General features: G+C 70.3%; 48 protein-coding genes (2 of these 48 running past the window's edge). 27 read left to right on the top strand and 21 right to left on the bottom strand.

Features of this window, described 5'->3' with window-relative positions; all coding sequences use genetic code 11:
* The 3 genes from ABD817_RS15170 to ABD817_RS15160 form a co-directional block, all read right to left on the bottom strand.
* Window positions 1-1561, bottom strand: partial view of a CARDB domain-containing protein gene (locus ABD817_RS15170; protein WP_344918533.1) — the 5' portion only. The gene continues 2090 nt to the left of window position 1, outside the view; 1561 of the gene's 3651 nt are visible here — the first part of the coding sequence; the start codon lies at window positions 1559-1561; its stop codon lies off the left edge, out of view.
* Between the two features lie 528 nt (window positions 1562-2089).
* A complete protein-coding gene (locus ABD817_RS15165; protein WP_344918532.1) occupies window positions 2090-2482 on the bottom strand; it encodes a DUF3224 domain-containing protein in 393 nt (130 codons plus the stop codon).
* Between the two features lie 90 nt (window positions 2483-2572).
* The gene (locus ABD817_RS15160; protein ID WP_344918531.1) at window positions 2573-4309 is read right to left on the bottom strand and encodes an ABC transporter family substrate-binding protein; all 1737 of its coding nucleotides are present in this window, start codon (window positions 4307-4309) and stop codon (window positions 2573-2575) included.
* A 301-nt stretch (window positions 4310-4610) separates the two neighbouring features.
* On the opposite strand from ABD817_RS15160, the gene ABD817_RS15155 reads away from it, so the two are divergent.
* From ABD817_RS15155 to ABD817_RS15125, 7 genes are all read left to right on the top strand, one after another.
* On the top strand, window positions 4611-5945 hold the full coding sequence (locus ABD817_RS15155) for an MFS transporter (protein WP_344918530.1): 1335 nt from the start codon (window positions 4611-4613) through the stop codon (window positions 5943-5945).
* A gap of 67 nt (window positions 5946-6012) precedes the next feature.
* Entirely contained in the window at window positions 6013-6807 is a 795-nt protein-coding gene (locus tag ABD817_RS15150) for a peptidyl-tRNA hydrolase (RefSeq protein WP_344918529.1), read from the top strand.
* Between the two features lie 382 nt (window positions 6808-7189).
* Window positions 7190-8101, top strand: a complete 912-nt coding sequence (locus ABD817_RS15145; RefSeq protein WP_344918528.1) for a hypothetical protein — start codon at window positions 7190-7192, stop codon at window positions 8099-8101.
* Between the two features lie 236 nt (window positions 8102-8337).
* Window positions 8338-10344 (top strand): ATP-dependent zinc metalloprotease FtsH, encoded by a 2007-nt coding sequence (gene ftsH, locus ABD817_RS15140; RefSeq protein ID WP_344918527.1) that lies wholly within the window; start codon window positions 8338-8340, stop codon window positions 10342-10344.
* Between the two features lie 222 nt (window positions 10345-10566).
* On the top strand, window positions 10567-11163 hold the full coding sequence (locus ABD817_RS15135; RefSeq protein WP_344918526.1) for a Maf family protein: 597 nt from the start codon (window positions 10567-10569) through the stop codon (window positions 11161-11163).
* 238 nt (window positions 11164-11401) lie between these two features.
* Window positions 11402-12202, top strand: a complete 801-nt coding sequence (locus ABD817_RS15130; RefSeq protein WP_344918525.1) for an EI24 domain-containing protein — start codon at window positions 11402-11404, stop codon at window positions 12200-12202.
* A gap of 391 nt (window positions 12203-12593) precedes the next feature.
* Window positions 12594-13859: a DUF4192 domain-containing protein gene (locus ABD817_RS15125; protein WP_344918524.1), complete on the top strand. Its 1266-nt coding sequence runs from the start codon at window positions 12594-12596 to the stop codon at window positions 13857-13859.
* Between the two features lie 237 nt (window positions 13860-14096).
* On the opposite strand, the gene ABD817_RS15120 is transcribed toward ABD817_RS15125, so the two are convergent.
* Window positions 14097-15119 carry a glycosyltransferase family 2 protein gene (locus ABD817_RS15120; RefSeq protein ID WP_344918523.1) on the bottom strand — a complete coding sequence of 341 codons (1023 nt, stop codon included), beginning with the start codon at window positions 15117-15119 and terminating at the stop codon, window positions 14097-14099.
* A gap of 341 nt (window positions 15120-15460) precedes the next feature.
* On the opposite strand from ABD817_RS15120, the gene ABD817_RS15115 reads away from it, so the two are divergent.
* From ABD817_RS15115 to ABD817_RS15090, 6 genes are all read left to right on the top strand, one after another.
* Window positions 15461-16687, top strand: a complete 1227-nt coding sequence (locus ABD817_RS15115; RefSeq protein ID WP_344918522.1) for an endonuclease/exonuclease/phosphatase family protein — start codon at window positions 15461-15463, stop codon at window positions 16685-16687.
* 18 nt (window positions 16688-16705) lie between these two features.
* Entirely contained in the window at window positions 16706-17791 is a 1086-nt protein-coding gene (locus tag ABD817_RS15110; RefSeq protein WP_344918521.1) for a glycosyltransferase family 2 protein, read from the top strand.
* Window positions 17788-18822, top strand: coding sequence for a lysylphosphatidylglycerol synthase domain-containing protein (locus ABD817_RS15105; protein ID WP_344918520.1), 1035 nt, complete (start codon window positions 17788-17790; stop codon window positions 18820-18822). Before ABD817_RS15110 ends, ABD817_RS15105 begins: the two co-directional genes overlap by 4 nt.
* A gap of 99 nt (window positions 18823-18921) precedes the next feature.
* The gene (locus ABD817_RS15100; protein WP_344918519.1) at window positions 18922-19953 is read left to right on the top strand and encodes a glycosyltransferase; all 1032 of its coding nucleotides are present in this window, start codon (window positions 18922-18924) and stop codon (window positions 19951-19953) included.
* 3 nt (window positions 19954-19956) lie between these two features.
* On the top strand, window positions 19957-20991 hold the full coding sequence (locus ABD817_RS15095) for a glycosyltransferase (RefSeq protein ID WP_344918518.1): 1035 nt from the start codon (window positions 19957-19959) through the stop codon (window positions 20989-20991).
* A gap of 55 nt (window positions 20992-21046) precedes the next feature.
* Entirely contained in the window at window positions 21047-22219 is a 1173-nt protein-coding gene (locus ABD817_RS15090; protein WP_344918517.1) for an endonuclease/exonuclease/phosphatase family protein, read from the top strand.
* 13 nt (window positions 22220-22232) lie between these two features.
* On the opposite strand, the gene ABD817_RS15085 is transcribed toward ABD817_RS15090, so the two are convergent.
* From ABD817_RS15085 to ABD817_RS15060, 6 genes are all read right to left on the bottom strand, one after another.
* The gene (locus tag ABD817_RS15085; protein WP_344918516.1) at window positions 22233-23096 is read right to left on the bottom strand and encodes an AfsR/SARP family transcriptional regulator; all 864 of its coding nucleotides are present in this window, start codon (window positions 23094-23096) and stop codon (window positions 22233-22235) included.
* Between the two features lie 20 nt (window positions 23097-23116).
* Entirely contained in the window at window positions 23117-23890 is a 774-nt protein-coding gene (locus tag ABD817_RS15080) for a UbiA prenyltransferase family protein (protein ID WP_344918515.1), read from the bottom strand.
* Window positions 23891-24097: 207 nt separating this feature from the next.
* Complete coding sequence (locus ABD817_RS15075) at window positions 24098-25138, bottom strand: NAD-dependent epimerase/dehydratase family protein (RefSeq protein ID WP_344918514.1); 1041 nt, start codon at window positions 25136-25138, stop codon at window positions 24098-24100.
* Window positions 25120-26454 carry an aspartate aminotransferase family protein gene (locus ABD817_RS15070; protein WP_344918512.1) on the bottom strand — a complete coding sequence of 445 codons (1335 nt, stop codon included), beginning with the start codon at window positions 26452-26454 and terminating at the stop codon, window positions 25120-25122. Before ABD817_RS15070 ends, ABD817_RS15075 begins: the two co-directional genes overlap by 19 nt.
* Before the next feature lie 619 nt (window positions 26455-27073).
* Complete coding sequence (locus ABD817_RS15065) at window positions 27074-29626, bottom strand: AfsR/SARP family transcriptional regulator (RefSeq protein WP_344918511.1); 2553 nt, start codon at window positions 29624-29626, stop codon at window positions 27074-27076.
* Between the two features lie 490 nt (window positions 29627-30116).
* Window positions 30117-30455, bottom strand: coding sequence for a hypothetical protein (locus ABD817_RS15060; protein WP_344918510.1), 339 nt, complete (start codon window positions 30453-30455; stop codon window positions 30117-30119).
* Window positions 30456-30643: 188 nt separating this feature from the next.
* Between ABD817_RS15060 and ABD817_RS15055 the strand changes: the two genes are divergently transcribed.
* Window positions 30644-31240: a DUF1707 and DUF4870 domain-containing protein gene (locus tag ABD817_RS15055; RefSeq protein WP_344918509.1), complete on the top strand. Its 597-nt coding sequence runs from the start codon at window positions 30644-30646 to the stop codon at window positions 31238-31240.
* A gap of 241 nt (window positions 31241-31481) precedes the next feature.
* Here ABD817_RS15055 and ABD817_RS15050 read toward each other — a convergent pair whose 3' ends face one another.
* Both ABD817_RS15050 and ABD817_RS15045 read right to left on the bottom strand, forming a co-directional pair.
* Window positions 31482-33008, bottom strand: a complete 1527-nt coding sequence (locus tag ABD817_RS15050; RefSeq protein WP_344918507.1) for an ATP-dependent DNA ligase — start codon at window positions 33006-33008, stop codon at window positions 31482-31484.
* 355 nt (window positions 33009-33363) lie between these two features.
* Window positions 33364-33738 carry an FKBP-type peptidyl-prolyl cis-trans isomerase gene (locus tag ABD817_RS15045; RefSeq protein WP_344918506.1) on the bottom strand — a complete coding sequence of 125 codons (375 nt, stop codon included), beginning with the start codon at window positions 33736-33738 and terminating at the stop codon, window positions 33364-33366.
* A gap of 555 nt (window positions 33739-34293) precedes the next feature.
* Between ABD817_RS15045 and ABD817_RS15040 the strand changes: the two genes are divergently transcribed.
* From ABD817_RS15040 to ABD817_RS15020, 5 genes are all read left to right on the top strand, one after another.
* Window positions 34294-35595 (top strand): ABC transporter substrate-binding protein, encoded by a 1302-nt coding sequence (locus ABD817_RS15040; RefSeq protein ID WP_344918505.1) that lies wholly within the window; start codon window positions 34294-34296, stop codon window positions 35593-35595.
* 173 nt (window positions 35596-35768) lie between these two features.
* Window positions 35769-36740 (top strand): carbohydrate ABC transporter permease, encoded by a 972-nt coding sequence (locus ABD817_RS15035; RefSeq protein WP_344918504.1) that lies wholly within the window; start codon window positions 35769-35771, stop codon window positions 36738-36740.
* The gene (locus tag ABD817_RS15030) at window positions 36737-37594 is read left to right on the top strand and encodes a carbohydrate ABC transporter permease (RefSeq protein ID WP_344918503.1); all 858 of its coding nucleotides are present in this window, start codon (window positions 36737-36739) and stop codon (window positions 37592-37594) included. Before ABD817_RS15035 ends, ABD817_RS15030 begins: the two co-directional genes overlap by 4 nt.
* On the top strand, window positions 37591-39009 hold the full coding sequence (locus tag ABD817_RS15025) for a GH1 family beta-glucosidase (protein WP_344918502.1): 1419 nt from the start codon (window positions 37591-37593) through the stop codon (window positions 39007-39009). The genes ABD817_RS15030 and ABD817_RS15025 overlap by 4 nt, the downstream gene beginning before the upstream one ends.
* 22 nt (window positions 39010-39031) lie before the next feature.
* Entirely contained in the window at window positions 39032-40027 is a 996-nt protein-coding gene (locus ABD817_RS15020; RefSeq protein ID WP_344918501.1) for a LacI family DNA-binding transcriptional regulator, read from the top strand.
* Window positions 40028-40095: 68 nt separating this feature from the next.
* On the opposite strand, the gene ABD817_RS15015 is transcribed toward ABD817_RS15020, so the two are convergent.
* Both ABD817_RS15015 and ABD817_RS15010 read right to left on the bottom strand, forming a co-directional pair.
* Window positions 40096-41091 carry a LacI family DNA-binding transcriptional regulator gene (locus tag ABD817_RS15015; RefSeq protein WP_344918500.1) on the bottom strand — a complete coding sequence of 332 codons (996 nt, stop codon included), beginning with the start codon at window positions 41089-41091 and terminating at the stop codon, window positions 40096-40098.
* Window positions 41088-42467, bottom strand: a complete 1380-nt coding sequence (locus tag ABD817_RS15010) for a GH1 family beta-glucosidase (RefSeq protein WP_344918499.1) — start codon at window positions 42465-42467, stop codon at window positions 41088-41090. The genes ABD817_RS15015 and ABD817_RS15010 overlap by 4 nt, the downstream gene beginning before the upstream one ends.
* A gap of 195 nt (window positions 42468-42662) precedes the next feature.
* Between ABD817_RS15010 and ABD817_RS15005 the strand changes: the two genes are divergently transcribed.
* The 3 genes from ABD817_RS15005 to ABD817_RS14995 all read left to right on the top strand — a co-directional run bounded on the left by ABD817_RS15005 (window position 42663) and on the right by ABD817_RS14995 (window position 46080).
* On the top strand, window positions 42663-44018 hold the full coding sequence (locus ABD817_RS15005; RefSeq protein WP_344918498.1) for an ABC transporter substrate-binding protein: 1356 nt from the start codon (window positions 42663-42665) through the stop codon (window positions 44016-44018).
* 81 nt (window positions 44019-44099) lie between these two features.
* Window positions 44100-45074 (top strand): carbohydrate ABC transporter permease, encoded by a 975-nt coding sequence (locus ABD817_RS15000; protein ID WP_344918497.1) that lies wholly within the window; start codon window positions 44100-44102, stop codon window positions 45072-45074.
* A 55-nt stretch (window positions 45075-45129) separates the two neighbouring features.
* Window positions 45130-46080, top strand: coding sequence for a carbohydrate ABC transporter permease (locus ABD817_RS14995; protein WP_344918496.1), 951 nt, complete (start codon window positions 45130-45132; stop codon window positions 46078-46080).
* An 83-nt stretch (window positions 46081-46163) separates the two neighbouring features.
* On the opposite strand, the gene ABD817_RS14990 is transcribed toward ABD817_RS14995, so the two are convergent.
* Window positions 46164-47009: a YflT domain-containing protein gene (locus ABD817_RS14990; RefSeq protein WP_344918495.1), complete on the bottom strand. Its 846-nt coding sequence runs from the start codon at window positions 47007-47009 to the stop codon at window positions 46164-46166.
* A 232-nt stretch (window positions 47010-47241) separates the two neighbouring features.
* Window positions 47242-48681: a GuaB1 family IMP dehydrogenase-related protein gene (locus ABD817_RS14985; protein WP_344918494.1), complete on the bottom strand. Its 1440-nt coding sequence runs from the start codon at window positions 48679-48681 to the stop codon at window positions 47242-47244.
* Window positions 48682-48815: 134 nt separating this feature from the next.
* Here ABD817_RS14985 and ABD817_RS14980 point away from each other — a divergent pair, with 134 nt between their 5' ends.
* Complete coding sequence (locus tag ABD817_RS14980) at window positions 48816-49283, top strand: GyrI-like domain-containing protein (protein WP_344918493.1); 468 nt, start codon at window positions 48816-48818, stop codon at window positions 49281-49283.
* Here ABD817_RS14980 and ABD817_RS14975 read toward each other — a convergent pair.
* From ABD817_RS14975 to ABD817_RS14955, 5 genes are all read right to left on the bottom strand, one after another.
* On the bottom strand, window positions 49253-49867 hold the full coding sequence (locus tag ABD817_RS14975) for a hypothetical protein (protein WP_344918492.1): 615 nt from the start codon (window positions 49865-49867) through the stop codon (window positions 49253-49255). The two genes, ABD817_RS14980 and ABD817_RS14975, sit on opposite strands and share 31 nt — an antisense overlap.
* Window positions 49867-50103: a helix-turn-helix transcriptional regulator gene (locus tag ABD817_RS14970; RefSeq protein ID WP_329084317.1), complete on the bottom strand. Its 237-nt coding sequence runs from the start codon at window positions 50101-50103 to the stop codon at window positions 49867-49869. The genes ABD817_RS14975 and ABD817_RS14970 overlap by 1 nt, the downstream gene beginning before the upstream one ends.
* Window positions 50104-50122: 19 nt before the next feature.
* Complete coding sequence (locus tag ABD817_RS14965; protein WP_344918491.1) at window positions 50123-50959, bottom strand: ABC transporter permease; 837 nt, start codon at window positions 50957-50959, stop codon at window positions 50123-50125.
* A complete protein-coding gene (locus ABD817_RS14960; RefSeq protein WP_344918490.1) occupies window positions 50956-51801 on the bottom strand; it encodes an ABC transporter ATP-binding protein in 846 nt (281 codons plus the stop codon). Before ABD817_RS14960 ends, ABD817_RS14965 begins: the two co-directional genes overlap by 4 nt.
* A gap of 100 nt (window positions 51802-51901) precedes the next feature.
* A complete protein-coding gene (locus ABD817_RS14955) occupies window positions 51902-53035 on the bottom strand; it encodes a CaiB/BaiF CoA transferase family protein (RefSeq protein ID WP_344918489.1) in 1134 nt (377 codons plus the stop codon).
* Between the two features lie 214 nt (window positions 53036-53249).
* Here ABD817_RS14955 and ABD817_RS14950 point away from each other — a divergent pair, with 214 nt between their 5' ends.
* The 4 genes from ABD817_RS14950 to ABD817_RS14935 form a co-directional block, all read left to right on the top strand.
* A complete protein-coding gene (locus tag ABD817_RS14950) occupies window positions 53250-54902 on the top strand; it encodes a serine/threonine-protein kinase (RefSeq protein ID WP_344918488.1) in 1653 nt (550 codons plus the stop codon).
* Window positions 54903-54998: 96 nt separating this feature from the next.
* On the top strand, window positions 54999-56006 hold the full coding sequence (locus ABD817_RS14945) for an NAD(P)-dependent oxidoreductase (RefSeq protein ID WP_344918487.1): 1008 nt from the start codon (window positions 54999-55001) through the stop codon (window positions 56004-56006).
* Between the two features lie 118 nt (window positions 56007-56124).
* The gene (locus ABD817_RS14940; RefSeq protein ID WP_425583359.1) at window positions 56125-57474 is read left to right on the top strand and encodes an FAD-binding oxidoreductase; all 1350 of its coding nucleotides are present in this window, start codon (window positions 56125-56127) and stop codon (window positions 57472-57474) included.
* A gap of 14 nt (window positions 57475-57488) precedes the next feature.
* A protein-coding gene (locus ABD817_RS14935) for a class I SAM-dependent methyltransferase (RefSeq protein WP_344918485.1) crosses the window boundary here: on the top strand, window positions 57489-57671 show its 5' portion. 1077 nt of this gene lie beyond the right edge of the window; 183 of the gene's 1260 nt are visible here — the first part of the coding sequence; the start codon lies at window positions 57489-57491; the stop codon falls past the right edge of the window.

Here is a 57671-nt window from a genome sequence, read left to right as displayed (position 1 = left end):
CCAGCGGCGACGACGCGGTGAGGACGTTGTTGCCCTCGTTCTGCTCGAAGACCGTGTTGTCCGCGTCCACCCTGGCGCTGACCGTGTAGCTGCCCTCGCCTCGGGTGCCGATGTTGTGGGTCACCGTGGCGGTGGCGTTGGGGGCCAGGGCGGGGATGGCGACGGTTCCGGCGACCGTGCCGTCGAGGTTGAAGTTGACGCTGTCCGCGGGGGAGGCCGCGGTGCCCGCGTTCCTGACCGTGGCCGACAGCGTGATCGCGCTCGCCTCGTTCGGGGACGCCGGGGTCCACGAGAGGTTGGTGACCGTGAGGTCGGGGTTCGGCGCGGGGACGCCGAAGACCTGGAACTCGGCGACCTGCCCGCCGGGCGCGCCGCTGTTGCTGGTGAACCTCAGCTGCACGTCGGCGACGGTGGCGGAGAGGTTGATCGTCACCGAGTTGCCGCCGGAGGCCGGGTTGAACGTGTAGTTCTGCGCCGACACCAGGTTGGTGTAGCCCGTGGCGTTCTGCTCACGGCCCAGGACCTGGATGTTCTGCGTACGGGTGCCCCACGCGGAGTCGGGGTTGAGCTTCACCACGACCGAGCTGACGCTGGCGTTGGCGCCGAGCTTGGCGGTCAGCGTGTTCGGGAACGCGCCGGAGTTGGCCTCCCAGTAGGTGGCCAGGTTGTTGTCGTTCGCGTTCGCGGCGACGAACGAGTGCACGTGGCCGGACGCGACCAGCTCCTTGCCGATCGCCAGGTTCGAACCGGGCTCTCCGCCGGTGCCGGTGCGGGTCACGGAGTTGCTGTTGGCCGACTGGTTGCCCGCCGCGTCCTTGGCCCGCACGAAGTACGTCACGGTCGCCGACGCCGGCTGGGTGTCGGTGTAGGTCAGCACGTTGCCGACGCTGCCCCGCAGCTGGTTGTTGGCGTAGATGTCGTACCCGGTGACGCCCACGTTGTCCGTGGAGGCGGTCCAGGCCAGCCTGATCTGGCCGGTGGCCGGCTGGGTGAAGGCGAGGTTGCCCGGGGCCGACGGGTTCTGGGTGTCACCGCCGCTGCCGGCGGCGCCGTAGATCTCGAACTCGGAGATCTGCGCGGCGGGCCAGCCGGTGTTGGCGGTGACGTGCACGCGCCAGTAGCGGTGGGAGACGGCGCCGAAGTTGATCGTGACCGTGTTGCCGGTCGCCGGGTTGAACGTGTACGTGGCCGAGGGTACGACCGTGCTGAAGGTGTTGCCGTCAGCGCTTCCCTGGACCGAGAGCGTCTGGGTGCGAGTCTGCCAGGCGGCCGGCGGGGGCAGCTTCAGGACGATCTGCTCGACGCTCGTGGCGGTGCCGAGGTCGATCCGCGCCCACTGCGGGAAGCTGTTGTTGGCGCTTTCCCAGTACGTGGACTGGTTTCCGTCGTTGAGGGCGGACACCGGTTGCCCGCCCGTGGAACTGCTGGCCAGGGTCGCCTTGCCCGGCGACAGATTGGGTCCGGCTGCGGCGGAGGCCGGGACGACCGACCCCACGAGGAGTAGACCGGCGGTGGCCACCATGGTCGCCACCAGCCGTAACGGTCTGTACAGCATTCTCATTCGCGCTCTTCTTCTCTCGTCAGGCACGGCAGGGCCGAGGCGTGAAGGCGCGAGCCTTCACCGCACACGTAATGGGGGGCAGGTGCACGACGCAGTGCATCTCTGGAGAGTTGCGAGGAATAGCAAGAAAATGAACAGTAGTTTGCAATATTCTTGCATGGCGTTGGCCAAATGTTACATACGTGCTACGGGCACGTCAACGGCTGGGAAGCAGCTTTCTCAACTGACTCGACGCGAGATGTGACAAGGGGTCAAAACGGCCGTGAACGCCGGGCCGTGGATGCCGGGAGTGGACACCGGCTCGCGGACGCCTGGGCGTGGACACCGGGCGTACGGACACCGGGAGTACGGACACCGGGCGTACGGACAGCGGGAGTACGGGCACCGGGGCGTGGGCACCTGGGAGTGGACACCGGGCGCGGATACCGGTCCTGAACGCCGGGGCCGCCGGCTCACCGGCCTGGCGGCGGGGCGGGTCGCCCCCGCGCGCGTCGCCCGCCGTTCTCCGGCGCGCGGGGGCTGTCGTCCTCAGCCCAGTTCGTAGTCGAGGTGGAAGGAGTGGGCGCCGTCGTCGTTGACGATCTGGCCGCCGCCCCGGATGCCCAGCAACTCGCCGGTTCCGGAGTCGGGGAGGATCGTCCAGCTCAGCGTCTGTTCCCCGGCGTGGCCCCCGGCCGTGTGGTGGAGCACGAAGGTGCCCTCGCGGCCGTGGAGGGTGCCGGTGAAGCGCTCGAAGCCCACGTAGGCCGCCGACGTCTCGACCCGGGGGATCGCGGTGATGATGTCGGTGGTGCTGGTACCGGCCAGGTCGCCGTCGAAGGTCTTGGTGATGTGGACGCGGGAGAGCGTGGCCCCCTCGGCCTCGTCGTAGGGCTGCGGCTCCCAGCTGTCGATGGTGAAGGTTCCTGTGGCGCGCGGCATATGGGGCTCCCTGGTGAAATTTCGGGTTTCGCGCCCATCCTGGCGGCCGTACCTGTCACCTGGTGTCAGATACGCGCCCGCCTGGACCTGCTACGACAGGCTCCATTTGTCCATGTTCCAGGTGATGGTCGACTGGGCGGGGTTGGGGATGACGTTCTGGAGCGTCTCGTCCCACGCGCTGAGACCCGGGTGCTGGAACAGCGGGATGGTGGCCAGGTCGCTCCAGAGTCTCTTCTCGATCGCGCCGATGATCGGGTTCTGGGCCGCCAGGTCCACCGTCGAGTTCAGCTTCGCGATGAGGCGGTCGACCTGCGCGCTGGAGTAGCAGCCGTTGTTGTTGCCCTTGTTCTGGGCGTCGCACTTTCCCGGCGAGATGAAGTTGGAGGCCCAGCCGCTGACCAGGGTGGAGCCCGACCAGGCGAACAGGGCCACGTCGTAGCCGTTGCTCGGCATCACGGTGTCGAGGAAGTCCTCGGAACCCTTGTCGACGACCTTGAAGCCGGCCTTGTTGCAGGCGTCGATGATGAGCTGCACCGCCGCGGTACGGCGCGGGTTCGGGGTCTGGTAGCCGATGCTGATCTCCAGGCCCGTCTTGCCCGCCTTGCGCAGCAGCGCCCTGGCGCCCTCGATGTCCTGCCGCGCGTACAGGCCCGCGCTGCCGCTGGCCGCGACGACCGCGGCGCTGTTGGCCTGGAAGGGGGCCACGGTACGGACCTCAAGGGGCTTGGCGGCGGGTGAGACGGGCCCGATCAGGGTGTCGACGATGAGCTGCCTGGGCACGCACCTGGCGAACGCCTCGCGCAGCCTCCTGTCCCTGAACGGGCTGGAGTCGAAGTTGAAGTCCAGGTGCTCGTAGGTGTACTTCTCGAAGACACCGACCTCCACGCCCCGCAGCGACTGCAGCTGCTTGAGCACGTCGGGCCCCGGCTGCGGCTCGACGATCTGGACCTCGCGGTTCTGCAGCGCCTGGGCCTGCTCGTCGAGGGTGATGAAGCGTTCGACGATCGTCGGGGTCGCGGCTGGAGTGCCCCACCACCTGTCGTTGGCGACCAGGGTGAGCCGCTGCCCGGCGTCCAGTCTGGAGAGCTTGTACGGCCCCGAGGACGGGATCAGCTCGGCGTCGGGCAGCCTGCCCTCGGAGACCCAGCCGTCGTTGAAGAACCTGATGCCCTTCTCGATCCGCTTCGCGTCGGCCCTCTTGACCGCCGCGATGAAGTCCTCCTCGGACAGGCCGTCCTGCTTGGCGACCACGTGGGCGGGCAGCATCTCGGTCGCGCCGGGACCTCCGGCCACCCAGTCCGCGAACGGCTTGTCGTAGACCAGGGTGAACTCCCTGCCGCCCTTCTCGCAGTCGGGGACCCGGGTGTCGCGCAGACCGGTGGTGTCGGCGGAGGCGAAACCCCTGACCTTGCCGGACCGGAAGGCCCACCACAGCATGACGTCGTCGCAGTCGATCGGGACGCCGTCCGACCAGATCGCCCTGTCGTTGATGGTGTACCTGACGCTCAGCGGGTCGTCGGAGACCTTCTCGTACGTCCCGAAGTCCTTGTCGGGGGTGATCGCGCCCTTGTCGCCGTAGAACCAGAAGCCCGTCAGCACCCGCTGCAGCGGGCCGGTGTTGCGGGTGGCGTTCTCCGCGGTGGTGTTGTTGTTGTAGGAGTGGAACTCCTGCTCGTACGCGTAGGTGATGGTCTCGCTCGGCGGTGCCGACTCCGCGCCGGAGGCGGCGGGATCGTCCATCGGGCCGGTGTCCGCGCAGGCGCTCAGCAGGAGCGCGCCGGTCGCGAGCAGCGTCAGGAACCCTCCCGGCCTTCGTGCGTGGAACACGGCACCACCCCTTCGATCGCCCGGTCTCCGGTCGGCCCCCCTACCGGCCGGGCATCGTCACTTCTCGCCGCCCGGAGGAGCCCGGGACGGACATCGCGCCTCTTGGTGACCATGCCGGACGCGAGACCCTCAGATCAGGAGAATAGAAAAAACATAACCTTTGAGCGAATTCACCCAATATGTGAGATGGCGATCTCGCGAGTTCGCGACACGGGCGCCTCGGGGCGCTGGCCTGATTCTTGCGGTTATTGGCGCTCGGGCCGCTCGTGGGGCAACGCGCCGCACCAGGATTATGGAGCGCATGAAAACGACTCCTCGGGCGCCCGAACGTAAGCTGCACCGCGCCTGGATCGTGGCCGGGGTCGCGTTCGTGGCCATCCTCGGCGCGGCCGGTTTCCGGGCGACGCCCGGCGTGCTGATCACGCCGCTGCAGGAGGAGTTCGGCTGGTCCCGGGGCACGATCTCACTGGCCGTCTCGGTCAACCTCATGCTCTACGGGCTGACCGCGCCCTTCGCCGCCGCCCTCATGGACCGCTTCGGCATGCGCAGGGTGGTGACGTACGCCCTGCTGCTGGTCGCCGCGGGCAGCGGGTTCACCATCCTGATGAACGCCCCCTGGCAGCTCGTCCTCTGCTGGGGCGTCCTGGTCGGTCTCGGCACCGGGTCGATGGCCCTGGTCTTCGCCGCCACCCTCACCGAACGCTGGTTCGTCCGCCACCGCGGCCTCGTCACCGGCGTGCTGACGGCGGGCGGCGCCACCGGGCAGCTCGTCTTCCTGCCCGTCCTCGCCCACTTGGCGGCGGACAGGGGGTGGCGGTCGGCCGCCGTCACGGTCGCCGTCGCCGCCCTCGCCGTGGTTCCCCTGGTCTGGTTCCTGCTGCGCGACCGGCCGGAGGAGGTGGGCACCACCGCTCTGGGCGCCGATCCCGCCGCGCCCCCGGCCGCCCGGCCGGCCCGGGTGGGGGGCGCCGCCTCACGCGCCCTCGGCGTGCTGTGGAGCGCGGCGCGCACACGTCCCTTCTGGCTGCTCGCCGGGGGGTTCGCGATCTGCGGGATGAGCACCAACGGCCTGGTGGGCACCCACTTCATCCCCGCCGCCCACGACCACGGCATGGCCGAGCCGACCGCCGCGGGACTGCTCGCCCTGGTCGGGATCTTCGACGTGGTCGGCACCATCGCGTCCGGCTGGCTGAGCGACAGGGTCGACTCGCGCATCCTCCTCGGCGCCTACTACGGGCTGCGCGGCCTGTCGCTGATGGCCCTGCCCAGCCTGTTCGGTGCCACCGCCGAGCCCAGCATGCTCGTCTTCATCATCTTCTACGGCCTCGACTGGGTGGCCACGGTCCCGCCGACTGTCGCCCTGTGCCGCCAGATCTACGGCCCCGACGGAGCCGTGGTGTTCGGCTGGGTCTTCGCCTCCCACCAGGTCGGCGCCGCGATCGCGGCGGTCGCCGCGGGAGTCACCCGCGACCACTTCGGCGCCTACGACCTCGCCTGGTACGCCGCGGGCCTCCTCTGCCTCGCCGCCGCCGTCATGTCGGTCGTCATCACCAGGAAGGCCGTCACGGGGAAGTCCACCGCCGGGAAGTCCGACGGGGAGGCCACCCCGGAGGAGCGGGCATCCTTGAAGGCGTGAGAGAACGAGGCGGGCGAGCCGCGGCACACGAAACCGGATCGGACGCGCGGCGGACGGGGGAGACCGGATGACCGGCGCCGGGGACGGGGCGGCAGGGACGGAGTACGGGACGGCGGGTATCGCCGGGCAGGGACCGGACGCGGCGCGCGGGACGACGGCCCCGGCCGGTGCCGGGACGGAGGCGACGGGAGGGAACGCCGATCTGGACAGGAGGGTCCTCCCGCTCGTGGTGCGGATCGAGCGCTCCGCGCCGCCCGAGCGGACCGACGCCCTGGAGGCGGCGGCCCTGGCCGTGCTGGCGCTGCTCGACGACCCGCGCGCCCTCGACGACGGCGAGTGGGCCGGGGCGGTACGGATCTGGGACGGCAGCCGGTTCAGGAAGGTCGTCCGGCGGGCACGCGGGGCGGAGTGGCGCAGGGTGCTCGACCTGCCCGGTGTCACCGTCACCTCGGGCACCGCCGAGGTCCGCGTCCACCCGCCGGTCCCGCTGGACGGCTGGCCCAAGGACCTCTCCAGGCTCCAGGTCTCCGGTACCGAACTCGCCGACTCCTCCGAACCGGGACCGCCGGGGGACGTGGTGCTCTGGCTCAACCCGGGGCTGACGATGTCGGCGGGCAAGGCCATGGCCCAGGCCGGGCACGCCGCCCAGCTCGCCTGGCAGGCGAGCGGGGACGACGCCAGGAGGGCCTGGCGGGACAAGGGCCTGGCGGTCTCCGTACGCACCGCCGATCCCGCCGCGTGGGCCGGGCTGGTCGCCTCGGGCCTGCCGGTGGTCAGGGACGCCGGGTTCACCGAGATCGAGCCCGGCTCCCGCACGGTCGTCGCGGACGCCCCGTGGCTGCGCGGGGGCGGCCGATGGTGATCGGGTGATCGGGTGACCGGCGAATTCGACGGTGGCGGTCTTGTCACCCGCCGGTGCGTACGGCCGACGGATTGGTGCGCGTCCTCGCCTCGCGCGAGGAGACGTCGAACCTGAGCTCCACCTGGTGTTCCACGAACATCCCGGCACCGTCGCGGGGTGTTTTCCACCGGGGTGAGGAAGGTACTCGTTCCCGAAGTGTGATGGGGATCCCGCACGGGAAAACCGGATTTGTCGTACGCTCCCGATCGTGCTCGATGGGTTGGGTGGGACTCAGGGGACCCGGGAGACGGGTTCCGCGCCGACATACGTGACCGCCGAGGCGGCCACGTCGGAGATGCCGAAAATCATGGCCGAGAGCCCCCCGAAGCCGATGGACTCCCCCGTGAAGCGATCCCGCATCGGCGACCTGCCGATGCGCGTGATCTACCGCATCCTGGCCGTGGGCGTCGCGGTGATCCTGGCCGCTGTCGCGACGGTGGTCGGCTTCGTCTCCTCGGGCTCCCCAGATCAACCGGGCGAGGGGAAAACGGGGCAGATCGCCGCGCCATCTGCCGCGCCACCCTCGCCCGGTTCAGGCTCGGCGGAGCCGTCCACCCCGGCGACGGAGCCGTCCGCCTCGGTGTCGCCCTCGGAGACCCCGTCCGCGTCGGAGACCCCCTCCGCGTCGGCGTCCCCCTCGGGGAGCCCCTCCGAGACGGCCGCTCCCTCCTCCGCGCCCGACGGCTCCGAGCCCGCGCCCGACCGCAGCGCCGTCATCGCGGCCCTCACCGACCCCCGGGTGCCCGACCTGCCGCGCGACAAGCGGCTCGGCCGCCTCCCCGGCAAGGCGGACAAGAGCAAGCGCCGCGTCCAGGACGGCAAGTCGGGCGTGTCGCTGGTCCGCCTGGGCAAGCCCTGGAAGGCCTTCGGCGCGTCGCCGTTCTCCACCAAGCAGGTGCTGCCGAAGGCGAAGGGAGCCGGTCACCGGGCGATGCTCGTGAGCTGCCCGGTGCCGATCCTGGTGCAGAAGGAGGCCAAGGACACCGCGCTGCTGGCCGCCCGGTGGACGCTCAACCACCACCCCAAGGGCAGCAAGATCAGCTGGACCGCCTCGCAGTCGATCAAGGACGGCTGGCTGCTCGCCTACCGGGTGAAGTACAAGGTGAAGGGCAAGGCGCGCTCCTCCATGGCCGCCGTCGCCGTGACCGAGGTCTCCGGCGCCAAGCCCGCGATGCTCTTCGCGACGATTCCCGACGCCCAGAACAAGTACTGGCGCGCCATCAACACCGCGGTCTCCTCCCTCCGATTGAAGTAACCCCCACCTGGGCAGGAATCGCCTTGTCCGTGTGACCTGGTGAAACTCGGGGGAATTTCACAGCCGGCCGCTCCGCCGCCGCACGCGCGACGACCTCCCGCCCGCTCGCCGGGCGCGGGGTTCGGCTCTCCTGCGGAGGCGGACCCGGTTCGAGGGCCCGGACTGAGCCGGGCGTCCCGGACGCGCCTCCGGGACGCCCGTCCAGGCAGGTTCCCCCGAGCCGCGAGGGGGGAGTCGTGAGCCGACCGGCGTCTCGGGAACGCAAGGGGTCCGGCCCCGACGCGTCCGACAAGGAGAGCGGGCCCAAGCCCTGGCGGTCCGAGGGCCTGCCCGAGGGCGGGACGTCCCCTCCGCAGCGCCCGAGGTTCAACTGGGTGCGCTTCCTGATGACCATGGTCATCGTCTACGCCGGTTTCTTCATCGTCTCCTCGTTCTTCAACCAGACCACCGAGCCGATCTCCTACACCCAGTTCACCCAGCAGGTCCGGACGGGGAACGTCAAGGAGGTCTACGCCACGGGCACGTCGATCGAGGGCACCCTCAGGAAGACCGCCCACGACCCCGACAGCGGCAACGTCGCGTACGGGAAGTTCTCCACGGAGCTGCCGGTCTTCGCCGACAGGTCCGGGCTCTACCAGCAGCTTCTCTCGACGGGCGTGAACATCAGGGCCGAGCCCGTCGGCGGGGACCTCACGTCGAACCTCCTGATGTCCCTGCTCCCGGTCCTGCTGCTGGCCGGCCTGTGGATCTGGTTCGTCCGGCGCGCGGCGTCCAGCGCGATGGGCGGCGGGATGGGCGGTCTCGGAGGTCTCGGCGGCCTCGGCAGATCAAAGGCGGCCACACCGGTCGAACCGGCCAAGGTCCGGGTCGACTTCGACGACGTCGCGGGCATCGACGAGGTCGAGAACGAGGTCGCCGAGGTGGTCGACTACCTCAAGGATCCCGAGAAGTACCGGAGGCTGGGGGCGAAGCTGCCCAAGGGCGTGCTGCTCGCCGGGCCGCCCGGCACCGGCAAGACCCTCCTCGCCCGTGCCGTGGCGGGGGAGGCCGACGTGCCCTTCTTCTCGGCGAGCGCCTCGGAGTTCATCGAGATGATCGTGGGGGTCGGGGCCTCGCGGGTGCGCGAGCTGTTCGAGGAGGCCCGCAAGGTCGCGCCGTCGATCATCTTCATCGACGAGATCGACGCGATCGGCAGGGTGAGGGGCGGCAGCACCATCGGCGGCCACGACGAGCGCGAGCAGACCCTGAACCAGATCCTCACCGAGATGGACGGCTTCACCGGCTCCGAGGGCGTCATCGTGATCGCCGCCTCCAACCGGGCGGAGGTCCTCGACCCGGCGCTGCTGCGTCCCGGCCGCTTCGACCGTACCGTCGTGGTGTCCGTGCCGGACGTCGAGGGGCGGCTGGCGATCCTGCGGGTCCACAGCCGGGGCGTGCCGCTCTCCGACGACGTGGACCTGGAGCGGATTTCCAGGACCACCCCCGGCATGACGGGAGCCGATCTGGCCAACCTGGTCAACGAGGCCGCGCTGCTCGCCGCCAAGCGGGGCAACGACAGGGTCCAGGCCCCCGACTTCGCCGACGCGCTGGAGAAGATCCTGCTCGGTGCGGCCCGCGCCGTCGTGATCCCGCAGGACGAGCGGAGGCGCACCGCGTACCACGAGGCGGGCCACGCGCTGCTCGGCATGCTCCGGCCGGGCGCCGACCCGGTCAGGAAGGTGTCGATCATCCCGCGCGGGCGGGCGCTCGGAGTCACGCTCTCCACCCCCGACACCGACCGGTACGCCTACGACGAGCAGTACCTGCGTGACCGGATCATCGGATCCCTCGGCGGCATGGCGGCGGAGCAGGTCGTCTACGGCGTGGTCACCACCGGCTCGGAGAACGACCTGGAACAGATCACCGTGATCGCCCGGGGCATGGTCGGCCGCTGGGGCATGTCCGACAGGATCGGCCCGCTCACCGTCCTGCCCGCCGCCGGTGACGGCCAGCCCGCCGCCGCCCCGGACACCCTCGCCGCGGTGGACCAGGAGGTACGGCGCATCGTGGACGAGTGCTACGAGATCGCCCAGACCGTCCTGGAGGAGAACCGGAGCCGTCTGGACGGTATCGCCGAGGCACTCCTGGAGAACGAGACCCTGGGGGAGGCCGAGGCGTACGCCGCCGCGGGGCTGCCGCGGCCCGCCCCCGAGCTTCCCTCCTCGGACCCGCCGCCACAACTCCCGCCGCCGCCCCACCCCTGACCCACGGCGCGTCCCCTCTTGCTCTCTTTGCTCTCCGCGGCCGGACCTTCTCGCCCGTGCTCGCTCCCGGTCTTGCTCTCTGCGGCCGGACGTCCTCGCTCCTGGTGGCCGGATGTCCTCGCTCGTGCTCGCCGTGCCCCCTTGTGCTCGCCGTGCCCGCTCGTGCTCGCCGTGCTCACCCGTGGCGAGGGGGCGGGCGGAGCCGCGCTAGGCTCGGTCGCCGTGACCCAGATCGTCCTCGCCTCCGCCTCTCCCGCCCGCCTCGCCCTGCTCCGCAGCGCCGGACTCGATCCCAAGGTGATCGTCAGCGGTGTGGACGAGGACGCCATCACCGCCGACAGCCCGAGCGAGCTCTGCCTCGCGCTGGCCCGCGCGAAGGCGACCGTGGTCGCCGGTAATCTGACCGGCGGGCTGGTCATCGGCTGCGACTCGGTGCTTGAACTCGACGGCCGTGCCTACGGCAAGCCGTCCTCGCCCGAGGAGGCCGTCGCCCGCTGGCGCGACATGCGCGGACGTGATGGGCGCCTGCTCACCGGCCACTGTGTCATCGACGCCGCGGACGGGCGCGAGGTGGCGGAGGTGGGCGCGACGGTCGTGCGCTTCGGCACCCCCGGAGACGACGAGATCGCCGCCTATGTCGCCACCGGCGAGCCCCTCCACGTCGCCGGGGCCTTCACACTGGACGGCCGCGGCGGCTGGTTCGTCGACGGCATCGACGGCGACCACGGCAATGTCCTGGGCATCTCCCTGCCCCTGCTCCGCCGCCTCTTCGTTGCCCTCGGGGTCTCCGTTCCCAGCCTCTGGCAGCGGTCCTCGTAGGTCACCGGCCTTGGAGAGCCGTTCCCCTGACGTCCGCTGTCTCGTGGGCCGCCGGTCTTCGGGAAGCGAGTCACCGGTGTAGGTCGTCGGCCCCGGGAAGGCGTTCCCCTGACGTCCGTCGTCTCGTAAGCCGCCGGGCTTCGGGAAGACGGGTCCTGTCCCGTACGTCCGGGGATGTGTCCAGTGCCGTCGTGGGCGCACCCTCCCGGGTGCCGTCCGATCCCGATAATCTTCCGCCATGGGTCATTTCCGCTCCTTTCTGGACGGCATCGGGTTCTTCTTCCAGGGGCTGCGCTGGGTCGCGCGATATCCGCGCTGGTGGCTGTTCGGGTTGATCCCGGCTCTGATCGCGTTCATCCTCTACGCGACCGGCCTCTACTTCCTCGGCACGAACGCGCTGGACATCGCCGCGTGGGGCACGCCGTTCGCCGACGGATGGAGCGAGGCGACGCGGACCGCGCTGCGGGCGGTGGTCGGGCTCGCGCTCTTCGTCGCCGGGCTGATCCTGTCGGTGGTGACCTTCACGGCGATCACCCTCATCCTGGGTGACCCCTTCTACGAGAAGCTCTCCGAGAGGGTGGAGGAGACCTACGGGGAGGTGCCGACCGGCTACGACCTTCCGCTGTGGAAGTCGATCCCCCGATCCATCAGGGACAGCCTGATCACCCTCGGATGGCTGCTGCTGTTCACGATCCCGCTGTTCTTCCTCGGTTTCGTGCCGGTGATCGGGCAGACGGTGGTGCCGGTCCTGGGCGCCCTGGTCTCGGGTTTCTTCCTCACGATCGAGCTGACCACGCTGGCCCTTGAGCGCAGGGGCCTGGCACGCAGGAGCCGCTTCGGCCTGCTCAGGAAGAACAAGGCCCCCGCGCTCGGCTTCGGTGTCCTGCTCTTCCTGCTCTTCCTCATCCCGTTCGTCGCGGTGATCGCGATGCCCGCCGCCGTGGCCGGTGCGGCCATCATGGTCCGCACCCGCCTGGCGCCGCCCGTCCTCCCGGCGGGAAGAACGGGCGAGAGCCCGCGCGTCGACCGGGGCGTCTGAGCGGTTCCCGCCGACTTCGGCCCGTCCCCGCGGGGGCAGGGGACACGCCCCCTCGGCCGTTCGGCTGTGGACAGTCGGCGAGCTCTGTCCACAGAAGGGGATTCGGTGCGGAAAGGGTGGTCCGGTTTCGGCGAGGCTTCGGGGCATGACGCCAGACCACCCGGCCTCGCCCGAGCCCCCATCCCTCCCGTGCCCGGCTTCGCCCGAAGCACCGTCCTCTCCGCCCCGGGTCTCGCCCGAGCCCCCGGTCTCCCCTGAGACACCGCCCTCTCCGCCCCCGGCTTCGCCTGAGGTGCCGTTCCCTCGTTCCCCGGTCTCGTCCGAGGCGCCGTCCCTTACTCCCCGGGTCTCGCCCGAAGCGCCGTCCTCTCCGCCCCGGGCCTCGTCCGAAGTGCCGTTTCCTCGGTCCCCGGCCTCGCCTGAAGCGCCGTCTCCACCATCCCGGGTTTCGCCCGAGCCGCCGTGCCCACCCTCTCCGCCCGCCCCGCTTTCTCCCTTCACCGCGCTTTCTCCGTCGGCTTCGCCGCCCCGGCTCCTGCTCGGTTCCACAGAAGACGTCCTGGGCGCGGTTCCCTATCTGCTGGGGTTTCACCCCGCCGACAGCCTCGTCGTCATCGGGCTCACGGGCAGCCCGCCCAGGAGCAGGCTGCACGTCACCGTCCGGTGGGACCTGCCCCTGGGCTCCGGCGGTCTCGGCCAGATCGTCCCGCTCTTCGGAAAGGAGGGCGTCACCCAGGTCGTCGTGGTCGGTTACGGTTCCGGCCCGCTGGTGACCCCGGCCGTCGACGAGGCCCTGGCGCTGTTCCGCCGGAGCGGGCTCACCGTCGTCGACGCGCTCCGGGTGGAAGGCGGCCGCTACTGGTCGTACGGGTGCTCACGGATCGACTGCTGCCCGGCCGACGGCGTGCCGTACGAGCGGCGGGCAGGCGTGGTCGCGGCCGAGGCGGTCCTGCACGGGCTGGTCGCCCTGCCGGACAGGCAGGCCCTGGAGCGCTCGCTCGACCCGGTCACCGGGTCCGCGCGGGAGGCCGTGCGTGAGGCGACGGGCCGGCTCGTGGCGGAGCTGCGCGGCAGGCTCGCCGGGTGCCGCGACGCCGACGGGTTCGCGGCGGAGTTCGTCGCGGACGGCATGGCCAGGGTTCGCGAGGCGATCGGCACCTACGCCTCGGGAGGGCGGCTCGGCGAGGACCAGGCGGTCAGGCTGGGGCTCGGCCTGGCGGTGATCAGGATCCGTGACGAGGCGTGGGCGCTGGTCACCGACGAGAGCCAGGACGCGCATCTCAAACTCTGGCACGACCTCACCCGGAGGCTGGAGCCGAGGTTCGTGCCGCCGGTGGCCTCGCTACTCGGCCTGGTCGCCTGGCGGCGGGGAGACTCCGCGCTGGCGGGCGTCGCCCTCACCCGGGCGCACGAGGCCGACCCCGGATACTCGATGGCCAACCTGCTCGCGCACGCCATCCACCATCTGCTCCCGCCCCACGTGCTCAACGACAGGATGCCCAGCCCCGAGGAGCTCGACCGGGAGATGGGCACTCCCCGGATGGCCTGGCTGCTCCCGATGGCCGCGCTGCTGGAGGATCCTGGCGGCCCCGGCCCCGGCCCCGGCCCCGGCCGCGAGGCGGCGGCCGGTCCTTCACGGTCCCGTGTCACCGGATGACCGGGGTCTTCCCGGCTCCGGCGACGGGAGGCGGCCCCGGCTTCCCGGCTCAGCTCTCCGCGCCTCTGACGCTCGCCGCGCGCCTCTGACGCTCGCCGCGCGTCTCCGAGGCTCGCCGCGTCTCCGAGGCTCGCCGCGCGCCTCTGACGCCCACCGCGCGCTTCTGACGCTCGTCGCGCGTCTCCGACGCTTGTCGCGGGCACGCTGAGGCCGGTCCGATGGGGGGCCGCCGGTGCGTCACCGATTCTTCAGGTCACCGGTCTGGGGGACCCAGACGACATTCGGCTGTCCTCGCTGCAGGACACGCTGGAGCACGCCGACCCCCGCTCCCGTCGCTCCCACGAAGGTGACCAGAAGGTGGACGGCGCTGAAGTAGAGGCCGAAGGGGAGGCCCCGGCGGGCGAACACCCGGCGGTAGGTGCTGCCGTCGAGGCCTATGGCGGTGGCGACGAGCAGCGGTGACACGGCGGCGCCGGCCCGGCCGACCAGCAGTGGCAGCAAGGCCGCCGGTACGGCGGCGACCAGCAGGACACCGCCGAACGCGCGCGGTACGGAGTCGCCCGGCGTCTCGCCCCGGGTCCACTCCCGAGCGCTCACCCGTGCGCGCCGGAACACCTTGCTCAGGATCATCTTCATCGTGGAGTCGTGGTCGGCCCGGCCACAGACGGCGTCGGTGATGCGCACCTCGTAGCCTTTCCGCATCAGCCGGGAGCGGTAGTCCGCCGACACCGTGTCGCTCAGATGCGGGTTGAAGGGTCCGATCTCCTTGAACACCTCGGTCGGCACGGCGAGCACGGCCGCGTGCAGCTCAAGGGTCGGCCGGTCGGTCGGCATCCACCAGTGATACATCTGCAGCGCGCGATACTGCGCGGGGAGGGTTCGGGCCGCCAGTGGCTCGGGATGAAGGATGCCTCCCAGGGCACCCAGCTTGGGCTCGGCGTGCAGGATGTTCACCGCGTTCTCGACGCTGTCCGGGTCGAGGGCGATGTCGCCGTCCTGGAAGAGCAGGATCTCGCCGTGGGCGTGCTCCGCGCCGAGGTTGCGCGCGGTCGACGCCCCGCTGTTGACCTCGGTGCGCAGCACGGTGACGCCCATCGACCTCGCCACCTCCGCCGCGTCCTCGGTGCCGCAGTCGTCCACCACGATGACCTCGATGGGCGAGTAGGTCTGCTTCTCCAGCGCGCGTAGGCACATACGTAACACGTGGGACCGGTTGAAGCTGGGAATGATGACCGAGACTAGCGGGCGTTCTCCACTCATGGGTCGCTCCATTGGCTGAGGGCCGCTCTTTCCGAACCGCCGAATGTTGGCTGATGATGAGGGCGGTCTGCCCCGGTGGGTTTTCGGTCAACCGGCCGTGCTTCCTCGCCCGGCCCCGGACCGCCTTGCTTCCGGCCCACGCTAGCCGCGATGGCTTGTCTCATTCTTGTCGTGTGATCCGGCATGTCGTACGGTTCGCATTCTGTGCGGCTTGTGCGGTCCGCGGCCCGGACGACAAGGAAGCGACAAGAACCGGTCAGTACGTTGAGGTACCGCTGGAAGTGATCGCGGATCGTCAATGGCTGTCGCCGGCCTGACCTACGTGCCGAGGTGGTGTGCTGATGGGCGACCGGGACATCATGACCGAGGATCAGCCGACGGAGGTCCCGCCCGAGCGGCCGGACAGCCGGCGAGCTCGCCTCGGCCGGTTCATCCGGCCACGGCGGCGGTGGTGCCTGGGCACCAAGCTGGTGGTGACCGCCACCACGGGGTGGCTGCTGTTCCTGGTCACGCACCTGCTGGTGAGCGGCCGCACCTCGCTGTGGGCCCCGCTCGACCTCATGCCGCCGTTCATGTTCGTGGTGGTGCCGGTGCTGCTGCTGGTGGTGGCGCCGCTTGCGCGTCCGGCCCGGTGGCGGATCATCGCGACGCTGGTGTTCACCCTGGTGCTCGGCGCGGGACAGAGCGGGATCAACGTGGCGACCCTCTGGTACACCCCGCCGCCCGCGCCACCCGGAGCCATCAAGGTGGCCATCTGGAACACCGAGTTCTGGGATCAGGATTGGCGCACCTCCGACGGAAACCGCTATTCGCCCAACTTCTATGACTATCTACGCGAGATGGATGCGGACGTCTACCTGCTCGCTGAGTACCTGTACGTCGACACCTCGGTGGGGGACATGATGACGTCGAAGTGGACCGCCGACATGGCGCTCCGCATCGACAAGACGGAGGAGCTGCGACGCGAGTTCCCGGGATACCAGATCGCGACCTCCGGGGAGCTGATCACGCTCTCCCGCCTTCCCATCGTCGGGCAGCGCGGGCTCGACATGACCCGGTGGCTGCCCGAGGCCCAGAAGACGGTGCCGGAGGTGATGCGGGACTGGCCGACCTCCTACACGGTCGAGACGCTGCGCACCGACATCCAGGTGAACGGCACGGTCACCTCCTTCTACAACACGCAGGTCAACCAGCCCCCGGCCGGATGGCGGCTGTACGACGGTGAGACCCGCGACTCCAACCAGTACGCCCACAGCCGGCGGGAGGCGAGCTATCGGGCGATTCGCGCGGACATCGAGGCCAACGACCACCCGGTGGTGCTCGCCGGTGACCTGAACACCACCCCGGCGATGGGGATGCTCCGGCTGCTGCCGGAGAAACTGGTCGGCCACACCGAGGCGCTGCCGTCCCTCTATCCGGCCACCTACCTCGCCGGAGCCGCCGAGCTCTGGCGGATCGACTGGGTGTTCACCACACCGGACGTCGTCGTGCACGGCTACGAGATGCCCGGAGCCGCCGGACTGTCCGACCACCGTCCTCAACAAACGGTTCTATCGGTTGGCCATTGAGCCGTGGAAGGAACTCACATGACGGAACCGGCGACCGCGCGACCCGAGGATGTCGCGGTCATCGTGCCCAACTACAACAAGAAGAAGACTCTCCGTGCCTGCCTGGAGGCGGTGTACGCGCAGACGTACCCCCCGGCCGAGGTGATCGTGGTCGACGACCGCAGCACGGACGGCTCGCTGGACATCGCGCGGGAGTTCCCGTGCACGATCGTCGAGCTGCCGACCAACCAGGGGCCGTCGGGGGCCCGCAACACCGGGGTGGCCTCCAGCGAATCGCCCCTGCTGTTCTTCGTCGACTCCGACACGGCGCTGGCCCCGGACGCCATACAGAACGCGGTCAAGGCATACCGGGAGACGCCCGACTGCGGCATGGTCCAGGGGATCTACGACAAGGAGCCGCTGTACGACGACGGCCTGGTGGAGAGATACCGCGTCTTCTCCGAGCACTTCGACCGCCAGCGGGCGGTGTCGACGTTCCTGTCCAACTCGCTGATCCCGCGTACGGTCTACCGCGAGGCGGGCGGGCTGGACGAGCGGCTGCGCGACGGCGAGGACTTCGAGTTCGGCAACCGGGTGCCGTCCAAGTACCGGCTGGTGGTGACCGCGACCGTGGTCACCAGGGCGGACGACGTCGACCGGTTCTGGGAGTGCATGTGGGAGCGGTTCGTCAGGGCCAGCACCCTGCCGGTGATCATGTTGAGGGCGCGGCGGCTGTACGACGACCCCACGATCGGGTTCCGGCTGGACATGATCGGGCCGGACCCCCGCACCCGCCGCCTGCCGCCGAGGATCTCCTCCGTCTCGGCGGCGCTGAGCCTGTTCACGCTGCCGTTCGTCTTCTTCGTGCCGTGGCTGCTGGTGGTGCTCGCGCTGCTGCTGGCGGCGTTCGTGACGGTGAACCGTGACTTCCTCCGCTACTCCCACCGCTACCGGGGCGCGGGCTTCGCGTTCCAGATGGCCGTGATGCAGTTCTGCTACCACACGGCGTTCTTCCTCGGGGCGGGCGCGGGGCTGCCGAGGCTCGTCTTCGAGCTGCTTCGCCGCCAGGGGCACCCGGCCAAGACCGGTCTGACCCCGGTCTCCCCGGCCGGCGCGCCGGAGTGACCGCGAGCCGGCCGTGGCGCCCGCCGTGGCGCCTGCCCCGCGCGCTCGTGCGCGCCCTGATCGCGGCGTTCGCGCTGGTCCTGGTGGGCGCGGTGGTCATGGCCCTGGCCGGGCAGGACTGGAGCGTGGTCTCCGTCATGCTCGCCCGGAGCGACGGCGGGCGGATCGGCCTCCTGCTGGCCGGTGCGCTGCTGGTCAGCATGGCCGGGCTGGGGTTCGGCTATCTGGCGTGGCGGGCGGTGCTGTTCGAGCTCGGGCCGCCGGTCGGCGAACCACGGGTGGCACGGGTCTTCTTCGTGACGTTCCTGAGCAAGTACGTGCCGGGGAAGGTGCCGGGCCTGATCGCCGCGACCAAGGTGGCGACGGCGAACGGCGTCAGCTTCGGGCGGTTGATGGGTACGGCGGCGCTGAGCATGAGCCTGGTGCTGCTGACCGGGCTCACGATCGGGCTGCTCGCCGGGGTGCACATGCTCGGCACCCAGGTGGTGTGGCTGGTGGCGGCGGCGACGGTGGCGATCGTGGTCGTGCTGGTACGTCCGCAGCTGGTCAACCACGGCGCGCACCTGGTGCTGCGGCTGCTGCGCAGGCCGGACCCGGACAGGTCCGCCTCGCCACGCGGCATACGGTTCGCGGTCGTCGCGCAGGCGGTGTCATGGCTGGTCACCGGCCTGCACCTGTGGTTGCTCGCGATCGCGATGGGGGCCGACCCGGTGCGGTCCCTGGGATTGTGCGTGGGCGCGTTCACCCTGGCCACGACGGTCGGGATGCTGACGGTCGTGCTGCCCGACGGGATCGGCGTCCGCGAGGCGGTGCTGACCGCCGCCCTGACGGTGGTGCTGCCCGCGCCGGCGGCCGCGGTGGTGGCGGTGGCGAGCCGGCTGGTCTCCACGGTCGGCGAGGTGGCGCTGGGAGCGGCGGCGCTGGCGGTGGCCGAGGTCGTCATCCGGCGCACCCCGGCCTCGGAGCCGCTCTCAGAGCCGGAAGCGGAGCCCGCGGCGGTGGCGGAACCGGCGCAGGCGGGAGACAAGTAGCCATGTCAAGCATCGGAACAGACCAACGCGCGCGAGCGTCCGCCGACCGGGGCCCCTCCCGGCCGGAGGGCGCCCGCCAACCCGAAGGGGTCATCGGCCATGGATGAGCATCTGCCACTGGTCTCGGTCATCATTCCCAACTACAACTACGCCCGTACGCTGGGCCTGTGCCTGACCGCGCTGGAGCGGCAGGAATACCCGAACATCGAAGTGATCGTCGTCGACGACCGGAGCACCGACGACTCGGTGGAGATAGCCCGCCGGCACGGGGTGCAGGTGCTGATCACCGACACCAACATCGGGGCTCCGGCGGCCCGCAACCTCGGCGTGGAGCACGCGCGCGGTGAGGTGCTGTTCTTCCTCGACTCGGACGTGGCGCTCACCCCGGACACCGTCGGGAACGCGGTGGCGCTGCTCACGGCCGATCCCACGCTGGGCGTGGTCTGCGGCACGTACGAGCCGGAGCCGCTGATCCCCGACAGCCGCGTGGAGCGCTACCGCAGCCTCCAGCTGCACTACTGGATCTCCGGTGACGCGGGCGACATCACCACGATCTATTCGGCGATCTTCGCGATGTGGACCAGGGTCTTCCACGAGATCGGCCCGCTCAACCCGGCGCTGCGCCACAGCGAGAACGCCGACTACGGCCACCGGATCACCCAGCGCTACCGGATCGTGCTGGACACCGCGATCAGGGGCGCGCACGACCACGACGACAAGCTGAGCGTGGTGCTGTCGAAGTTCTTCCACCGCGCGCGCCTGCACATCCCGCTGTACCTGCGCCGGCCGGACTTCAACGGCGGCCCGACCAACAGCAGTCGTGGCTGGGGCTCGCTCGCCGCCCTGTTCGCGGTGGTCACCCTGGCGCTGCCGGTTCTGTTCGGCCCGCTCTGGCTGCTCGTGCCGCTCGTGCTGCTGATCGCCTCCATCGCCTCCGACCTGGGGATGTACCGCTTCGTCTGGGGTTACGCCGGTGCGGGGTTCACCGTCTACTTCACCGCGATCCACTTCCTGGTGAACGTCACCGTCGCGCTGGCGGTCTTCGTCGGTGCCGCGCAGTGCGTGCTGTCCAGCAAGTTCCGGCACACCTACGACATGCCGGAAGCGTCCGCGCCGGCGATGGGGGCGTGAGCGATGGACGGCCCCCTGGTATCGGTGATCGTGCCCAACTACAACTACGCCGGTTCGCTGGAGCTCTGCCTGCGCGCCCTGCAGGAGCAGACCTACCAGCCGATCGAGCTGATCATGGTGGACGACGGCAGCACCGACGACTCCGTCGCGGTCGCCGAGCGGCTCGGCGTCCGGGTCGTCCACACCGAGCACAACATGGGGGTGGCCGGCGCGCGCAACCTCGGCGTCACCCACGCCCGTGGCGAGATCCTGGTGTTCGTCGACTCCGACGTGGCCACCTACCCCGACTCCGTCGAGGTGGCGGTGGGCATGCTCGCGGCCGACGCGCGGCTCGGGGCGGTGTGCAGCATCCACGACCCGGAGCCGCTGATCCGCGACAGTCTCGTCGAGGAGTACCGCGCGCTGCAGTACTACTACTGGACGGCGAGTTCCGAGGGGCACATCTCGTTCCTCTTCCCGGCGATGGTCGCGATGCCCCGCCACGTGTACGACGAGGTCGGGCCGTTCAACACCCGGCTGCGCGAGACCGAGGAGGTCGACTACGGCCACCGCCTCACCCAGCGGTACGACATGGTGCTCACCTCGGCGGTGCGTTCCCGGCACGACCACGACGACGAGCTGTTGAAGCTGCTGCGCAAGCTGTTCAAGCGGGGGCGCGCCCGGGTGCCGCTGTACGCGCGGCGCAAGCGCTTCGCCCGAGGGTTCGAGACCTCGAACCGGGCCGGCGGCAGCCTCGCCGCGCTGGCGGCGGTGGCCACGCTCCCGGCGGTGCTGCTCGGCCCGGCCGGTGCCGTGCTGCCCGCCGCCGCCCTGGCCGCGTCGATCCTGGCCGACCTTGGCATGTACCGGTTCGTGTTGCGGCGGCGCGGCCCGCTCTTCCTGCTCTACTACGGTACGGTGCATTTCGTGGTGAACGTGACCATCGCGGCGGGGGTGGCGGCCGGGGTCCTGCAGTGGTTCTGCTCCGCCAGGTTCCGCCGCCTCTACGACTCGGATCTGCTCGTGCGGCCCTCGGCCGCCGGAGAGGCGGCGACGTGACGGCTCGTCCGTGCCCGTCCGCCTCCCGCGTACGTCCCGGCTCCGGCCGCCCTCGATGACCGACACGCGGGTCGTGACCGCGACCGCCGGGCCCGAACCCGCCCGGCGGTCGCGCTGGAGGACCTGGCCGCTGCTGTCCGCGCCGATCGCCTGGCTGGTGTTCGTGGTGGTGCACCGCGTGCTGTCCGGCCGGGTGTGGTGGTGGCAGGTCCCCGAGCTCGTCCCGCCGTTCGCCTTCGCGGTCCTCCCGGTCCTGCTGCTCGCGGTGGCCCTGGCGGCGCGCACGGCGCGGGGGTGGATCGCGGCGGTGACGCTCGCCTCCCTGGTGCTCGGCGGGGGTGCGACCGGGCTCAACCTCGCCTCCCTGTGGCACCGTCCCCCGCCCGCCCCGCCGGGCGCGATCACGGTGTTCTCCTGGAACACGTTGTACTGGGACATGATCGTGGGTGGGGAGACGATGCCCCCGCCCACCGGCGCTCCGGCGCGCGACATCGACGCCTTCTACCGGTATCTGCACGAGCAGAAGGCGGACGTGTATCTCCTCCAGGAGTACGTCTACTTCGGCCGGGACTCGAAGGCGATCCGGGTGGACGACACGGCGAGGCTGCGCCGGGAGTTCCCCGGCTACCACATCGCCGTGGCGAGCGAGATGGTGACGGTCTCGCGGTTCCCGATCGTCCTGGAGCGGGGGATCGACCTGCGCCCGTGGCTGTCGGAGGAGCGCGACCGGGCCATCCCCCCCGACCCGGGCCTGCCCGGTTTCTCCGCGGTGAAGACGCTGCGCACGGACATCCGCGTCGGCGGGACCGGCGGGAACGGCGAGAACATGATCTCGTTCTACAACACGCACATCAACTCACCCGTCCACGCGTTCCCGCAGGGCCCGGATCCCCGCCGTCTCAACCGGACCCAGTACGAGCGGCGGCTGGCCAACCTCCGCGCGCTCGCGGCCGACATCGACAAGAATCCGAACCCGACCGTGCTGGCCGGAGACTTCAACGCCTCACCGGCGACGGGCATCATGCGCCTGCTGCCGGAGCGGCTGGTCGACGCCACCCCGGCGCTCGAATCGCTCTACCCCACCTCCTGGGACGACCGGTGGCCGCTGTGGCGGATCGACTGGGCGTTCACCACGCCGGACGTCACCGTGCACCGGTACGGGCTGGTGCGCTCGGACGGTCTCTCCGACCACAGCGGGCAACACCTGGTCGTCTCGACGACCGGATGATGCGGGCAAGGGGTCAGGGCCGGGACAGCACCCGGTCGGGCAGGTGGGTCGTGGGGCGGGTCCAGCTCGGCGGCTGCCCGAGTGGCGCCCAGCCGGAACCGGCGTGGTCGGCGCCGGCCAGGACCACCTCCCCGGCAGCCCAGGTCGGCATGTCGTGATCGCCGCGCAGGATCTCCTGGTGCAGCGCGCGCAGCTCCGGCCCCGGCTCGATGCCCAGGTGATCGGTGAGATACCCGCGCAGGCGCGCGTACTGGGCCACCGCCTCCGCGGTGCGGCCCAGGGCGCAGAGCGCGCGCATCAGCATGCTCGCGAGCGGCTCCACGAGCGGGTAGCGGGGAACGAGGGGGGTGAGCTCGGTGACCACCGCGTCGGGCCGCCCCAGCCGCAGGTGCGCCTGCGCCCAGGTGACGACGGCGCTGACGAACTGCTGCTCGATGCTGTAGCGCATCCGGGAGGCCCAGTCTCCCGTGATGTCGGTCAGCGGTGAGCCGCGCCACAGCTCCATCGCCTCGGCGAGCAGCGCGGCCCGGGTGGAGTCGTCGCCGGCATGGGTCTGCGCCTGTTTCGCCAGCCGGTGGAAGCGGTGGGCGTCCACCCGGTCGGGGTCGGCCTCCAGCACGTAGCCGCCCCCGCGGCGCTCGATGGAGACCGCGGTTCCCGTCAGCGCCTGCCGCAGGCGTGCGATGTGGGCGTACAGGGAGTCCGTCGCCCGGTCCGGTGGAAGATTCCAGACCCGGTCGATCAACGTCGGAAGCGACACGGGATGATTGACGTCGACCGCCAAGGCGGCCAGCACCGCACGTCGTTGCGGTGGCCCCAGGGGAACACGCCGGCCGTCGACGGTCACCTCGACCGGACCCAGTATGCGGACTTCCATTCTTTCCTTCCGTGTCGCTCTCACAACGGGACGGGATGGTGGGCGAGCACGAGTGTCACGCCCAGGGTGGCGGCCCACAACATCGAGTTGGCGACCATGACCCGGTCCCGCAACAGGATTCGGACCGGGTCACCACCCTCTTCATCCATCAGTTGGATCTGCAGGTAGCGGAAGAGGGCGAAGAGCGCGAAGGGCGTGGACAGCAGCATCGCCGTCTGACCGTACTGGGGACCGAACGGGCCCTCCTCGCGCAGGTAGATGAGGCCGGAGACGAGGGCGAGCACGGAGGCGATCTGCAGCAGCCAGTTGGTCAGCTCCATCGAGTAGCCGTGGAGCGCCGGCCGGTGCGCGGCGCCGGTCTTCAGTTCCTGGCGCCGCTTGCCGATGAGGAGCAGCAGGGACATCGAGAACACCGTGATCAGCAACCAGGCGGACGCCCGTCCCCCGGCCACCTCGTACCCCTGGACGACCCGGAGGACGAAACAGACCGCCACCGTGCCCACGTCGACCAGCGGGATGTGTTTGAGGTAGCGGCTGTACGCGATGTTGATCAGGAGGTACACCACGATGGGCCAGTACGGCCCCGGGGTGAGGAGGATGACGGCACTGAGCAGCCCGAGCAGGGAGGCGCAGTAGGCGTACGCGACCCTGATCCCCACGCGACCGGCGGCGACGGGCCGATGCCGCTTCACGGGATGGTGCACGTCACGGTGCCGGTCGGCGATGTCGTTGCCGACGTAGACGGCGGAGGAGGCCAGGATGAACGCGACCGTGGCCAGGACGACATCGATCACCGCGGTGAGGTTCCACAGGGAGGTGTCGATGAGAGCGAGCGGTACGAGGAGGATCGCCTTGGCCGCGTGCGACGGCCGTATCAGCCTGAAGAGGTCAGTGATCAGGCGTGGCCGGGCCTCCGTCGTCTGATCCGGGGCCGGTCCACGGGGCCGCGGAAGTTCTGGAATGTCTGCCGATTCGACGACGTACATGCTTTCCCCGTCACTTCAGAAGAAGACTTTCGCCAGTGACAGCGCGCCCTGCCGCCACGCGTCACGGCTGGTCTGGCCGGCTCCTCGCGGTGAGCCGGTGGTGCGGTTCTCCCGCCACCACGCGTACGTGCGGAGGATCGCGTCCCGGTTGGACAGCCGGGGCCGGAAACCGAGCCGTTCCCTGGCCTTGTCGATGCTGACGTAGGAGTCGGCGAGCAGTTTGTGCACCAGCCGCCCGTACACCGGGGAGAGCCGGGTCCGCTCCAGCAGTCGGAGTCCGGCCAGGGCGGGCCGGATGGGCAGCGACACGACGCGTTTGCCGTGACCGGCCGTGTCGAGCACCGCCTGGAAGTCCTCCCGCAGGGTGCCGAACTCCTCGGCCGCGAGGTTGTAGGTGTCGTTCGCGACGTCCGCCGGTGCCGTCAGGACGCCGGCCACGGCGTCCACCAGGTCCTCGATGGCGAGCATCTGGATGCGCACGTCCCCGCGGCCCAGGACCGGGAAGTTCCGGCCCTCCTCCGCCCACTCGAAGAGCATCGCGAACAGGCCCATCCGGCCGGGGCCGAGGAAGGTCTTGGGGCGCAGGATCGGCACGCACATCCCGCCGGCCCGGTACTTGTCGGCCAGCTCCTCCGCCTCGGTCTTGGCCCTGGTGTAGGGGTCGACCGGCTCGCGCGGATGCTCCTCGGGGGTGGGCACCAGCTTGGGGAGCCCGTACACGGCGGTGGAGGAGATGTGGACCGTCCTCGCCACCCCCGCCCGGCGCGCGGCCTCCAGCACGCTGTGGGTGCCGCCGACGATCAGGCTCTGGATCTGCTCGGCCGGGTAGCTCGGCAGCGCGCCGGCGCAGTGCACGACCGCGTCCGCCCCGGCCATCGCCTCGGCCATCAGCGCGACGTCCCGCACGTCGCCGACCCGGTGGCTCCATCCGGGGTCGGGGTCGGACGGCGGGCGCAGGTCCACGCCGACAACCTCGTGGCCCTCGGTCACGAGCCGCCGGACCAGGTTGCCGCCCAGCATCCCGGCGCTGCCGGTCACTACGACCCGAGAGGCCACCGCGATCCCACCTTCTCCCGTACGAACCGGGCGAGCAGCCGGGGCAGGCCCTTGGACAGGGTCTTGTCGAGGCTCTGCACGAAGTACTCGACGTCGTCGGGCTCGATGGCGAGGGTCGGCGCGACGACGAGGGGGTTCTCGACGTTCGGGCTGTAGTACGACACGATGTCGTGCTCGCTGTAGAGGTCGGCGATCACCGAGAGGGTGATCAGCTTGGTCCGGAAGTGCGGGTCGCTGGAGAAGCCCGGCACCAGCTTGCCCGCCAGGTCGAGCACCTTGGGGCCGCCGGTCAGGAACACCCCCCACAGCGCCCCCGTACCGGTCACCTGGCCGACCACGTCCGGGTGGCGTTTTTGGATATTCTCCAGCCCGGGTTTCAGGATGCGCTCGATCTGCCGCGCCCGCGCGGGGTAGTCGTCCTCGACGATCACGTTGATCGCCTCGATCGCGGTGACGGTCTCCTCGCCGAACCCGTAGTAGGTCGTGCTGTGCAGGATGACGTCGGAGAGCCGGTCGTACGCCTTGCGGAAGATGGGCTCCCGCGCGGTGTACCCGGCGATCGACGCCTTCCCGCCGCCCAGCGACTTCGAGTAGACGAGGATGTCGGGCAGCAGGTCCGGATACCGCATGAAGTAGAAGAGGCTGCCGGTCTTGCCCCAGCCGGTGTACACCTCGTCGAAGATCATGATGATGTCGTGCTCGTCGCAGAGCCGCCGTAGCTCGCGCAGGTCCGCCTCCGACCAGCTGCGCATGCTCGACGCGCTGAACGGCTCGACCATGATCGCGTAGACGTCGCACTTCCCGTCGGGGGTGCGCGCGGCGTCGACCGCCGCCCGCACGGCCGCGAGGTCGCCGTACGGGTGGACGACGATGTTCGGAAGCCCGGGGAAGCGGAACGAGTTCTCCGACGATCCGGTCAGGCTCCCGGCGCCGAGGGTCTTGCCGTGGAAGCTGATGTCGGAGCGCAGGATGGTGTTGCGCCGACCGCCGTGATACTTGTACGCCATCTTGATGGCGCCCTCGTTGGCCTCGGCGCCGGAGTTCGGGAAGTAGGAGATGTTCAGGTCGCCCGGCAGCAGCGTGGCCACGTTGTGGCTCAGCGCGGCGACGTAGGGCGAGAAGAACGCCTTGTGCACCTCCATGCGCTGCTGTTCGGCGAAGCGGCGCCGGGCGGCCAGGATGCGCGGATGGTTGTGGCCGTGGTTGAGGACGCCGACCCCGCCGGTGACGTCGAGGATCCGGCGGCCGTCACGGGTCCAGATCCAGGCCCCCTCGGCTCGTTCGGCGAGTTCGCGACCGAAACCGAAAGAGGTCATGAGGTTGACCTGACTGCGGCTGACGTACTTCCCGTAGAGGTTTTGGACCTGCTTTACGGTAAGGTTTTCACACTCATCGATGCCGATTAATTCAGACACGTCCACCCTTTCCTGGCGTTTTCCCGCGAGTTTGCAGCTTCTGGCGTCACAGCAGAGTTCGGTCCGAGGAGGGCAATCGTCGCGAGGTGGGTGCCCGTTGGGCTCCTGCGGCACTACCGCCGCTGTCACCGGCCAACCCTTGGGTCTTCCTGCGCAAGGTGCCGGCCTTCTCTCTAGAGGTGTGAGAAGACAAGAGACATGTCGCCAATAGTGTTAAATGTGGCTATACCTTGCACCACACAAGTCTGTATAGGTTGACGCCGTCGCTCGACGAACCATGGGCGGAATAGGGTATGGTGCGACGCCCGATCTCGGGGGCCCGCCTTTCGAAAGATCCCGGGGCCGTCGCGATCGTGTGTGACGATGATTTCGGACGTGCCGGATTCCGCTATTACGGCGGGTGTCACGAGGATTGTTTCCGGCATGTTAAATCTGATTACGGCGGATACCGGAGAGGGTTGTTTTCGGCGCGCCAAATCCCGTGATCGCGGCGGGGGACGCGCCGATTGTTTCCGGCGTGTCAGATCTTCCGCTGGTTTCGGTCGTTCGTTTTCTCGTCGCCGTCGATCAGATGGAGGGCGTGGAGGATGGCCGCGCTCGTACGCCAGCACTCGCGGGCCTGCGCGTTGTCTCCCAGATCCTGGTACGCCCGGCCCAGCCCCCACCAGTGCTCCGCCATGTGGTAGGTCCCGGCGGTGCCGCCCGCGAGATCGGCCTCCAGCGCCTCGTGACAGCAGAGGGTCGCCATGTCCGGCCGGCCGGCGAGACGATGCGTCTCCGCCAGGTGGCCCAGGCTCAGGGTCGTGCTCACCGGCTCCCCGGCCTCCCGCGAGAGGGCGGCCGTCTCGGCGGCGGAGGAGCGGACCGGCTCGTCGAGCGGTCCCACGCGGCGAGCGGTGATGTCCGGCTCCGCCGGTGCGGCCACCTCACCCCCGCGATCACCCGGCCGCCCCGCCGCCAGGATCGGCGACTCTCCGAAGGAGCCCCGCTGCCCCCGGCCGCCCCGCCCGTACGACGGCTTGTACGGGACGGCGCCGTGGCCGATCGAGAGACCGATGCCGTCCCCCGCCGCGCCGGGCACCTGGCGCGCGGTGGAGATCAGGTCGGCCATCTTGGCGTTGAGCCATCGAGGGTCGGTCGTGAAGCCGTCGGCCGCCATGCCGAGGCGGCCGGGTGCCGAGTGGCCGAACTTGGCGTTCCGCCTGGTCCGCCGGTTGCACACGTCGCCGAGGGTGCAGGCGAGGACGAGAGAGCTGTGCAGCGCCCGCCGTACGGCCTGCACCCGCTCCTCCTCGGTCTCCTCCTGCCGGGTTCGTTCGCGGGCGAACACGCAGAGCAGGTCGTGCATGCGATACCGGCCGGTGTCGCGGACCTCGAGGAGCTGGACGTCCGCGAGATGGTCCAGGAGGTCCGCGGTCCGCTCCTCCGAACGGTCGGCCAGCGCCGCGGCGACCGCGACGCTGATATCGGATCCGCCGAGCAGGCCCAGCAGCCGGAACATGCGAGAGTGCTCGGCGTCCAGGCTGCGGTAACTCACCATGAAGCAGGCCCGGACCGCTCGGTCGTCGGCCTGCAACTCGGACAGGCGGTGATCCTCGACCGCGAGACGGTCGGCGAGGACCCGCAGTGACAGGCCCGGCCGGGCGATCAGCCGGGCGGCGGCGATCCTGATCGCGAGCGGCAGGCCGCCGCAGAGCCGTACGATCGCGCGCGCCGCCCGAGGGTCGGCGGAGACGCGCTCCTCGCCGACCAGGCGGCTCAGCAGGGTGGTCATCTCGTCCTCGGCCATGACGTCGAGGCGGAGATGCGCGACGGCGTCCAGGGAGGTCAGCATCCTCCGGGCGGTGATCAGTACGCGGCAGGTGGGGCTGGCGGGCAGCAACGGCCGTACCTGCGCGGCGTCCCGGGCGTTGTCGAACAGGAAGAGCAGTCGCTTGCCGTCGGTCAGCGAACGGAACCGCGCGGCCGCCTCGTCCACCTCGGTCGGCACGGCCGCGTCGTCACCGCCGAGGGAGCGTAACAGGCGGGCGAGGACCTCGGCCGGGTTCAGCGGCTTGACGTTGGGGGTGGAGCCGTGCAGGTCCACGTAGAGCTGCCCGTCGGGAAAGCGGTCCGCGATCTGGTGGGCGACGTGTACGGCGAACGCCGACTTGCCGATCCCGGCCGCTCCGGCGACCGCGGAGACGACGATCTGGCCCGGACTCGCGGAGGTCAGCGCCGTCCGCAGCCGTGAGACCTCGGCGGCGCGCCCGGTGAAGGCGGCCGAGTCGATCGGGAGCTCGGCCGGGGCGAAGATCTTGCGGGCGACGGTCGACGACGACGGCGCCGCCAGCGCGGAGTCGTCGCTGAGGATCTGCTGGTGCATGCGGATCAGGTCCGGGCCGGGATCGACGCCCAGCTCCGCGGCGAGCATCTCCCGCGCGCGCTGGTACACCGCGAGCGCGTCGGCCCGGCGGCCGGAGCGGTACAGGGCGAGCATGAGCTGTGCCCGGAGCCGTTCGTTCAGCGGGTCTCTGCGGGTCAGCGCCTCCAGGTCGGGAAGCACCTCGCCGTGCTGGCCCAGCGCCAGACGGGCCTCCAGCGAGGTGTCCACGACGGTCGCCCTCAGCCGCTCCAGCCGCGCCGCCTCGCCCCGCAACGGCTCGGGCAGGGACAACCCCTCCAGGACCGCCTCGGCGCGCCAGAGGCCCAAAGCCCGGGTGCACCGTTCGAGGGCGACGTCATTTCGCCCTTCGGATAACATCAGACGTCCTTGAGCGGCGAGTTCTTCGAACAATCTCACGTCTATTTCTTCGGGGGAGACACGGAGCACGTACCCGTTTGAACCCGCCTCGATCCGGGAAGGCGAACCGAGCACCCGGCGCAGCGCGGAGATATAGGTGTAGAGGTTCGACTCGGCGTTGGCGGGAGCGTGTTCACCCCACAACCAGTCGAGCATCCGATGGGTGGGGATCGCCTTACCGGCATTGAGCAGGAGGGCGGCGAGCAACACCCGCTGTTTGCGTCGTCCCAGCGCGATCGGCTGCCCATTGGCCGCCCGCACTTCGATCGGTCCAAGAATCTTGAAATCCATCGGCATCACTCTTCAGCGCATACCATGCACCAACATGAATCGTACAAATGCGTATAAATCCGTTTTTACATAGCGACTCATGATCGCGGTCTGCAACCTTCGGAGGGTACTCACCTGAAGGGAAGAAAAAGATTACGCGGCCGGTGCTCCCGGGCGGTCGAACCCCGGTGCGGCCTTCCCCGACGCGTATCGGGATCGCCCCCGGCCGACCATTCTGACCAGGGGCGTCGTGCGCGCCGGGAGGGGCGCGTCACGGCATGGATCTTGGACCGTGGATCTTGGACCCCGGGATCCTGGAGGCGCCGACCGGTACCGACCGGCATGGCTCGCGCGCCCGGCGTCGGCGATTACCGGTTCCCGCGTCACCGGGTGGCCGGGCTCTCCCCGGTCCGATGACGAGGAACGGCGGGGCCACCGGCGCCGCCGAACGCCTCCGGGAGTCGTCCGGGACCTCTCCGGTGCGGTGACGCGGGACGGCAGGTCTTCCGGCTCAGCCCTCCGCGCGCTTCTGGCGCTCGTTGTAGGCCCTCATCCGGGGGGGATAGCCGGTCAGTTGCACGTCGTAGACGGGCAGGGCCAGGTCGCGGGCCACTTTGCGGATCACCGCGGGGGAACCGACCCGGCGCCGGGTCCACTCACCGTCGTCGGCGACGGCCACCGCCGTGGTGTTCGTCGCGAAGGTCTCGGGCTCGACGTAGAACTCGACGCCACGGCGTGACTTCGCGAAGGCGACGAGCGCCTCGATGTCGGCGTCGGTGGTGGCGCGGTCGAACTTGGCGATCTTCGGCCCGCGTAGCCGCCTCAACCCATAGCGATCTCGCCATCTCATATTTCCTTGTATACCTCTCCTGCTCGGTTCCATGGCGGAAGGCCAGGGACGGGTCTCAGGGGCTTATGGGGGTTCATCCTGATATACGGGGCCGACAATCTGGACGAGCATTGAGGTCGAAGCGGCGACGAAAGGGTATCGGTCTCATGGCAGGCGCAGTGACACCAACGGGCCCGGGGTACGGGAGAGTGCCGGCGGCAGGCCCTCAGCCCGGTCACGCGGGGCTCCGGGTCAGCGACCAGGACCGCGAGCGGGTGGTCGAGCACGTCCAGACCGCCTACGCGGAGGGAAGGTTCGACAAGGCCGAGTTCGACGACAGGCTGGAACGGGCCATGACGGCCCGCGTCCACGGCGACCTCGTCCCGATCATGAACGAGCTGTACGGCCGGCACCCGGCCCGGTCCGTCCCCTACCCGCCCGTCGCGGGCCGGGTCGCGTACGGTCACCGCGTGTCCACCGGCGGGCGGGGCGAGACCGGGGCCGAGCGTCTCGGCGCGGTGGCGTCGCACCTGCTCCCGCTGGTCGGCCTTCCCGTCGTCGGCCCGGCCGTCGTGATGCTCACCGCGGGCAGGACGTCGCCCTACGTCCGGGCGCACTCGGTGGAGGCCCTCAACTTCCAGCTGACGATGCTCGCGGCCACCATCGTGCTGGCGATAACGTTCATCGGTTTCGTCCTGATACCCCTGCTCTGGATCGGCGGCGTGGTCCTGTCCGTGGTCGGCGCCGTGGCCGCGGCGGGCGACGGCGACTTCCGGTACCCCTTCACCCTGCGCCTCGTGAAATGACACCCGCGGCGTCCCGTGAGAGGACGGCGCCGGTGCCTCGCGAGAGCTTGTGAGAGGACACCCGCTGTGCCTCGCGAGAGCCTGTGGGAGGAGGGCGCCCGCGGTGCCTCGCGAGGTGAAACCCTCGGCGGCCCGTGAGGTGACGACCGCGGTGTCTCGTGAGGCGACGACCGTGGTGTCCCGGGGGACGACGGCCGCGCGGAACGGCACGCGCGGGACGTGACCCCCGCGCGGCGGGAGGTCAGAGCATGAGGGAGCGGACCATGTCGACGGTGTCGGCCTGGTCCGCCGTCTTGTCGGTGCGGTAGCGGATGACCCTGGCGAAGCGCAGCGCCATGCCGCCGGGATAGCGGCTCGACTGCTGCACCCCGTCGAAGGCGATCTCGACGACCGTCTCGGGGCGGACGGTGACCGTCCAGCCGTCGGTGGGACCCTCGGCGATGCCGAGGAAGCGGTCGGTCTGCCAGGCGAGCAACTCGTCGGTCAGCCCCTTGAAGGTCTTGCCGAGCATGACGAACTCGCCGGTCAGCGGGTCGCGGGCCCCCAGGTGCAGGTTGGAGAGCCTGCCCTCGCGGCGGCCACTGCCCCATTCGGCGGCCAGGACGACGAGGTCGAGCGTGTGCCGGGGCTTCACCTTGATCCAGCCGGCGCCGCGCCGCCCCGCGGCGTAGGGCGTCAGGAGCGACTTGACCACGACGCCCTCGTGGCCGCTCCTGATCACGTCCTTGAAGAACGCCTCGCCCTCCGCGACGTCGCCGGTGACCAGGCGGGGGGTCACCAGCTCCGGGGGCACGGCGGCGGCCAGGGCCGCGTGGCGCGCCTCGCCCGGCAGGTCGAGCAGGTCGGCGCCGTCGACCCGCAGCGCGTCGAAGAAGAAGACGCTCAGCGGGGTCCTCTCGCGCACGCGCGGCACGTCGGTGCGGCTGGACACGCGGCCCGAGGTGACCTGGAAGGGCTCGGGGCGGCCGTCGGCGCGTAGCGCGATGACCTCGCCGTCGAGGACCAGGTCGCGGGAGGGCAGGGCGCTCACCGCCTCGACCAGCTCGGGCACCTGCGCGGTGATGTCCTCGAGGGCGCGGGTGAAGACGGTGACCCGGTCGCCCGAGCGGTGCGCCTGGACCCTGACGCCGTCGAGCTTCCACTCGACGGCGACCGGCCCGCCGAGCTTGCCGAACGCGGCCGCGATGGAGGGGGCGCTCTGGGCGAGCATCGGCGACACGGGGTGGCCGACCTCCAGGTGGAAGGCGCGCAGCGCCTCGACCCCGCCGCCCAGGGCGGCGGCGCCGACGGCGGGAAGCCAGCCGCGCAGCGTCAGCGCCCGCCTGACCTCGGTGGCCGGCACCCCGGCCGCCTTCGCCACGGCCTCGATCATCACTCCCTCAAGCGCGCCCTGGCGCAGCTCGCCCCGGAGCAATCGCGACAGGAAGACCTGCTCCTGGCGGGTGAGGGCGCCGAACAGCTCGGAGACCAGCGTCCTGCGCGCGCCCTGCGACCCGGGACCGGCCAGGGCCTTGATCCGGTCGAGGAGGTCGTGGACCCCGCGCAGGGTGGCGGTGGCGGCCAGCCGGGGCTCGGGCAGGTCCTTCAGGCTCGTCCAGCCCACCCCGACGTTGCGCTGCGGCAGCTCCCCGGAGAGGTAGGCGATGGCGATCTCCGCCTCGTCCGGCTCGACCCTGCCGAGCAGCTCCGCGAGATGGGCGGTCTTCGCCAGCCGGGCGGAGCTGGCGGTCACGGCCGCCGAGGTGCGCGCGAGGTCGATCAACAACACAATGGCCAGCTTAAGAGCTACCGGCGGCATTTCGGTGAGGTGGGGCGCTGCTTTTCGGAGTCATCGCGCTTCCGGGAGGGCGGACCCTCCCCTGAACCGTACTGAACGTGAGATGACCGCCCGGTTACGGCACGCGGGGGACGTCGGCGGACACAGGGGACGTAACGGATGCGGAGGGCGTGGGAGGGGTGCAGCCAGGGACACGGAGGATAAAAGGCGCGGACACGGGAGAGGTGGCCCAGGGGTGCGGAGGCACGGAGACGTGGCAGGGCGTGGGAGAGGTGGCAGGACACGGACGGGCGGGCCGCCCGTCGCCGGTGAGGCCCGCCCGTCCGTACCGTCTCGCCCCGGGGCGTCAGCTCACGCCGAGCAGGTCCACGACGAAGATGAGCGTCTCGCCCGGCTTGATGCGGCTGCCCGCACCGGCGTTGCCGTAGCCGAGGTGCGGCGGGATGGTGAGGCGGCGACGGCCGCCGACCCTCATGCCCGCGACGCCCTGGTCCCAGCCCGCGATGACCCTGCCCCCGCCCAGCGGGAACTGGAAGGTGTCGCCGCGGTTCCACGACGCGTCGAACTCCTCGCCCGTCGAGAAGGCCACGCCGACGTAGTGCACGGTGACCTGGTGTCCCGGCTTGGCCTCCGGGCCGTCCCCTACGACGATGTCGACGATCTCCAGCTCCGAGGGCGGGGCGCCTTCCGGAAAGTCGATCTCCGGCTTCTCCAGTGCCACGTGGTTCTCCTTGGTTGGATACGCGCCGGTCGATTTCCGACCGGCCGCACGACTCTACGGGTTCCGGGGCCACCACGAGAGACAAGGGGGCCGGGACGGCTTCCGCGTCGTTCTTCCCAAGGAGCCCCCGGGCACGGGGGCGGCGGGACGCGTCACCCGGGATCACTTCGCGCGCGGGCGGCTGTCATCGGCGCCGCGGGCGTGGGCGGCGCGTGGGGCCGTGAGAAGACTCACTGGGGAGCGCTCTCTGAGAAAGAGGGTGACCCGCTCAGCAGGGAGTGTCAAGAGTTCGGGGTGGCGTCGTGGAACATGTCGGAAACGCGACCTTAATGTGACCTTTCTTCGTGGGAACGCTCCATTCACCGAAAAAATCGGCCGCAAAATCCTTCTGACCTGCGGAAACATCCAAAAGTCCGGGAGAGCGCTCTCCGTGAAAAGCTGATCGCCAGGCTCCGATCGGCGCCGGGGGGGCCGTTGACACGTAACCCGCTTGGCATCAATCTGCTCAGGGAGCGCTCTCTCCATGATCACTTATGAGGACCCTAGGAGGGTTCCATGCGTAAGTTACGCCACCGGCTCCTCGCCCCGATGGTCGCCGTTTCCGCCCTGGCCCTCGGCCTCACCGCCTGCGGCAGTGGTGACACCGGTAGCACCGGGAGCGGCGGGACGGCCTCCGCGCCGGCCGAGAAGATCAAGCTGACCGTCGGTCTGTTCAGCGACTTCCACTACGCGCCGCTGTACGAGGAGTTCAAGAAGACCCACCCCAACGTGGAGATCGTGGAGCGCCGCGCGCAGTTCAACGACCACCACACCAACCTCATCACGCAGCTGACCACCGGCGCGGGCGCCGCGGACGTGGTCGCCGTCGAGGGCGGTTACATCGGCGCCTTCACCCCGGTGCCGGACAAGTTCTACAACCTCAAGGAATACGGCCTGGACAAGCGCCAGAGCGAGTACCTCGACTGGAAGTGGAAGCTGGGCGTCTCCAACGACGGCTCCTCGCTCCTGGGCCTGGGCACCGACGTCGGCGGCCTGGCCATGTGCTACCGCCCCGACCTGTTCAAGAAGGCCGGCCTGCCCACCGACCGCGAAGAGGTCGGAGCGCTCTGGCCGACGTGGGACGCCTACATCGAGACGGGCAAGAAGTTCGTCGCGGGCAAGGTGGAGGGCGCCAAGTTCACCGACGGCCCCGGCGAGCACTTCCGCGCCATGGTCGAGCAGGCCCCCATCGGCTTCTACGACGCCCAGTACAACATCGTCGCCGCCACCAACCCCGACGTGCGCAAGGCGTACGACACGGGCGTGCAGATGATCAAGGACGGTCTCTCGGCCAACCTCGCGGCCTTCTCCCCGCCGTGGAACACCGGCATCGCCAAGGGCACCTTCGCCACCATGGTCTGCCCGGCCTGGAAGACCGGCACGATCAAGGACCAGAAGCCCGGTGAGGGCACCTGGGACATCGCCGCGGTGCCCGGCGGCGGCGGCAACCAGGGCGGCACCCACCTGATGCTGCCCAAGCAGGGCAAGCACCCCAAGGAGGCCGCGGCGCTGATCGACCTGCTGACCAACAAGGACAGCCAGATCAAGCTCTTCAAGGAGGCCAGCGCGCTGCCCTCGCTGCCCGCGCTGTACGACGACCCCGCGGTGAAGGACTACGTCAACCCGTACTTCGGCAACGCGCCGATCGGCAAGATCTTCACCGACGCCGCCAAGGCGCTCAAGCCGCAGCCCGTGGGCCCCAAGGCTGGTGACGTCCTGCAGGCGATCGGCAACGGTCTCCAGCGGGTCGACCAGGGCAAGCAGGACGCCGAGGAGGCCTGGGCGCAGGCGCTCAAGGACGTCAGCAGGATCAAGTAGTCGCCCCCCGGCCGGCTGGTCTCGCACCGGTCGGCCACCTGCTTGTGTCCCCGTCCCCGTGAGCGGCGTGCGTCCCGTGCCGGTGAGCCGCCTGGCTCCCCCCGTCCGAGGAGCGCCGCCCGGGGGACACCGTCCGACGAACGCCGTCCAACGAATCGCCGAAAGGAGCTGCCATGGCCACCCGCGCGCCCGATCGCCTGGCGGCGGTCCCACCGAACAAGCCGGTGGGACCTCGCCGCCGCCTCCGCCGCCATCTGGTTCACCAACTCGACGTCAAGGGCTCGCCGTACGCGTACGTGGCCCCGTTCTTCCTGCTGTTCTCCGCCTTCGGCCTGTTCCCGCTGGCGTACACCGCCTGGGTGAGCCTGCACGAGTGGACGCTGCTCCAGGACGAGCACCCCTTCGTCGGCCTGGAGAACTTCAGGACGCTGCTCGCCGACGACTACTTCTGGAACGCCACCTTCAACACCCTGTCCATCGGGGTGCTGTCCACGGCGCCGCAGCTGCTGCTGGCCATCTGGCTGGCCCACCTGCTCAACCGGCCGCTCCGGGCGCAGACCTTCTTCCGCATCACGCTGCTGCTGCCCAACGTGACCAGCGTGGTCGCGGTGGTGGTCATCTTCAGCCAGCTGTTCGGCCGGGACTTCGGCATGATCAACTGGGTGTTCTCGCTGGTCGGCGTTGACGGTGTCGCCTGGAACGAGGGGGTGATGAGCTCCCACTTCGCCATCTCCACCATGATCATGTGGAGGTGGACGGGCTACAACGCCCTGATCTTCCTCGCGGCGATGCAGGCCGTGCCGCGCGAGCTGTACGAGGCGGCCACCATCGACGGCGCGAGCGGGATGACCCAGCTCCGCAAGATCACCATCCCGATGATCAAGCCCACGATCATCTTCGTCGTCATCACCTCGACGATCGGCGCGATGCAGATCCTCGCCGAGCCGCTGCTGTTCAGCTCCTACATCATCACCGGCGGGGTGGACCGGCAGTACCAGACGCTCGCGCTGTTCATCTACGAGAACTTCACCAAGCTCGACTTCGGCTACGCCTCGGCCATCTCCTGGATGATGTTCGTCTTCATCGTGGTGGTCGCGGGCATCAACTACCTGCTCACCCGTCGCGGGAAGGGAGGGCTGGCGTGAGCGCCCACACCGCCGTCTCCGCGGTCCGCCGTCGCTCCGGCACCACGGCCCGCAGGCTCACCTACCTCACGCTGATCGCGGTGGCGTTCTTCTCGATGCTGCCGCTCTACTACAGCGTCGTGGTGGCCTCGCGGGACAACGCGGCCCTGGCCGACGTCCCGCCGCCGCTGATCCCCGGCGGCAACTTCTTCGCCAACGTCGCCCGCGTCTTCGACACGGTCCCCTTCGCCATGGCGATGCTCAACTCCGTCATCGTCTCCGGCTCCGTCGCGCTCGCGGTGATGTTCTTCTCCACGCTGGCCGGGTTCGCCTTCGCCAAGCTGCGCTTCCGCGGGCGCAACGCCCTGCTCCTGCTCACCGTGGCGACGATGATGGTGCCGACCCAGCTCGGCATCATCCCGCTGTACATGCTCATGGTGAAGCTGGAGTGGACCGGCACCATGTACGCGCTGATCGTGCCCGCGCTCGTCAACGCGTTCGGCGTGTTCTTCATGACCCAGTACCTCTCCCGGGCGCTGCCGACCGAGCTCCTCGAGGCGGGGCGGGTCGACGGCTGCAGCACCTGGGGCCTGTTCTGGCACGTCGTGCTCCCGGCCGCCCGCCCGGCGGCGGCGGTGCTCGGCATGCTCACCTTCATGTCGGTCTGGAACGACTACTTCTGGCCGCTCGTCGTCCTGACCCCGGAGGATCCGACGGTCCAGGTCGCACTGTCCACACTGGCCAGCGGATACGTCAACGACTACGTGCTCGGCCTGGCGGGAACCACGCTCGGCACGCTGCCACTGGTCATCGTGTTCGCTCTACTCGGCAAACAGATCATCGGAGGAATCATGCAGGGAGCGGTGAAGGGATGACCGTCGTCGGCACTCGGGGGGCCACCCTTACGGAAGGGCGTGCGGACTTCCCCACCGGTTTCGTCTGGGGCGCGGCCACCGCGTCCTACCAGATCGAGGGAGCCGTGAAGGAGGACGGCCGCGAGCCCTCGATCTGGGACACCTTCTCTCGTACACCGGGCAAGGTCGTCGGGGGTGACACCGGCGACGTGGCGTGCGACCACTACTTCCGCCACGCCGACGACATCCGGCTGATGACCGAGCTGAACCTGGCCGCCTACCGGTTCTCGGTGGCCTGGCCCAGGGTCCAGCCGTACGGCAAGGGGCCCGTCAACACGCGCGGCCTCGACTTCTACAGCCGCCTGGTGGACAGGCTGCTGGAGGCGGGCATCACGCCGTACGCCACCCTCTACCACTGGGATCTCCCGCAGGCGCTGGAGGACGCGGGCGGCTGGCCCGAGCGCGACACCGCCCACCGCTTCGAGGAGTACGCGGCGGCCGTGCACGCGCGGCTGGGGGACCGGGTCCGCAACTGGACGACCCTCAACGAGCCGTGGGTCGCGGCCTTCCTCGGCTACGGCAACGGGGTGCACGCGCCCGGCAGGACCGACGCCGCGGCGGCCTTCCGGGCGGCCCACCACCTGTTGCTGGGGCACGGGCTGGCGGCGCGCGCGCTCCGCGAGGGCGGCGCGGAGGAGATCTCGCTGGTCCTGAACCTGTCGCCGGTGATCACCCCCGCCCAGGTGGACGACCCGGGGGCCGAGGTCTCCGAGGCCGACGCGGAGGCGGTCAACCGGATCGACACCCTGCTGGTCAGGCAGTTCCTCGACCCGGTGCTGCGCGGGGAGCATCCCGCGGAGTTCCTCGACATCGTCGGACGCAACGGCGGCGTCGACCACATCCAGGCCGGTGACCTGGCGACCATCAACCAGCCGATCGACCTGGTGGGGATCAACTACTACAACCCGTGCGTGGTGGAGGCGAGTCCCGGTGAGGCGGCCGACGCGGCGTGGCCGGGCAGCGAGGACATCCGCTTCTGCCCCGCGGACGGCGTCCCGGCGACCGCGATGGGCTGGCCGATCGTGCCGAACGGGCTCTCCCGCCTGCTGGTGCGGCTCTCCGACGACTACCCGGAGGTCGGCCTGCTCATCACCGAGAACGGCGCCGCCTTCGACGACGTCGTGGAGGACGGCCACGTCCACGACACCCGCAGGACCGAGTATCTGGACGGCCACCTGCGCGCCGTGCACGCCGCGATCGCCGACGGGGCGGACGTGCGTGGTTACCTGGTCTGGTCACTGCTGGATAATTTCGAATGGGCCGAAGGGTATCGGCGTAGGTTCGGAATCGTGCACGTCGACTTCGCCACCCAGCGGCGTCTGCTCAAGGACAGCGCACTGTGGTATCGCGATGTCATCACGCGTAACGGACTGTAACCAACCATAGGGGAAGAACACCATGAGACGACCCACCCTGGAGGCGGTCGCCGCCCGTGCCGGGGTCTCCCGGTCGACCGTCTCCCGGGTGGTGAACGGCCAGACCACGGTCACCGCCGACATCCGGGACCTGGTCATGCGCGCGGTGAACGAGCTCGGCTACGTCCCCAACGGGGCGGCGAGGAACCTGGTGACCCAGCGGACCAACTCGGTCGCGCTGGTCGTCTCCGAGTCGCCGAACCGGGTGTTCTCCGACGACCCGATGTTCTCCACCGTCATCCGCTCGGCCAGCCTGGAGCTGGAGGCCGTCAACAAGCAGGTCGTGCTGCTGCTGGCCGGGTCGCCGGAGAGCCACGCCCGCGTGGAGCACTACATCGCCGGCGGCCACGTCGACGGCGTCATGCTCGTGTCCAGCCACGGGGCCGACCCGCTGCCGGTCGCGCTCACCCGGCTGCGCGTCCCGGTCGTCTCCTACGGCAGGCCCGCCGTGCCGGTCGCGATGCCGTACGTCGACAACGACAACGTCGACGGCGCCGCCACGGCTGTGCGGCACCTGCTGGAGCGGGGCAGGCGGCGCATCGCCACCATCGCCGGGCCGCTGGACATGATAGGCGGGCAGGACCGGCTGGCCGGATACCGCGAGGTGCTCCGCGACTCCGACCGCCGCTCGATCATCGCGGTCGGCGACTTCACCCGCGAGTCGGGGGCGGTCGCGATGCGGCAGCTGCTCGCCGACGACCCGGAGATCGACGCGGTCTTCGCCGCCAACGACCTGATGGCGATCGGCGCGATGCACGCGCTCCGCCAGGCGGGCCGGCGGATCCCCGAGGAGGTCGCGATCGTCGGCTACGACGACATAGAGGCCGCCCGCTACACCGACCCGCCGCTGACGACCATCCACACGCCGCACGCCGAGCAGGCCGCGGCGATGGTCCGCCTGCTGCTCTCGCTCTTCGACGGCGGTCCCGCCGAACCGATGATCGTGACCACCGACCTGGTCGTCCGGGCCTCCTCGTAGCCTCCTCGTCGTTCTCTGGACCGTGCCCGCGGAGCCGCCGGGGCGCCGCGGGCACGGGAGACCGATTCTCAGAACGCCGTGGACTCCCGGACGACCAGCTCGGTGGGGAGCATCACCTGTGTCTTCTCCTCCAGGTCGAGGACCATCCGGGCGAGCCTGCGTCCCATCTCGACGGTCGGCTGCCTGACCGTGGTCAGCGGGGGCTCGGTGTAGGAGGCGGCCGGGATGTCGTCGAAGCCGACCACCGCGACGTCGTCGGGAACCCGCCGGCCCGCCTGGCGCAGCGCGGGCATCGCGCCCAGCGCCATCATGTCGTTGGCCACGAACACCGCGTCGATCTCCGGGTCGTCGGCGAGCAACTGCCGCATCGCCGACGTCCCCGACTCGCGGGTGAAGTCGCCGACCGCCACGATGGAGCGGCGGTCGGAGTCGCGCAGCACGGCGCGGTAGCCGTTGAGCCGGTCGATCCCGGCGATCATGTCCTGCGGTCCGGCGATGGTGGCGATGCGCCGCCTGCCCCGCTCCATCAGGTGCCGCACCGCGCGCTCGGCGCCACCGGCGTTGTCCATGTCCACGTACGGCAGGCTGCTGGGCACGGTCGGCCGGCCGCTGCAGACCACCGGCACCCCGCGCCTGGCGAGGATGCCCGGCAGCGGGTCGGTGCCGTGCATCGAGGCGATGACCACGCCGTCCACGTGGCCGTTGGTGGCGTAGCGCTCGACCCGCTGGTAGCCGCCGGTCATGCCGGTGAGCATCAGCACGAGTTGCTTGTCGGCCTCCTCGATCTCCATGCTGACCCCGCGGATGATCCCGGCGAAGGTGGGGTCGTCGGAGAAGACGCGGGTCGCCGGTTCGGGGAAGACGAGCGCTATGGAGTCGGCCCGCTGGGTGACCAGGCTTCGCGCCGCCTGGTTGGGCACGTAGCCCAGCTCCTCCACGGCGCGGTTGACCGCGTCGCGGATCTGCGGTGCCACGCGCGTGGAGCCGTTGACCACGCGCGAGGCGGTCGCCCGGGACACACCGGCCCTGGCGGCCACCTTCTCCAGGGTGGGACGGGCCCTCACAGCCCGTTCCGGCGTACGACCTCGCTGTACCACAGCGCGCTGTCCTTGGGGATGCGGCGTTGCGTCGCGTAGTCGACGTGTACGACGCCGAACCGCTTGCGGTAGCCTTCGGCCCACTCGAAGTTGTCCAGGAGTGACCAGACGAGGTAACCGCGCAGGTCGGCGCCGCCCTCGATGGCCGCGTGCGCCGCGCGCAGGTGCCCGTCGAGGTAGGAGAGACGGCCGACGTCGTGCACCTCGCCGTCCTCGACGACGTCGTCGAAGGCGGCGCCGTTCTCGGTGATGATCAGTGGGGTGCCCGGATAGTCGCGCGACAGCCGCAGGAGGAGGTCGGTCAGGCCGAACGGCTGGACCGGCCATCCCATCGCGGTCTGCGGCGCGTCGGCTCCGCCGAAGGCGATGCCCTCGCTGCCCGGGTAGACCGGGTTGGCGGGCTCGCCGGCGCGGGCGGTGACGGTCTGCGGATGGTAGTAGTTCACGCCCAGCAGGTCGATCGGCTGACTGATGATCTCCAGGTCCCCGTCGTGGACGAAGGACCAGTCGGTGAAGCGGCGGGCCCGCTCGACGACGTCGGCGGGATACTCCCCGCGCAGCACCGGGTCCAGGAAGATCCGGTTCTGCAGGCCGTCGACGAGCTCGGCCGCCGGGGTGTCGTCGCCGATCACGGGGGAGAGGTTGAGCGTGATGCCGACCGTGGCGGCGCCCGAGGCGCGCAGCGCCTGGACGGCCAGGCCGTGGCCGAGCAGCAGGTGGTGGGCGGCGGTGAAGCCCAGCGCGGGCTCGGCGAGGCCGGGGGCGTGGATGCCCGACGCGTAGCCGAGGAAGGCCGAGCACCAGGGCTCGTTCAGGGTGGTCCACGTCTCGACCCGGTCGCCCAGCCTGCCGTGCGCGACCGCGGCGTAGTCGGCGAAGTGCGCGGCGGTCTCCCGGTTGGTCCAGCCGCCCTGGTCCTCCAGGGTCTGCGGCAGGTCCCAGTGGTAGAGCGTCACGATGGGGGTGATGCCGTTGCCGAGGAGCTCGTCGACGAGGCGGTCGTAGAAGTCCAGGCCGCGCGGGTTGACCGGGCCGGATCCGTCGGGCCGCACGCGGGGCCAGGAGACGGAGAACCGGTAGGAGCGCAGGCCGAGGTCGCGCATGACCGCGACGTCCTCGGGATAGCGGTGGTAGTGGTCGCACGCGACGTCGCCGGTGTGGCCCGCGTGAACCTTGCCGGGGGTCCGGGAGAAGGTGTCCCAGATCGAGGGTCCCCTGCCGTCATCCCGGGCGGCGCCCTCGATCTGGTAGGCCGCGGTGGCGGCGCCCCAGACGAAGCCCTCGGGAAACCTCAGCACGCCGGAGTCCTGAAGGTCGTAGGACTTTTCGGCGGACATGGTCATGTCCTCACCGCCCCATTCTGTTCGGCTGTTACGTGAGAGCGCTCTCTGGAGCATCACGGTATCGCACAGATTGTGTCAAGAAAATTGAGACCGTAACCGTAATATCACAGTTCTTGACATCGCGTTGTGGGCAGACAATTCTTCCAGAGAGCGCTCTCACACTCCCCGGCAATTGTGTATACGGAGGAAGGTTCCATGTCACTCCTCTCTCGGCCTCGGCGTACCGCCCTCGCGGCGGGCACCATGGGGCTGGCGCTGGTCGTCACCGCCTGTGGATCCTCGGACCCCGCGCCATCCGCGGGTGGCGGCGCGAGCGCGGCTCCCGAATGCGCCGCCTTCAGCCAGTACGGAAAGCACGAGGGCAAGACCGTCAGTATCTACTCGCCGATCCGTGACACCGAGGCCGACCTCTTCGAGCAGGCGTGGAAGCCGTTCGCCGACTGCGTCGGAATGAAGATCACCTACGAGGGCACCGGCGAGTTCGAGGCCCAGATCCAGGTCCGCGCGGACGGCGGCAACCCCCCCGACATCGCCTTCTTCCCCCAGCCGGGCCTCCTGGAGCGCTTCGCCAAGGCCGGGAAGCTCAAGCCCGCCACCGATGAGGTCAAGAAGCTCACCGCCGAGGGCTGGTCGGAGGACTGGGCCAAGTACTCCACCGTCGACGGCGTCTTCTACGGTGCCCCGCTGGGCGCCAGCGTGAAGTCCTTCGTCTGGTACTCGCCGAAGATGTTCGCCGAGAAGGGCTGGGCCGTCCCCAAGACCTGGGACGAGCTCATGACGCTCACCAACACGATCGCCGGCAGCGGCGTCAAGCCGTGGTGCGCGGGCATCGAGTCCGGTGACGCGACCGGCTGGCCGGCCACCGACTGGATCGAGGACCTCATGCTCAGGGAGGCCGGTCCCGAGGGATACGACGACTGGGTGAGCCACAAGACCCCGTTCAACGACCCCAAGGTCACCGCGGCGGTCGAGAAGGTCGGCGCGATCCTCAAGAACGAGAAGTTCGTCAACGGCGGCTACGGCCCGGTCAAGTCGATCGCCAGCACCGCCTTCCAGGAGGGCGGCGTCCCGATCACCGAGGGCAAGTGCGCCCTGCACCGCCAGGCGTCCTTCTACGCCAACTTCTGGCCCGAGGGCACCAAGGTCGCCGAGGACGGCGACGTGTTCGCCTTCTACCTGCCGGGCAACGACCCGGCCAAGAAGCCGGTGCTCGGCGCGGGCGAGTTCGTCGCGGCCTTCACCGACCGTCCCGAGGTCCAGGCCGTCCAGGCCTACCTCGCCGGCGCGGAGTTCCCCACCACCCGCATGAAGCTGGCGACCTACGTCACCGCGCGCAAGGGCGTCGACCCGGCCAACGCCCAGAACCCGATCGACAAGCTCTCCATGGAGATGCTCCAGGACCCGAGCACGGTCTTCCGCTTCGACGGCTCGGACCTGATGCCCGCCGCGGTCGGCGCGGGCACGTTCTGGAAGGGCATGACCGACTGGATCAACGGCAAGGACACCAAGACGGTCCTCGACTACATTGAAGCGTCCTGGCCTAAGTCCTGATATATACCGATAAGTCCGGTCCCGCGTGACGCGGGACCGGGCCGTCGTCCGCCCGGCCCGATCCTTCCGGGAGATCCTCCGATGGACTTCGACTTCGCCGCCGAACTCCCCAAACTCGTCCAGCTGCTCATCGGCGTCGCCGCGTTCCTCGTGGTGGTCGCGGTGATCCTGGTGCTGGTCGACCGCGCTCCGATGCGGCGGCGCGCGTGGACCCACGCCACGATCCTGCTCCTGCCCGCCCTCCTGCTCCTCGCCATCGGCCTGGTCGTGCCTGCCGTACGGACCACCCTGCTGTCGTTCATGAGCGGCGACGGCCAGGAGTGGGTCGGCCTGGACAACTACGCCTGGATGTTCACCCAGCCCGAAGCGGTGATCGTCCTGCGCAACACCCTCGTCTGGGTGCTGCTCGTCCCGCTGCTGGTGACCTCGGTCGGGCTGGTCTACGCCGTGCTGGTCGACCGCACCCGCTTCGAGTCGCTCGCCAAGTCGCTCGTCTTCCTGCCGATGGCGATCTCCTTCGTCGGCGCGGGCATCATCTGGCGCTTCGTCTACGCCTACCGCTCCGAGGAACAGGACCAGATCGGCCTGCTCAACCAGATCACGGTCGCCTTCGGCGGCGAACCGCAGCAGTGGCTCCAGGAGGCGCCGCTCAACACGCTGTTCCTGATCGTGGTGATGGTCTGGATCCAGGCGGGGTTCGCCACCGTGGTGCTCTCCGCCGCGATCAAGGGAATCCCCGCCGAGATCGTCGAGGCCGCCCGGCTGGACGGGGCGACCCCGCTGCAGATGTTCTTCCGGGTGACGCTGCCGTCCATCCGCTCGGCCGTGATCGTGGTGCTGGTCACCCAGTCGATCGGCACGCTCAAGCTGTTCGACATCGTCCGCACCATGACCGGCGGCCAGTTCGACACCAGCGTCATCGCCAACGAGATGTACAACCAGGCGTTCCGGTACGGCGAGACGGGCAAGGGCGCGGCCCTCGCGGTCTTCCTGTTCGCCCTGGTGACCCCGATCGTGATCTACCAGATCCGCCAGCGCAGAGAGGCCGTCAGGTGAGCGGGCGAGCAGGCCGGCACGGCACCGCGAGCACGCGGCGGGCGAAGGAGTCCACATGGCCACGTTGACCCAGACCGTGGTGCGGCCCGAGACGACGACCGCGCCGCAGCGCGTACGGCGGAGGCTGAGCGGCCGGGTCGCCAGTGCCGTCGCGATCGTCATCGCCGTCCTGTGGACCACCCCGACCTTCGGCCTGCTGCTGTCCTCGCTGCGCCCGGAGGACCAGATCAAGAACAGTGGCTGGTGGACGTTCTTCTCCAGCCCGCAGCTCACCCTGGAGAACTACCAGGAGGTCCTGTTCGGCACCTCCTCGTCCTCCGGCCAGATGATGAGCTTCCTGATCAACTCGATCGTCATCACGGTCCCGTCGGTGCTCTTCCCGCTCGCCCTGGCCACCTTCGCCGCGTACGCGCTGGCCTGGCTGCCCTTCCGCGGGCGCGAGTGGATCTACATCGGTATCTTCGCGCTGCAGATCGTGCCGCTGCAGATGGCGCTCGTCCCGCTGCTGTCGTTCTTCTCCGAGGGCGTGTCCGTCTTCGGTCTCCAGCTGATGCCCGCCTGGGACCTGGAGGGCCCGGCCCGGTTCGTCCAGGTCTGGTTCGCGCACACCTGCTTCGCGCTGCCGCTGGGCGTCTTCCTGCTGCACAACTTCATGTCGGAGCTTCCCGGCGAGCTGATGGAGGCGGCCAGGGTCGACGGGGCGAGCCACGGGAAGGTCCTGCGCACGATCGTCCTCCCGCTGGTCGGGCCCGCGCTCGCCACCTTCGCGATCTTCCAGTTCCTCTGGGTCTGGAACGACCTGCTGGTGGCCCTGATCTTCGCCGGGGGCACCCCGGAGAGCGCCCCGATGACGGTGCGGCTGGCGCAGATGGCCGGAACCAAGGGCAACGAGTGGCAGCGGCTCACCTCGGGGGCGTTCGTCTCGCTGGTCATCCCGCTGCTCGTCTTCCTGTCGATGCAGCGCTACTTCGTCCGCGGCCTGCTCGCCGGAAGCGTCAAGGGCTGAGCGTCAAGGGCTGACCCATCCCGGCGGGCGCCCCGGACCGGGGCGCCCGCCGGACGCTCTTCCGAAACCTCGCGTGAGGCGCCTCAGGTGGCGGGCCGCTCGGAACCGGCCGACCGGGCGGCGGTGGCGGGGCGGTCGGGAGAGGACGGCTGCGCGGGGACCCCGTGCTCGGCGGTGCCGGGCCGCACCGGCTCGGGACGGTCCCCGGCGTCCGTGCTCATGGGGCTCACGGGGGCCGGGTCGTCCACGGGAAGGTCCGCGGTGGCCGGTCGCGCGGTGTGGTCGGTGACGACCGGCTGCGGGGGCAGGTCGGAGGTGACCGGACGGCCGGTGAGGTCGGGGGCGGTCGGCTGCGGGGGGACGGTGTGGGCCGGGGAGGTGGCCCCGGCGGCGGCCGGGTCGTACAGGCCCGCCGACGGGGGAACCTCGACCACCATGGTGTCGGCGGGACTGGGGGCCGACTCCAGGAGGGCCCGCGCGTGGTCCATGTGCGAGGCCGCGACCAACACGTCGTAGCGGCCGGCGACGATCGCGCTGCGCGAGGCGAAGTCCCGCTTGCCGCCGGTGAACACGTGGTTGATGAACCCGAACGCGGCGCCCATCACGGCACCCCACAGGGCCGCCCAGAGCACGAGCACGAAGAACGACATCGTGGTCGAGGTGAACAGGCCGAGGAACATCCCCACCACGACGCCGAAGGCCGCGCCGCTCCCGGCCCCGGTGAGCGCGGCCCGCCCGTTGGTCATCCTGCCGGTGACGGTCTCCTCCAGTTTCAGGTCGCTGCCGACGATCGCCACGTTCTCGACGGGGAATCCCGCGTCGGAGAGCCCGTCCACGGTTCGCTGCGCCGCGAGGTAGTTGTCGTAGCCTGCCAGGACCCTCCGGTCCACGACGACCTGCGTGTCCAGGCCGGTGGGCGTTCCATTCATGTCCGCTCGCCTTTCGGGGGTGGGAGATGACTCGACGAGCCGACTACCCCGTGGCGGTAGGAGGATGCGCGCCCCAGCCGGGATCTTACGGCGGGCGGGCGACCCTCGGAAATGCCGATATTTACGGCAATTCGGATGTCGGCCAGGGTGTGCCGCTGGGAATCCCGCGAGACGGCGCCGACGGGGGCGGGCGCCCCGCGTACGGCGGCGCCGCGCCCCCCTCGGGCGGGTGTCACCAGCTCTGGTGGAGCGGCATCCCCTCGGTGTAGCCGGACGAGCTCTGGACGCCGATCACCGCGCGCTCGTGGAACTCCTCCAGGGTGGAGGCTCCCGCGTAGGTGCACGAGGAACGCAGACCGGCCACGATGGCGTCGATCTGGTCCTCGACGCTGGGCATGGCCGGGTCGAGGTACATCCTGGAGGTGGAGATGCCCTCCTCGAACAATGCCTTGCGCGCCCGGTCGAAGGGGGAGTCCTCCGCCGTGCGCAGCCGCACCGCGCGGGCCGAGGCCATGCCGAAGTTCTCCTTGTACTTGCGCCCGTCGGCGGAGGTACGGGTGTCGCCGGGCGACTCGTAGGTGCCCGCGAACCACGAGCCGATCATCACGTTGGACGCCCCCGCGGCCAGGGCGAGGGCCACGTCGCGGGGGTGACGGACGCCGCCGTCGGCCCATACGTGGCGGCCCAGCTCGTGGGCGGCGGCGGAGCACTCCAGCACGGCGGAGAACTGCGGGCGGCCCACGCCGGTCATCATCCGGGTGGTGCACATGGCCCCTGGGCCGACGCCGACCTTCACGATGTCCGCCCCCGCCTCGACGAGGTCCCGTACGCCCTCGGCGGTGACGACGTTGCCCGCCGCGACGGGCACGTCCGGGCCGAGCGCGCGGACCGCCCTGAGGGCGCTGATCATCTTCTCCTGGTGGCCGTGGGCGGTGTCCACGACCAGGCAGTCCACCCCGGCGTCGAGCACCTCCTTGGCCTTGGCGGCCACGTCGCCGTTGACCCCGACGGCCGCCGCGACGCGGAGCCTGCCCGAGCTGTCGACGGCGGGCCGGTACAGGGTGGCGCGCAGCGCGCCCGTCCTGGTCAGGATGCCGACCAGCCGGCCGTCCGCGTCCACGACCGGGGCGAGCCGGTGGCGGCCCTCGTGGAGGCGGTCGAAGGCCTCGCGCGGGTCGAGCCCGGCGGGCAGCGTCAGCAGGTGGTCGGACATCACCTGGGAGAGCTGGGTGTACATGTCCACGCCGGAGCAGTCGCCCTCGGTGACCACACCGGCCGGGCGGTTGTCCCAGTCGACGATGATGATCGCGCCGTGGGCCCGCTTGGGCAGCAGGTTGAGCGCCTCTCCGACGGTGTCGTGCGGGGTGAGCGTGAGCGGCGTGTCGTGCACCAGGTCGCGCTTCTTGACCCAGTCGACGACGTCGGCGACCACGTCGATCGGGATGTCCTGCGGGATCACGGTGATCCCGCCCCGCCGCGCGACGGTCTCGGCCATCCGCCGTCCCGCCACCGCCGTCATGTTGGCGACCACGACGGGGATGGTGGTTCCGGTGCCGTCCCGGCTGGAGAGGTCGACGGCGAGCCGCGAGCCGACGGAGGAGAGCGACGGGACCATGAAAACGTCGCTGTAGGTCAGGTCGTAGGCCGGCGCCATCTCATTGAGAAATCTCACGTTGATCCACCTTATCCCGTGAATTGCCAGAGTTGAGCGTTCCCCTTTTCCCGGCCTCCGAAGAGGAACAGCGGCTCGAGCCGGAGGCTAAGATCCGGTTTGCGCGAATAACTGGATGGCCATGAGGAGGCATTGTGATCGTGGTTGACCGGCCCGAGATGCTCGTCGTAGGCCATGCCGTACGGACGTCGAACGCCGACGAGATGGAGCCGGGCCGGGGGAGGCTCGGCGCGCTCTGGGCGCGGGCCGGATCCCCGGGTGCCTTCGCCCACGTGCCGGGCCGGGTCGACGAGAACATCTACGCGGTGCTCACCGACTACGAGAGTGACCACCACGGCGCCTACACCCAGGTGGTCGGGGTCGCCGTGCGCAGCGCGGCGGCGCTGCCCGAGGGGATGGTGGCGGTACGGGTGCCCGGGGTGCCCTCGTTGAGGATCGAGGCCCACGGGGCGATGCCGGGTGTCCTGCGGGAGGCGTGGCAGCGGCTGTGGAAGCACACCGAGTCGGGAGGCACCCCGGCTCGGGCCTTCACCACCGATCTGGAGGTGCACCACCCGGGGGGCGCCGACCTCTACGTGGCCGTGTTCCCCTCGATGGGCTGACCGGGCCGACCGTTCGCGGCGAGGCCGGGAGCCTCGCCGTCCGGCCCGTCCGCGTCGTCCTCGTCGTCGTCCGGCGGGGGGTCGGACATCTGCCAGCCCGCCATGAGCGCCGGCAGGATGAGGTGCGTCGTGATCACGGCGCTCATGAGCATCACGATCGCCGCCGCCGGGACCTGGACGATCTTGTCCTCCTCGCGCATGGCGATCAGGAACACCAGGCCGAGGGCGACGAGGACCACCGTGGTTCCCCGGCGGGCGTCGGCCTGGATCTTCTGGCGCTCGCGGGACTGGCGTTCGTCGAGGTAGTGGTCGGCGAGGCCGATCACCCCCCGGGTGGCCGTGACGAGCGCCGACCAGACCACGACGTAGATCACCAGCGCGGTCCCCATCAGGGCGAAGGTGGTCCACATGGCGACGTCGCTCGGCGCCAGGTACCAGCACACGATCGCGCTGATCCAGATCATCCCGGCGGATCCGGCGCCCGCGCCGGCGAGGATCCGGCGGCGCCGGCGGGTGGCGTACCAGGAACGCGGTGGCCAGTCGCGGTGGTGGGTCTCCAGCCGCTCGGGAGTCAGCTCACCCATCACTTCACCTCACTGCCCAGTCGTGGGAACGGCTTCAGGGAGAAGACGACCTCCAACGGCACCTCAAAGTACTCGGCGATGCGCAGGGCGAGAAACAGGCTCGGGCTGTACTCACCGCGCTCCAGATAGCCGATCGTCTGGTAGTGGACCCCCAGCGCGGCCGCCAGGTCCTTGCGTGAGACGCCGCGCTCGGCTCTCAGCACCGGGATCCGGTTGTACACGGCTTCCGCAGACATCCCAGCAGTCTCCCAGCATTCACGACCCCTGTGCGGCGAGCCGCCGTTCGGCGAGCCGGGATCCGGACTCGCGCCGGGTGACCCGGCGGATCAGCTTCGGCGCCAGCAGCATCCCCACGACCGTCCACACCGCGAGCGCGGCGGCCACCCAGGGCAGGCGCCAGCTGCCGCCGATCTCGACGGCCAGCACGGAGTCGGGCATGAACGCCGCGCGCAGGCCGAGCCCGTGCCAGTAGAGCGGGAACGCCTGTGAGATCCACTGGACGAACCCGGGCATGTACGTGACGGGCACCATGACCCCTGAAGTGATCATCAGGATCATCGTCGGCAGCCCCAGCATCCCGGCCGCCGCCTTCGGGCCGGGAGTCAGGCAGCCGATCGCCGCCCCCAGCGGCACGACGGCGACCGTGCCCAGCGCCGTCACCCAGACCAGGGTCGTCCAGTCGCGGGGGAGCGTTACCCCGCCCAGGGCGACGCCCGTGCCCACGATCAGCACGCTCTGCACGGCGATCTGGCACATGATGGTCACCCCTCGCCCGGTGAGATAGGCGAGGATCCCGCCGGGGACGGTCCGCAGCCGCAGGAGCGTCCCCTCCTCGCGGTCGGCGGCGATCGCCATCGGCAGGGTCATCAGGCCGTTGGAGAAGACGGTGAAGGCGAGGAAGCCGATCATCATGAACGTGCCCTGGGAGGCGTTCGTCCCCTTCACCGAGCCGTCGCCGATGAAGAGCGTCAGCAGGGCGAAGGTCCCCACCGTGCCGATCAGCGTGGTGATCAGCTCCTTGCGGTCCTTGATCAGGTGCAGGTGCTCGGTCCAGCCTCGTCGCAGGCCGATCCGGAGTGCTCTGACGTTCATGCCGCCCTCCCGATGAGGTTCAGGTAGTTCTCCTCCAGCGACGGGCGCCGGATCTCCAGGCCGGGCACCGGGCCGTCGAACCTGCGGTGCAGCTCCCACGCGGCCTGGGACGGGTCCTCGGTGGTCAGGACCCGCTCCCGGCCGTCTTCGACCCAGCGCACGTGTGACCGCGCCCGTACGGCCCGCGCCAGCTCGGACGGGGTCCCGCACACGGCGATCTCCCCGCCGACCAGGATCGCGGTCCGGTCCGCCAGTTTCTCCGCCTCGGCGAGGTCGTGCGTGGTCAGCAGCACCGTGATGCCCTCGTCGGCGGCGAGTCTCCTGATCAGCAGGTGGAACTCCCTGCGTGCCTCCGGATCGAACCCGGTCGTCGGCTCGTCGAGGAAGAGCAGCCGGGGGCGGCCCACGATGCCCAGGGCGACGTCCAGCCGGCGGCGCTGGCCGCCCGACAGGCGGCTCGCCCGCTGCCCGGCCTGCGCGGTCAGGCCGAGCGCGCCCAGCAGCTCGTCCGGGTCGCGGGGGTCGTCGTAGAACTCGCCGAGGTGGGCGAGGAGGTCCCTCGCGCTCCACCGGGGGTGGTCGCGCCAGCTCTGCAGCACGATCCCCAGCTGGGCCCGCCAGGCGTCGGTGCCGCGCGCGGGGTCCGTCCCCAGCACGCTCACCTCGCCGGACGACCTGTCCCTGAAGCCCTCCAGGATTTCGACGGTGGTGGTCTTGCCCGCTCCGTTGGGGCCGAGCAGCGTGAAGATCTCCCCGTGTTCGATCTCCAGGTCGACCCCTCGCAGCACCTCGGCCGCGCCGTACGTCATCCGCAGCCCGCGAACGCTTATCGCAGTACTCATGCGTACGAATGTAGTACATCTACTACATTAAAAACAACTCCTACGACAAAGGGCGGTACACCTGTGTCAGGTGTACCGCCCGTGACATGGGACGATCAGGTCAGGCGAGCACTCCCGCCGCGCGCAGCCCGGCGGCGGTCTCCTCCGGCAGGCCCCAGGAGGACAGGTCCGCCAGCCGGGTGGCGGGGGAGAGGTCCTGCTCGGGCACGCCGAGCAGGCGCGGCGCTGGCGCGGGCTGCCGCACCCCGCCGACCTCGACGAAGGTGCCCCTGGCCTTGTTGTGCGGGTGCTCCGCGGCCTCGTCCCCCTCCAGGACGGGGAAGACGCAGGCGTCGGAGCCGTCGAACACCGCCTCCCACTCGGCGCGGGTCCTGGAGCGGAACGCCTCGGCCAGCCGCTCGCGGAGCGCGGGCCACCGCGACCTGTCGTCGCGGTCGGGCAGGTCCTCCAGGCCCATCAGGGTGGTCATCTCCGTCCAGAACCGCTGCTCCAGCGCGCCGACGGCCACGTACCGGCCGTCGGCGGTCTCGTAGGTGTCGTACATCGGCGCGCCGGTGTCGAGCAGGTTCGTGCCGCGTGGGCCCCAGCCGCCGGTCTGCACGCCGTGGTGGAACATCGCGAACAGCGTCGCCGCGCCGTCCACCATGGCGGCGTCGATCACCCGGCCCTCGCCGGTCCGCTCCCGCTCGATCAGCGCGAGCAGCACGCCGTACGCGAGCATGAGGCCGCCCCCGGCGAAGTCGCCGAGGATGTTGATCGGCGGGGTGGGGCGCTCGCCCGCGCGGCCCAGCATCGACAGCACGCCGGAGACGGCGATGTAGTCGATGTCGTGCCCGGCGGCCGGCGCGAGCGGGCCGTCCTGGCCCCAGCCGGTCATCCGCCCGTAGATCAGGCGCGGGTTGATCGCGTGCAGGTCGGCCGGGCCGATGCCGAGGCGCTCGGCGACCCCGGGCCGGAAGACCTCGACGACGACGTCGGCGTGGCGGGCCAGTTCCTTGAACGCGGCCACCCCCTCGGGGGACTTCAGGTCCAGGCCGACCGTCCGCTTGCCCCGGTCCATCACGTCGGGACGCGGCCGGTCCCCGGCCCCGGCGACGACGCTCGCGCGCTCGACGCGCAGCACCTCGGCCCCGTGGTCGGCCAGCATCATCCCGGCGAACGGCCCGGGGGCGAGCCCCGCCAGTTCGAGCACGCGGACTCCGGCCAGCGGGCCCTTCCTGGTCACGCGCTCCATCGGCATTCTCCTCGGGTGTGGTACCGGCTCTCCTCGGGTACGGCGCCCCGGTGGCGTGCGCCGCCGTCCTCCCGCCCAAGTAGAACAACATTCGGCTTTCGATGGCAAGACACATCGCGAGGAGCCGCGTGGCGCCCGCGCGCGTATGGGAAACTTGCGCCCTCTCCGAATGGGACCTAGGGGTTTTGCGATGACATATCCGCACAGTGAACGGGTGGTCGCTGGGCGCTATCGATTGCTGCGAGAGCTCGGCAGGGGCGGGATGGGCGTCGTGTGGGAGGGCTACGACACCCTCCTCAACCGCTCGGTCGCCGTCAAGGAGGTGCTCCTGCCGCCCAACCTCTCCCCGGCCGAGCACCAGGTCCAGCTGACCCGCACCTCCCGCGAGGCCAGGACCGCGGCCAGGCTCAACCACCGGGGCATCGTGGCGATCTACGACGTGGCGGAGCAGGACGGCCGCCCCTGGATCGTGATGGAGCTGGTCAGGGCGCGCGGGCTGGACGAGGTCGGCCCGCTGCCGGTGCGCCAGGTCGCCGACATCGGCCGCCAGGTCCTGTCGGCCCTGCGCGCCGCCCACGAGGCCGGGATCCTGCACCGCGACGTCAAGCCGAGCAACATCCTGCTGGACGCCGAGGGGCGCGCGGTGCTCTCCGACTTCGGCATCGCCACCATCGAGGGCGACACCTCGCTGACCCAGACCGGCATGGTGACGGGCTCGCCCAGCTTCCTGCCGCCCGAGCGCGCCACCGGCACCGACGCCGGCCCCTGGTCCGACCTGTGGGCACTCGGCGCCACCCTCTACGCGGCCATGGTCGGCCACGGCCCCTTCGAGCGCCGCGACGCCATCTCCACCCTCGGCGCGCTCCTCACCGAGGAGCCCGACTTCGGCAGGGTGCCCCAGGAGATGCGCGCGGTGCTCATCGGCATGCTCCAGCGGGAGCCCGCCCACCGGCTGACCACGCGGCAGGCCGACGCCATGCTGGCGGAGGTCATCGACGACCCGTCGGCGGCGGCCCGCCGCACCGGGGAGACCGCCGCCCACCGCGGCCGTACGGGCGAGACGCCGGGCCGGACCGACGAGAGCTTCAGCCGCATCGGCAAGACCCCTCACCACGGCGGGGAGCGGGACGGGCGCGGCACCGGGGCCTCGGCCGCGTCCGGCCGCCGCCGGCGGGGAGGGCGGCTCCCGCTGATCGTGGGGGCCGTCGTGGTCCTGGCCGCGGGGGGCGCCGCGGCGGCCGTGGCGATGTCGCAGCCGGACCAGCGGACGGTGGCGCGCTCCGTGCCCACGATCGCCGAGACCGCGCCGGAGCCGGTGGAGGCGACCGAGGCGGAGACCCCCACCCCAACCCCCACCCCGACCCCCAGCAGGACCAGGACGGCGGCGCCCGCCGGAGCGCTGAAGACGTGGCGGGCCCGTCCCCCGGAGAACTGGTCCATCGGCTACCCGGCCGGGTGGACCGGCGACTGGGCGGCCGAGACGGGCTACACCCAGTGGCTGCGCCGCGACGGTGCCGCCCACCTGTCGGTGGAGCCGCTGGAGGGAAGCGCCGACGGCTTGGAGCCGCTCCAGGAGATCGTCAAGGAGAACGTCGTCCAGTGGAGCGAGATCCACTCCGAGGACACGGCCAACATCCCCCTCGCCTACGGAGCCGGGCTCCAGTGGGAGTTCACCTGGAGCATGAAGGACGGCGGGGGAGCGCCCTGGGCCAAGGCCGGGGTGACCTACCACGAGGTGCGGCGGTTCGTCGAGGTTGGCGACTCGGTCATGGTGCTCAGCTGGACCACCCACGAGGCCGACTGGGCCGCCCAGCGGGCCCTCATGACCCGCGTGTTCGACAGCTTCCACCCCCGTGGAGGCGAGTGATATGACCGGAGGGAGGCCCGCCTCCCCCGGAAGCCCCGGAGGCGAGTGACATGACGGCAGGACGCCCGGCCCGCGCGCCCGGCGGCCACCATCCCCGTGGAGATCCCCGTGGAGGCGAGTGACATGCCCTGGAAGGTGCTCGCGCTGCCGCCGCTCCCCGAGGAGGCGGTGCGCAACCTGCTCGGCTCGCTCGGCGACCGGATCTCCGTGTCGGTGCCCGCGGCCCGCGACCGGGAGTCGCTGCTCGCCGCCCTTGGCGACGCGGAGATCGTGGTCGGCGACTGGAGCGGCGGGCTCGTCATGGACGCCGAGGCCGTCCGGGCCGCGCCGGACCTGGCGTTCGTGCAGCAGCCCTCGGTGGGCGTGGACGGCCACGACCTCGCCGCGCTCACCGCGGCGGGCGTGCCGCTGGCCAACACGGCGGGGGTGAGCGCCGTCGCGGTGGCCGAATGGTGCCTCGCCGCCGCGCTCGCCCTGTCACGGCGGCTGCTCGACGCCGACGCCGCGGTCCGCGCGGGACGCTGGCCGCAGCTGGACCTCGGGCCCGCCGAGCTGTACGGCTCGCGCGTCGGCATCGTCGGGTTCGGCCCGATCGGCGAGGCCGCCGCCCGGATGTTCGCCGCCCACGGATGCGAGGTCTCCTACTGGACCCGCACGCCGCGCGAGGCGCCCTACGCCTACCGGGAACTCGGCGAGCTGGTCGCGGGCTCCCACGTGCTCGTCCTGGTCATCCCGCTGACGGAGGAGACCAGAAGGCTGATCGACCCCTCCCTGATGCCCGCGGGCTCGCTGCTCGTCAACGCCGCCAGGGGGCAGGTGGTCGACTCGGCGGCGCTGCTGTCCGCCCTGGAGTCGGGGCACCTGGGCGGTGCCGCGCTCGACGTGTTCGACACCGAGCCCCCGCCGCCGGACGACCCGCTGCGCGCCAGTCCCCGGGTCCTGCTATCGCCGCACGTGGCCGGGGTGACCCCGCAGTCGACCGGCCGCCTGATCCGGTGCGTGCTGGACAACCTGGAGGCCGCGATCGAGGGCCGCCCGGTGGCGAATGTGATCAACGGGGTCGATACGGTGGTCGGTCGAAGATCGCGAGAAGGACGGTCGTAGAGTTTTCCCGTGTTTAACGCGCCCCACCTGGCTCTGGAGACATCCGAGATATAACGTGCCTAGGGGCGATCTTTCCAACAAGGTCATGGGGGTGATTACCGTGCGACAGATGACAGAGATGTCGGCGCACCGGCAAGCGGTGGAACAGATCAGGGAGTCCTACGCCGCCATCCCGGGAGACGCGGTGCCCCGGCTCTCCAAGGCCACCACGAACCTGTTCCGGTTCAGGGAGGGCACCCGGTCGGCGAAGCTGTCGGCCAGGGACCTGGACCAGGTCATCGAGGTCGACCCGGTGACGATGACCGCCGAGGTCCAGGGGATGACGACCTACGAGCACCTGGTGGACGCCACGCTCGCCCACGGGTTCATGCCGTACGTCGTGCCGCAGCTGAAGACGATCACATTGGGCGGGGCGGTGACGGGGCTCGGCATCGAGTCCACCAGCTTCAGGGACGGTTTGCCGCACGAGTCGGTGGAGGAGCTGGAGATCCTCACCGGCGACGGCCGGATCGTGGTGGCCCGTGACGACAACGAGCACCGCGACCTGTTCCGCGCGTTTCCCAACTCCTACGGCACGCTCGGCTACGCCCTCCGGATCCGGATCAAGCTCAAGCCCGTCCAGCCGTACGTCAGGCTGACCCACATCCCGTTCGGCGACGCCGACAAGTGCATGCTCGCGATGCGCGAGATCTGCGAGCACGGCGAGTACGAGGGCGAGCGCGTCGACTTCGTGGACGGCACGTTCTTCGGTCCCGGCGAGCTCTACATCACCGTGGGCCGCTTCGCCGAGCGTGCCCCGTACCTCTCCGACTACACCGGGATGCGCATTTACTACCGGTCGATCCAGACCAGGACCCGCGACTGGCTGACCGTCCGCGACTACCTGTGGCGCTGGGACACCGACTGGTTCTGGTGCTCGCGCGCCTTCGGCGTGCAGACCGCGCTGGTGCGGTCCCTGATGCCGCGCAAGTGGATGCGCTCGGACGTCTACCGCAAGCTCGTCGGCCTCGACCGCAAGTACGGGGTGATCGCCAGGGTCGACCGCTGGCGCGACCTGCCCGTGCAGGAGTCGGTCATCCAGGACATCGAGGTGCCCGTCGAGCGCGGTGCCGAGTTCCTGGAGTTCTTCCACGACAAGGTCGGGATGACGCCGGTCTGGATGTGCCCGCTCAAATCCACCGGCGAGTGGCCGCTCTACCCGCTGGATCCGGGCCGCCTCTACGTCAACTTCGGCTTCTGGGGGACGGTTCCGCTCCCCAGGGGGCAGTTCGACGGTTATCACAACCGTCTGATCGAGAATCGGGTTCACGAGTTGGAGGGACATAAATCGCTGTACTCCACCTCGTTCTACCCGGAGGATGAATTCTGGCGGTTTTATAACGGAACTGCCTATTGGCCGGTCAAGCGGGCATACGACGGGGGTGGCCGGTTGCTCGACCTCTACGACAAATGTGTTCGGGGGCGTTAAGAGAGGCTGATTCTGTGTTGCTCGCAGAGATCTTCGAGAAGGTCATGGGGCCCGAGGCGGACGTGCGCTTCGTCGCCTACGACGGAAGCAAGGCCGGGCCGGCCGGCGCCGACATCAGCGTCGAGGTGAAAACGCCGGCGGCCGTCGCGTACCTGGCACAGGCCCCCGGAGAGCTGGGCCTGGCCAGGGCCTACGTG

Origin of the sequence: Streptosporangium oxazolinicum (assembly GCF_039537505.1) — a bacterium.
Lineage (GTDB): Bacteria > Actinomycetota > Actinomycetes > Streptosporangiales > Streptosporangiaceae > Streptosporangium > Streptosporangium oxazolinicum.
Note: the sequence above shows the minus strand (reverse complement) of the source record. Positions and strands in the feature narration are given on the sequence as shown.

What these genes read in the sequence shown, in the direction of transcription:
- ABD817_RS15165 (WP_344918532.1), bottom strand. Translation starts at nt 2,482, where the DNA reads ATGCCGCGCGCCACAGGAACCTTCACCATCGACAGCTGGGAGCCGCAG.
- ABD817_RS15155 (WP_344918530.1), top strand. Translation starts at nt 4,611, where the DNA reads ATGAAAACGACTCCTCGGGCGCCCGAACGTAAGCTGCACCGCGCCTGG.
- ABD817_RS15150 (WP_344918529.1), top strand. Translation starts at nt 6,013, where the DNA reads ATGACCGGCGCCGGGGACGGGGCGGCAGGGACGGAGTACGGGACGGCG.
- ABD817_RS15130 (WP_344918525.1), top strand. Translation starts at nt 11,402, where the DNA reads ATGGGTCATTTCCGCTCCTTTCTGGACGGCATCGGGTTCTTCTTCCAG.
- ABD817_RS15120 (WP_344918523.1), bottom strand. Translation starts at nt 15,119, where the DNA reads ATGAGTGGAGAACGCCCGCTAGTCTCGGTCATCATTCCCAGCTTCAAC.
- ABD817_RS15115 (WP_344918522.1), top strand. Translation starts at nt 15,461, where the DNA reads ATGGGCGACCGGGACATCATGACCGAGGATCAGCCGACGGAGGTCCCG.
- ABD817_RS15110 (WP_344918521.1), top strand. Translation starts at nt 16,706, where the DNA reads ATGACGGAACCGGCGACCGCGCGACCCGAGGATGTCGCGGTCATCGTG.
- ABD817_RS15100 (WP_344918519.1), top strand. Translation starts at nt 18,922, where the DNA reads ATGGATGAGCATCTGCCACTGGTCTCGGTCATCATTCCCAACTACAAC.
- ABD817_RS15095 (WP_344918518.1), top strand. Translation starts at nt 19,957, where the DNA reads ATGGACGGCCCCCTGGTATCGGTGATCGTGCCCAACTACAACTACGCC.
- ABD817_RS15090 (WP_344918517.1), top strand. Translation starts at nt 21,047, where the DNA reads ATGACCGACACGCGGGTCGTGACCGCGACCGCCGGGCCCGAACCCGCC.
- ABD817_RS15085 (WP_344918516.1), bottom strand. Translation starts at nt 23,096, where the DNA reads ATGGAAGTCCGCATACTGGGTCCGGTCGAGGTGACCGTCGACGGCCGG.
- ABD817_RS15070 (WP_344918512.1), bottom strand. Translation starts at nt 26,454, where the DNA reads ATGACCTCTTTCGGTTTCGGTCGCGAACTCGCCGAACGAGCCGAGGGG.
- ABD817_RS15065 (WP_344918511.1), bottom strand. Translation starts at nt 29,626, where the DNA reads ATGGATTTCAAGATTCTTGGACCGATCGAAGTGCGGGCGGCCAATGGG.
- ABD817_RS15060 (WP_344918510.1), bottom strand. Translation starts at nt 30,455, where the DNA reads ATGAGATGGCGAGATCGCTATGGGTTGAGGCGGCTACGCGGGCCGAAG.
- ABD817_RS15040 (WP_344918505.1), top strand. Translation starts at nt 34,294, where the DNA reads ATGCGTAAGTTACGCCACCGGCTCCTCGCCCCGATGGTCGCCGTTTCC.
- ABD817_RS15035 (WP_344918504.1), top strand. Translation starts at nt 35,769, where the DNA reads ATGGCCACCCGCGCGCCCGATCGCCTGGCGGCGGTCCCACCGAACAAG.
- ABD817_RS15025 (WP_344918502.1), top strand. Translation starts at nt 37,591, where the DNA reads ATGACCGTCGTCGGCACTCGGGGGGCCACCCTTACGGAAGGGCGTGCG.
- ABD817_RS15020 (WP_344918501.1), top strand. Translation starts at nt 39,032, where the DNA reads ATGAGACGACCCACCCTGGAGGCGGTCGCCGCCCGTGCCGGGGTCTCC.
- ABD817_RS15010 (WP_344918499.1), bottom strand. Translation starts at nt 42,467, where the DNA reads ATGACCATGTCCGCCGAAAAGTCCTACGACCTTCAGGACTCCGGCGTG.
- ABD817_RS15005 (WP_344918498.1), top strand. Translation starts at nt 42,663, where the DNA reads ATGTCACTCCTCTCTCGGCCTCGGCGTACCGCCCTCGCGGCGGGCACC.
- ABD817_RS15000 (WP_344918497.1), top strand. Translation starts at nt 44,100, where the DNA reads ATGGACTTCGACTTCGCCGCCGAACTCCCCAAACTCGTCCAGCTGCTC.
- ABD817_RS14995 (WP_344918496.1), top strand. Translation starts at nt 45,130, where the DNA reads ATGGCCACGTTGACCCAGACCGTGGTGCGGCCCGAGACGACGACCGCG.
- ABD817_RS14990 (WP_344918495.1), bottom strand. Translation starts at nt 47,009, where the DNA reads ATGAATGGAACGCCCACCGGCCTGGACACGCAGGTCGTCGTGGACCGG.
- ABD817_RS14975 (WP_344918492.1), bottom strand. Translation starts at nt 49,867, where the DNA reads ATGGGTGAGCTGACTCCCGAGCGGCTGGAGACCCACCACCGCGACTGG.
- ABD817_RS14970 (WP_329084317.1), bottom strand. Translation starts at nt 50,103, where the DNA reads ATGTCTGCGGAAGCCGTGTACAACCGGATCCCGGTGCTGAGAGCCGAG.
- ABD817_RS14965 (WP_344918491.1), bottom strand. Translation starts at nt 50,959, where the DNA reads ATGAACGTCAGAGCACTCCGGATCGGCCTGCGACGAGGCTGGACCGAG.
- ABD817_RS14960 (WP_344918490.1), bottom strand. Translation starts at nt 51,801, where the DNA reads ATGAGTACTGCGATAAGCGTTCGCGGGCTGCGGATGACGTACGGCGCG.
- ABD817_RS14955 (WP_344918489.1), bottom strand. Translation starts at nt 53,035, where the DNA reads ATGGAGCGCGTGACCAGGAAGGGCCCGCTGGCCGGAGTCCGCGTGCTC.
- ABD817_RS14940 (WP_425583359.1), top strand. Translation starts at nt 56,125, where the DNA reads ATGTCGGCGCACCGGCAAGCGGTGGAACAGATCAGGGAGTCCTACGCC.